The organism is Streptomyces sp. NPDC050546 (assembly GCF_044457425.1).
Taxonomy (GTDB): domain Bacteria; phylum Actinomycetota; class Actinomycetes; order Streptomycetales; family Streptomycetaceae; genus Streptomyces.
The window spans coordinates 394,865-449,921 of sequence record NZ_JBITGX010000002.1 but is presented as its reverse complement, the minus strand read 5'-3'; the positions used below and the strand labels follow the sequence as shown (position 1 = coordinate 449,921).

At 71.0% G+C, this 55,057-nt stretch carries 52 protein-coding genes, 1 tRNA gene and 1 pseudogene (2 of these 54 cut by a window edge); 30 read left to right on the top strand and 24 right to left on the bottom strand.

Annotated features, from left to right (window positions below):
- Positions 1–251 carry the start of a GPP34 family phosphoprotein gene (locus ACIBK5_RS06820; protein ID WP_399016938.1) on the bottom strand. It extends 352 nt beyond the left edge of the window, so only the first 251 of its 603 coding nucleotides appear in the window; it begins with the start codon at positions 249–251; the stop codon falls past the left edge of the window.
- A gap of 101 nt (positions 252–352) precedes the next feature.
- Between ACIBK5_RS06820 and ACIBK5_RS06815 the strand changes: the two are divergent.
- Positions 353–1,421 (top strand): annotated as a pseudogene (locus ACIBK5_RS06815) (Gfo/Idh/MocA family protein).
- 188 nt (positions 1,422–1,609) lie between these two features.
- Positions 1,610–1,996 carry a hypothetical protein gene (locus ACIBK5_RS06810; protein WP_399016936.1) on the top strand — a complete coding sequence of 129 codons (387 nt, stop codon included), beginning with the start codon at positions 1,610–1,612 and terminating at the stop codon, positions 1,994–1,996.
- 116 nt (positions 1,997–2,112) lie between these two features.
- Here the strand turns inward: ACIBK5_RS06810 and ACIBK5_RS06805 are convergent, their stop codons facing one another.
- Genes ACIBK5_RS06805 through ACIBK5_RS06785 form a run of 5 tightly spaced genes read right to left on the bottom strand, consistent with a single transcriptional unit; the run spans position 2,113 to position 7,067 of the window.
- Entirely contained in the window at positions 2,113–3,135 is a 1,023-nt protein-coding gene (locus ACIBK5_RS06805) for a Gfo/Idh/MocA family protein (RefSeq protein ID WP_399016934.1), read from the bottom strand.
- A gap of 18 nt (positions 3,136–3,153) precedes the next feature.
- Positions 3,154–4,056 carry a sugar phosphate isomerase/epimerase family protein gene (locus ACIBK5_RS06800; RefSeq protein ID WP_399016932.1) on the bottom strand — a complete coding sequence of 301 codons (903 nt, stop codon included), beginning with the start codon at positions 4,054–4,056 and terminating at the stop codon, positions 3,154–3,156.
- Between the two features lies 1 nt (position 4,057).
- Positions 4,058–4,969 carry an ATP-binding cassette domain-containing protein gene (locus tag ACIBK5_RS06795; protein ID WP_399016930.1) on the bottom strand — a complete coding sequence of 304 codons (912 nt, stop codon included), beginning with the start codon at positions 4,967–4,969 and terminating at the stop codon, positions 4,058–4,060.
- Between the two features lie 5 nt (positions 4,970–4,974).
- Complete coding sequence (locus ACIBK5_RS06790; protein WP_399016928.1) at positions 4,975–6,048, bottom strand: ABC transporter permease; 1,074 nt, start codon at positions 6,046–6,048, stop codon at positions 4,975–4,977.
- Positions 6,048–7,067, bottom strand: a complete 1,020-nt coding sequence (locus ACIBK5_RS06785; RefSeq protein WP_399016927.1) for a sugar ABC transporter substrate-binding protein — start codon at positions 7,065–7,067, stop codon at positions 6,048–6,050. Before ACIBK5_RS06785 ends, ACIBK5_RS06790 begins: the two co-directional genes overlap by 1 nt.
- Positions 7,068–7,390: 323 nt before the next feature.
- Between ACIBK5_RS06785 and iolC the strand changes: the two genes are divergently transcribed.
- The 6 genes from iolC to ACIBK5_RS06755 are packed head-to-tail and all read left to right on the top strand — an operon-like array spanning position 7,391 to position 14,424.
- Positions 7,391–8,368 carry a 5-dehydro-2-deoxygluconokinase gene (gene iolC, locus ACIBK5_RS06780; RefSeq protein ID WP_399016925.1) on the top strand — a complete coding sequence of 326 codons (978 nt, stop codon included), beginning with the start codon at positions 7,391–7,393 and terminating at the stop codon, positions 8,366–8,368.
- Positions 8,369–8,381: 13 nt separating this feature from the next.
- Positions 8,382–9,260: a deoxyribose-phosphate aldolase gene (locus ACIBK5_RS06775; protein ID WP_399016924.1), complete on the top strand. Its 879-nt coding sequence runs from the start codon at positions 8,382–8,384 to the stop codon at positions 9,258–9,260.
- Between the two features lie 57 nt (positions 9,261–9,317).
- Positions 9,318–10,211: a 5-deoxy-glucuronate isomerase gene (iolB, locus tag ACIBK5_RS06770; protein ID WP_399016922.1), complete on the top strand. Its 894-nt coding sequence runs from the start codon at positions 9,318–9,320 to the stop codon at positions 10,209–10,211.
- Entirely contained in the window at positions 10,208–12,082 is a 1,875-nt protein-coding gene (gene iolD, locus ACIBK5_RS06765) for a 3D-(3,5/4)-trihydroxycyclohexane-1,2-dione acylhydrolase (decyclizing) (protein ID WP_399016920.1), read from the top strand. Before iolB ends, iolD begins: the two co-directional genes overlap by 4 nt.
- Positions 12,083–12,123: 41 nt before the next feature.
- The gene (locus tag ACIBK5_RS06760; RefSeq protein WP_399016918.1) at positions 12,124–13,617 is read left to right on the top strand and encodes a CoA-acylating methylmalonate-semialdehyde dehydrogenase; all 1,494 of its coding nucleotides are present in this window, start codon (positions 12,124–12,126) and stop codon (positions 13,615–13,617) included.
- 21 nt (positions 13,618–13,638) lie between these two features.
- The gene (locus tag ACIBK5_RS06755; protein ID WP_399016916.1) at positions 13,639–14,424 is read left to right on the top strand and encodes a GntR family transcriptional regulator; all 786 of its coding nucleotides are present in this window, start codon (positions 13,639–13,641) and stop codon (positions 14,422–14,424) included.
- Positions 14,425–14,433: 9 nt separating this feature from the next.
- On the opposite strand, the gene ACIBK5_RS06750 is transcribed toward ACIBK5_RS06755, so the two are convergent.
- On the bottom strand, positions 14,434–15,249 hold the full coding sequence (locus ACIBK5_RS06750; RefSeq protein WP_399016914.1) for a DUF427 domain-containing protein: 816 nt from the start codon (positions 15,247–15,249) through the stop codon (positions 14,434–14,436).
- 131 nt (positions 15,250–15,380) lie between these two features.
- On the opposite strand from ACIBK5_RS06750, the gene ACIBK5_RS06745 reads away from it, so the two are divergent.
- Positions 15,381–16,715 (top strand): PP2C family protein-serine/threonine phosphatase, encoded by a 1,335-nt coding sequence (locus ACIBK5_RS06745; protein WP_399016912.1) that lies wholly within the window; start codon positions 15,381–15,383, stop codon positions 16,713–16,715.
- Positions 16,716–16,782: 67 nt separating this feature from the next.
- Positions 16,783–17,790 carry an MASE1 domain-containing protein gene (locus tag ACIBK5_RS06740; RefSeq protein WP_399016910.1) on the top strand — a complete coding sequence of 336 codons (1,008 nt, stop codon included), beginning with the start codon at positions 16,783–16,785 and terminating at the stop codon, positions 17,788–17,790.
- Between the two features lie 314 nt (positions 17,791–18,104).
- On the opposite strand, the gene ACIBK5_RS06735 is transcribed toward ACIBK5_RS06740, so the two are convergent.
- Complete coding sequence (locus ACIBK5_RS06735; protein WP_399016909.1) at positions 18,105–18,239, bottom strand: hypothetical protein; 135 nt, start codon at positions 18,237–18,239, stop codon at positions 18,105–18,107.
- A 93-nt stretch (positions 18,240–18,332) separates the two neighbouring features.
- Between ACIBK5_RS06735 and ACIBK5_RS06730 the strand changes: the two genes are divergently transcribed.
- Together ACIBK5_RS06730 and ACIBK5_RS06725 are read left to right on the top strand one after the other, a co-directional pair.
- Entirely contained in the window at positions 18,333–19,406 is a 1,074-nt protein-coding gene (locus tag ACIBK5_RS06730; protein WP_399016907.1) for a LacI family DNA-binding transcriptional regulator, read from the top strand.
- 203 nt (positions 19,407–19,609) lie between these two features.
- Entirely contained in the window at positions 19,610–21,346 is a 1,737-nt protein-coding gene (locus ACIBK5_RS06725) for an RICIN domain-containing protein (RefSeq protein WP_399017295.1), read from the top strand.
- On the opposite strand, the gene ACIBK5_RS06720 is transcribed toward ACIBK5_RS06725, so the two are convergent.
- The 3 genes from ACIBK5_RS06720 to ACIBK5_RS06710 form a co-directional block, all read right to left on the bottom strand.
- The gene (locus ACIBK5_RS06720) at positions 21,343–21,993 is read right to left on the bottom strand and encodes an HAD family hydrolase (RefSeq protein ID WP_399016905.1); all 651 of its coding nucleotides are present in this window, start codon (positions 21,991–21,993) and stop codon (positions 21,343–21,345) included. The two genes, ACIBK5_RS06725 and ACIBK5_RS06720, sit on opposite strands and share 4 nt — an antisense overlap.
- Positions 21,994–22,029: 36 nt before the next feature.
- Complete coding sequence (locus tag ACIBK5_RS06715; protein WP_399016903.1) at positions 22,030–23,016, bottom strand: LLM class flavin-dependent oxidoreductase; 987 nt, start codon at positions 23,014–23,016, stop codon at positions 22,030–22,032.
- A 103-nt stretch (positions 23,017–23,119) separates the two neighbouring features.
- Positions 23,120–24,358 carry an MFS transporter gene (locus tag ACIBK5_RS06710; RefSeq protein ID WP_399016901.1) on the bottom strand — a complete coding sequence of 413 codons (1,239 nt, stop codon included), beginning with the start codon at positions 24,356–24,358 and terminating at the stop codon, positions 23,120–23,122.
- A gap of 91 nt (positions 24,359–24,449) precedes the next feature.
- Between ACIBK5_RS06710 and ACIBK5_RS06705 the strand changes: the two genes are divergently transcribed.
- Positions 24,450–25,211 carry a DeoR/GlpR family DNA-binding transcription regulator gene (locus tag ACIBK5_RS06705; RefSeq protein ID WP_399016899.1) on the top strand — a complete coding sequence of 254 codons (762 nt, stop codon included), beginning with the start codon at positions 24,450–24,452 and terminating at the stop codon, positions 25,209–25,211.
- Positions 25,212–25,226: 15 nt separating this feature from the next.
- Here ACIBK5_RS06705 and ACIBK5_RS06700 read toward each other — a convergent pair whose 3' ends face one another.
- Entirely contained in the window at positions 25,227–26,807 is a 1,581-nt protein-coding gene (locus ACIBK5_RS06700) for a GMC family oxidoreductase (protein ID WP_399016897.1), read from the bottom strand.
- Positions 26,808–27,005: 198 nt separating this feature from the next.
- On the opposite strand from ACIBK5_RS06700, the gene ACIBK5_RS06695 reads away from it, so the two are divergent.
- Positions 27,006–28,589 (top strand): GMC oxidoreductase, encoded by a 1,584-nt coding sequence (locus ACIBK5_RS06695; protein ID WP_399016895.1) that lies wholly within the window; start codon positions 27,006–27,008, stop codon positions 28,587–28,589.
- A 27-nt stretch (positions 28,590–28,616) separates the two neighbouring features.
- Here the strand turns inward: ACIBK5_RS06695 and ACIBK5_RS06690 are convergent, their stop codons facing one another.
- On the bottom strand, positions 28,617–30,224 hold the full coding sequence (locus ACIBK5_RS06690) for a PucR family transcriptional regulator (protein ID WP_399016893.1): 1,608 nt from the start codon (positions 30,222–30,224) through the stop codon (positions 28,617–28,619).
- A gap of 126 nt (positions 30,225–30,350) precedes the next feature.
- Between ACIBK5_RS06690 and hisD the strand changes: the two genes are divergently transcribed.
- The 4 genes from hisD (at position 30,351) to ACIBK5_RS06670 (ending at position 35,871) form a co-directional block, all read left to right on the top strand.
- The gene (gene hisD, locus ACIBK5_RS06685) at positions 30,351–31,676 is read left to right on the top strand and encodes a histidinol dehydrogenase (RefSeq protein ID WP_399016892.1); all 1,326 of its coding nucleotides are present in this window, start codon (positions 30,351–30,353) and stop codon (positions 31,674–31,676) included.
- Positions 31,677–31,771: 95 nt separating this feature from the next.
- Complete coding sequence (locus ACIBK5_RS06680; RefSeq protein ID WP_399016890.1) at positions 31,772–33,382, top strand: APC family permease; 1,611 nt, start codon at positions 31,772–31,774, stop codon at positions 33,380–33,382.
- Entirely contained in the window at positions 33,379–34,047 is a 669-nt protein-coding gene (locus ACIBK5_RS06675; protein ID WP_399016888.1) for a ThuA domain-containing protein, read from the top strand. The genes ACIBK5_RS06680 and ACIBK5_RS06675 overlap by 4 nt, the downstream gene beginning before the upstream one ends.
- Positions 34,048–34,083: 36 nt before the next feature.
- A complete protein-coding gene (locus tag ACIBK5_RS06670; RefSeq protein WP_399016887.1) occupies positions 34,084–35,871 on the top strand; it encodes a thiamine pyrophosphate-binding protein in 1,788 nt (595 codons plus the stop codon).
- Positions 35,872–35,947: 76 nt separating this feature from the next.
- Here ACIBK5_RS06670 and ACIBK5_RS06665 read toward each other — a convergent pair.
- Positions 35,948–36,021 (bottom strand) — tRNA-Pro (locus ACIBK5_RS06665).
- Between the two features lie 100 nt (positions 36,022–36,121).
- Between ACIBK5_RS06665 and ACIBK5_RS06660 the strand changes: the two genes are divergently transcribed.
- Genes ACIBK5_RS06660 through ACIBK5_RS06650 form a run of 3 tightly spaced genes read left to right on the top strand, consistent with a single transcriptional unit; the run spans position 36,122 to position 38,350 of the window.
- A complete protein-coding gene (locus ACIBK5_RS06660; RefSeq protein WP_399016885.1) occupies positions 36,122–36,718 on the top strand; it encodes a DUF309 domain-containing protein in 597 nt (198 codons plus the stop codon).
- A 42-nt stretch (positions 36,719–36,760) separates the two neighbouring features.
- On the top strand, positions 36,761–37,531 hold the full coding sequence (gene cobF / locus ACIBK5_RS06655; protein WP_399016884.1) for a precorrin-6A synthase (deacetylating): 771 nt from the start codon (positions 36,761–36,763) through the stop codon (positions 37,529–37,531).
- A gap of 18 nt (positions 37,532–37,549) precedes the next feature.
- Positions 37,550–38,350 carry an HAD-IIA family hydrolase gene (locus tag ACIBK5_RS06650; protein WP_399016882.1) on the top strand — a complete coding sequence of 267 codons (801 nt, stop codon included), beginning with the start codon at positions 37,550–37,552 and terminating at the stop codon, positions 38,348–38,350.
- 7 nt (positions 38,351–38,357) lie between these two features.
- Here ACIBK5_RS06650 and ACIBK5_RS06645 read toward each other — a convergent pair whose 3' ends face one another.
- The gene (locus ACIBK5_RS06645; RefSeq protein WP_399016880.1) at positions 38,358–39,131 is read right to left on the bottom strand and encodes a sulfite exporter TauE/SafE family protein; all 774 of its coding nucleotides are present in this window, start codon (positions 39,129–39,131) and stop codon (positions 38,358–38,360) included.
- Positions 39,132–39,204: 73 nt separating this feature from the next.
- Positions 39,205–40,392, bottom strand: coding sequence for a thiolase family protein (locus tag ACIBK5_RS06640; protein WP_399016878.1), 1,188 nt, complete (start codon positions 40,390–40,392; stop codon positions 39,205–39,207).
- A gap of 195 nt (positions 40,393–40,587) precedes the next feature.
- On the opposite strand from ACIBK5_RS06640, the gene ACIBK5_RS06635 reads away from it, so the two are divergent.
- Genes ACIBK5_RS06635 through ACIBK5_RS06620 form a run of 4 tightly spaced genes read left to right on the top strand, consistent with a single transcriptional unit; the run spans position 40,588 to position 42,352 of the window.
- A complete protein-coding gene (locus tag ACIBK5_RS06635) occupies positions 40,588–40,845 on the top strand; it encodes a WhiB family transcriptional regulator (protein WP_391112279.1) in 258 nt (85 codons plus the stop codon).
- Positions 40,842–41,324 (top strand): Dps family protein, encoded by a 483-nt coding sequence (locus tag ACIBK5_RS06630; protein ID WP_399016876.1) that lies wholly within the window; start codon positions 40,842–40,844, stop codon positions 41,322–41,324. Before ACIBK5_RS06635 ends, ACIBK5_RS06630 begins: the two co-directional genes overlap by 4 nt.
- A gap of 33 nt (positions 41,325–41,357) precedes the next feature.
- A complete protein-coding gene (locus ACIBK5_RS06625) occupies positions 41,358–41,702 on the top strand; it encodes a DUF3140 domain-containing protein (RefSeq protein ID WP_399016874.1) in 345 nt (114 codons plus the stop codon).
- Between the two features lie 2 nt (positions 41,703–41,704).
- Positions 41,705–42,352 carry an endonuclease gene (locus ACIBK5_RS06620; protein WP_399016873.1) on the top strand — a complete coding sequence of 216 codons (648 nt, stop codon included), beginning with the start codon at positions 41,705–41,707 and terminating at the stop codon, positions 42,350–42,352.
- Positions 42,353–42,376: 24 nt separating this feature from the next.
- On the opposite strand, the gene ACIBK5_RS06615 is transcribed toward ACIBK5_RS06620, so the two are convergent.
- From ACIBK5_RS06615 to ACIBK5_RS06580, 8 genes are all read right to left on the bottom strand, one after another.
- Positions 42,377–43,066, bottom strand: a complete 690-nt coding sequence (locus ACIBK5_RS06615; protein ID WP_399016871.1) for an SDR family NAD(P)-dependent oxidoreductase — start codon at positions 43,064–43,066, stop codon at positions 42,377–42,379.
- Positions 43,063–43,944, bottom strand: coding sequence for a cupin domain-containing protein (locus ACIBK5_RS06610; RefSeq protein ID WP_399016870.1), 882 nt, complete (start codon positions 43,942–43,944; stop codon positions 43,063–43,065). The genes ACIBK5_RS06615 and ACIBK5_RS06610 overlap by 4 nt, the downstream gene beginning before the upstream one ends.
- A complete protein-coding gene (locus ACIBK5_RS06605) occupies positions 43,941–45,302 on the bottom strand; it encodes an amidohydrolase family protein (RefSeq protein WP_399016868.1) in 1,362 nt (453 codons plus the stop codon). Before ACIBK5_RS06605 ends, ACIBK5_RS06610 begins: the two co-directional genes overlap by 4 nt.
- Positions 45,303–45,324: 22 nt before the next feature.
- Entirely contained in the window at positions 45,325–46,305 is a 981-nt protein-coding gene (locus tag ACIBK5_RS06600) for an alpha-ketoacid dehydrogenase subunit beta (protein WP_399016866.1), read from the bottom strand.
- Entirely contained in the window at positions 46,293–47,270 is a 978-nt protein-coding gene (locus ACIBK5_RS06595) for a thiamine pyrophosphate-dependent dehydrogenase E1 component subunit alpha (protein ID WP_399016864.1), read from the bottom strand. The genes ACIBK5_RS06600 and ACIBK5_RS06595 overlap by 13 nt, the downstream gene beginning before the upstream one ends.
- Entirely contained in the window at positions 47,270–48,595 is a 1,326-nt protein-coding gene (locus tag ACIBK5_RS06590; RefSeq protein WP_399016862.1) for a M24 family metallopeptidase, read from the bottom strand. Before ACIBK5_RS06590 ends, ACIBK5_RS06595 begins: the two co-directional genes overlap by 1 nt.
- A 52-nt stretch (positions 48,596–48,647) precedes the next feature.
- Positions 48,648–49,286, bottom strand: coding sequence for a helix-turn-helix domain-containing protein (locus tag ACIBK5_RS06585; RefSeq protein WP_399016860.1), 639 nt, complete (start codon positions 49,284–49,286; stop codon positions 48,648–48,650).
- A gap of 169 nt (positions 49,287–49,455) precedes the next feature.
- Positions 49,456–50,628 (bottom strand): sensor histidine kinase, encoded by a 1,173-nt coding sequence (locus ACIBK5_RS06580; protein ID WP_399016858.1) that lies wholly within the window; start codon positions 50,626–50,628, stop codon positions 49,456–49,458.
- Between the two features lie 173 nt (positions 50,629–50,801).
- On the opposite strand from ACIBK5_RS06580, the gene ACIBK5_RS06575 reads away from it, so the two are divergent.
- From ACIBK5_RS06575 to ACIBK5_RS06555, 5 genes are all read left to right on the top strand, one after another.
- Complete coding sequence (locus ACIBK5_RS06575; RefSeq protein ID WP_399016857.1) at positions 50,802–51,533, top strand: response regulator; 732 nt, start codon at positions 50,802–50,804, stop codon at positions 51,531–51,533.
- Between the two features lie 110 nt (positions 51,534–51,643).
- Entirely contained in the window at positions 51,644–52,468 is an 825-nt protein-coding gene (locus ACIBK5_RS06570) for a hypothetical protein (RefSeq protein WP_399016855.1), read from the top strand.
- Positions 52,469–52,606: 138 nt separating this feature from the next.
- Positions 52,607–53,419, top strand: a complete 813-nt coding sequence (locus ACIBK5_RS06565) for an SAM-dependent methyltransferase (protein WP_399016853.1) — start codon at positions 52,607–52,609, stop codon at positions 53,417–53,419.
- Positions 53,420–53,435: 16 nt separating this feature from the next.
- Positions 53,436–54,839 (top strand): glutamine synthetase, encoded by a 1,404-nt coding sequence (locus ACIBK5_RS06560; protein ID WP_399016851.1) that lies wholly within the window; start codon positions 53,436–53,438, stop codon positions 54,837–54,839.
- Position 54,840: 1 nt separating this feature from the next.
- Positions 54,841–55,057, top strand: partial view of an amidohydrolase family protein gene (locus tag ACIBK5_RS06555; RefSeq protein WP_399016849.1) — the 5' portion only. It continues 923 nt past the right edge of the window; 217 of the gene's 1,140 nt are visible here — the first part of the coding sequence; it begins with the start codon at positions 54,841–54,843; its stop codon lies off the right edge, out of view.

Below are 55,057 nucleotides of genomic sequence, written 5' to 3'. Positions count from 1 at the left end.
CACAGCCAGTCCTCGATCGGCTCGTACGGCGCGTCGCGCACGAGCGCCGCCACGGCGTGCTCCAGCAGCGGGTCGTCGAGGGGCGGCGCCGGGCGGGACACGAGGCGGTCGCCGTCCAGCGTCACCACCTCGGCGCCGACCAAGTCGATCACCTCGGCCCCGGCCAGTCCGAGCGACAGCTCACCCTGCGTCACCGGCCGGCCGGTGGCCGCGTCCATCGCCACGATCATCAGGTCGCGTGCTGTACCCATCACCGCTCCCCTCGGAGGCACTGATCACGCTACGCCGCCTCCGCCCGCGGGGCGACCAGGATCCGAACGACGCGAGTCCACAACGAGGAGGAATGACAGGCATGAGCGGACCAGACCGGGAACCCCTGCGCATAGGACTGCTGGGAGCCGCGCGGATCACCGAACGTTCTCTGATCGACCCGGCCCGGGCGACCGGCCACCGTCTCGTCGCAATCGCCGCCCGCGACCGCGCCCGGGCCGAGGCGTTCGCCTCCGAGCACGGTGTGGAGCGGGTGGCGGGGTCGTACGCCGAGCTGGTGGCCGATCCCGAGGTCGACGTCGTCTACAACCCGCTCGCCAACGGCCTGCACGGCCCGTGGAACCTGGCCGCCCTCGCGGCGGGCAAGCACGTCCTGTCGGAGAAGCCGTCGGCGAGCAACACCGAGGAGGCGGAGGAGGTGCGGGGGGCCGCCCGGAAGGCCGGGACGGTCTTCATGGAGGCCTTCCACTACCTCTTCCATCCCGTCACCCGCCGCCTGCACGAGCTGCTGGCCTCGGGTGAACTCGGCGAACTGCGGCATGCCGAGGCCATGGTCGCCATCGCCGCGCCGCCGGACACCGACCCGCGCTGGTCGCTGCCGCTGGCCGGCGGAGCCCTGATGGACCTGGGCTGCTACAGCCTGCACGCTGCGGATGCTGGCCCCCTGGGCGGGCGGCGCACCGCGTCCGGCCGGGGCCCGGGGCGGGGAGCGGGCGGGCGCGCCCGGGGTCGACGAGTGGCTGGACGCCGATCTGGAGTTCCCCGGGGGCGCGACGGGCTCCGCCCGCTGCCACATGGCGTACGACGGGCTGGAGATGAGCATCCGGGTCGTCGGCTCCCGGGGCGAGGCGACGGCCCCGAACTTCGTGCTGCCCCAGCTGGACGACCGGGTCGTGATCCGCACCCCGGAGGGCGAGCGCACGGAGCACCTCGGCACGCGGTCGTCGTACACGTACCAGCTGGAGGCGTTCGCGGCCCGGGTACGGGGCGGTGCTCCGCTGCCGCTGGACGCGGACGACGCGGTGACGACGATGGAACTCATCGACGCGTGCTACCGGGGGGCGGGGTTCGAGCCGCGTCCGCGTACGGCAGTCGACTCAGCCGGCACCTCCGAGTCAAACCCGAATACGCACTCCGAATCCAGGGTGTGACGGATATCCCGGACACTCCAGAAATTTGATCAAACCCTCCGGGGCCAATGATCCGAATTGGCAAACCTTCCTTCAAAAGGCACCCGCAATCTCCCGAGAACCAGCCGCCCAGGAGATCATTCCATGTACCCTCCAACTGACCAGCGCGCCACAGGAAGTGGCGTCAGGGGGAACAAGGAGGCAGCAACGTGAAGGCCAGGAGACTGATAGGCGCCGGGGTCGCAGCAGTGGCGATGACGGCCATGGCATCCGCACCTGCAAGTGCCGATGAGACGGTCACCGGCGGCAACGTGGAAATGGTGATTTTCGGCAGCGGTACGCGCGTCGACTCTGTCACTGTCCACGGGATCCCGGAACCCCAAGGCCCTGCCCAGTATCAGTTCACCTATTTCGCCACCACCTCGCCGACCAAGACGCACACAATGATTTGCGGTGGCAGCAGCACGGGAGGCAGCTGCAGTCACAAATTCAAAATCAATGCCACATACGCCAAGGGTGTCGGAATCAAAAGCTGCGGGTCGATCAAGCGTGTCGACAACCAGCAGGTCCTCGGAACTGCCTGCAAGAAGTGGTGATGGAGTAGAGCCGCGCCTGGCGCGGCGCACTCCACGATGATTGCGGATTTCCGCCCCGACTGGGAGTCGGGGCGGAAGTCGTAAGAGGCGTGAAACAGGGCTTGATCAAGCGGGACTCACCGGTACAGGGCGGGCTTCTCCACCAACGCCACCTCTACGCGGCCCCCGTCCTGAAGTGCCCGCACGCCCGCTTCGCACACCGCCGCCGCGGCGTAGCCGTCCCAGGTGCTCGGGCCGGTCACCTCGCCGCGGCGGGTGGCGTCGATCCAGGTCTGGATCTCCTGGTCGTAGGCCGTCTCGAAGCGTTCGGTCCAGTCCTGGGCGATGGTGCCGCCCCAGCGGCCGGCCATGTTGGTGACCAGGGCGTGGCCGTCGCCGATGCGGGCGGTGCCGCGTTCGCAGACCACCTCGGCCTGGACCTGGTAGCCGAAGCCGCAGTTGACGAAGATCTCGACGTCGGAGAGGGCGCCGCCGTCGGTCTCGAAGACGACGAACTGGGGGTCCTGCAAGTCGTCCGGGGCGCTGGCCGAGGGGGTGGGGCGCAGCACCGTGACGGCGGTGATCTCGTGGCCCAGCAGCCAGCGGGTCGCGTCGGCCTCGTGGGCGACGGAGTCGCTGATCAGCATGGAGCTGGTGAAGAAGGGCGGGCTGGCGACATTGCGGTGCCGGTTGTGCAGCATGAGCGGGCGGCCCAGCTGACCCGTCGTCAGCAGGGCCTTCAGCTTCGCGTACTCGGGGTCGTAGCGGCGCATGAAGCCGACCTGGACCCGGCGGTGGCCGAGTCGTTGTTCGGCTTCGAGGACGCGCAGCGCGGAGGCCGCGTCGGGGGTGAGCGGCTTCTCGCACAGGACGGGCAGATCGTGCTCGAAGGCGGCGAGGAGGGTGGCTTCGTGGGCCGGGCCGGGTGAGGCGATCAGGACGGCGTCGACGTCGGCCGCCGCCATCGCGGCCGCCGGGTCGGTGTGGGCGGTGCAGCCGTCGACCCGGGCGGCGACGGCCTTCGCGCGCTCCGCGTCGACGTCCACCACGGCCACCACCCGTGCTCCGCTGGTGACTTCGTGGATGCGGCGCACATGGTCGGCGCCCATCCTTCCGGTACCGATGACCGCGACTCCGAGGGTGGTGGCGCGCTCAGTCATGGCCGTCCTTTCGGGTCGTCAGGCGCCGCAGGACCTCAGGAACTTGCGGGTGCGCACCGCGATCGGCAGCGGCTTGTCCGGCTCACAGGGGTACATGTCCTGCTCGACGATGGCGAAGAGGTCCACGCCCAGCTTCTGCGCGGCCGTCAGGACGGGGCCCAGCTCCGGGACACCGGCGGGCGGTTCACACATCACGCCGCGCGCGACGGCCGGGCCGAACGGAACCTCGTTCTTGACGACGTCCGCGAGAATCTCCGGGTCGACCTGCTTGAGGTGCAGGTAGCCGATGCGCTCGCCGTACGTCTCGATCAGCTTGACGCTGTCGCCGCCGCAGTAGGCGTAGTGCCCGGTGTCCAGGCAGAGGTTGACCGCGTCGGAGTCGGTCGAGTCGAGGAACTGCTCGACGTGCTCCTCGGTGTCGATGTGGGTGTCGGCGTGCGGGTGGACGACGATGTCCAGGCCGTACTTGTCCTTCACCTCGCGGCCGAGGCGCTCCATGCCCGTGGTGAGGTTGCGCCACTGCTCGGTGGTGAGCTCCGGCGCCTCCAGGATCTCCGCGGTCTTGTCGTCGCGCCAGAAGGACGGGATGACGACGAGGTGCTTGGCGTCCATGGCCTGGGTGAGGGCGGCCACGTTGCTGACCTGCTCCCAGGTGGAGTCCCACTCGGAGGGGCCGCGGTGCAGGCCGCAGAAGATGGTGCCTGCGGAGACCTTCAGGTTCCGCTTGGTCACCTCGTCGGTGAGCCGGGCCGGGTCGGTCGGCAGGTAGCCGTACGGGCCGAGTTCGATCCACGAGTAGCCGGCTTCGGCGACCTCGTCGAGGAAGCGTACCCAGGGCACCTGCTGGGGGTCGTCGGGGAACCAGACGCCCCAGGAGTCGGGGGCGGAGCCGACCCGGATGCGGTCGAGCGCGAGGGCCATGTCAGGACTTTCCTTCCGAGGACGTGGCTACGGGAGAGGTGAGGTCCCCCTCTTCGGGGAGCTCTTCGACGTCGACACCGTGGACCTGGCTCAGCTCATGCTTGAGGGAGGCCAGTTCGGCGCCGCCCGCCATGTGGTTGGTCAGCTCTTCCAGGCTGACGTCACTGCGCGAGGCGGAGAGTTCCATGGTGCCGAGCCGCAGCACGCTGAAGTGGTCGCCGACCATGTACGCGTGGTGCGGGTTGTGGGTGATGAAGATGACGCCCAGTCCCTTCTCACGGGCAGCGGCGATGTACTTCAGCACCACACCGGACTGCTTGACGCCGAGGGCGGCGGTCGGCTCGTCCAGGATCAGCACACGGGCGCCGAAGTAGACGGCGCGGGCGATGGCGACGCACTGGCGCTGACCGCCGGAGAGCGTGCCGATGGGCTGCTCCATGTCGTCCAGGACGATACCCATGGCGCGCAGTTCCTCGTCCGCGGTCTTCTTCATCCTCTCGATGTCGAGACGGCGCACGGGCCAGGGGCCCTTGGTCATCTCCGAGCCGAGGAAGAAGTTGCGCCACACCGGCATCAGCGGGACGACGGCCAGGTCCTGGTAGACCGTGGCGATGCCCTTGTCCAGAGCCTCGCGCGGCGTGGAGAAGCGCACCGGCTCGCCGTCGACGAGGAACTCGCCCTCGGTGTGCTGGTGCAGGCCCGAGATGATTTTGATCAAGGTGGACTTGCCGGCGCCGTTGTCGCCGAGCACGCAGGTCACCTTGCCCGGGTGGACCGTCAGATCGACGCCGTGCAGGGCGCGGATGTTGCCGTAGGACTTGCCCGCGGCCTTCAGCTCGACCACGGGACGGTCGTCCGCGGGCGGAGTGTCCTTCAGAACGGCCCCGTCGGCGCCGGTGGAGTTGCTTGTCATTCCGATCACCTCCGGGTCGCTTGCTTGCGGACCCACAGATTGACGAGGGTGGCGCCTACGAGCATCACGCCGAGGAAGGTCTTGAACCAGTCGGGGTTCCAGGTGGCGTAGACGATGCCCAGCTGGACCAGGCCGAACATGAAGGCGCCGAAGACCGGGCCGATGATCGTGCCGTAGCCGCCGGTCAGCAGACAGCCGCCGACCACCGCCGCGGCGATGTAGATCAGCTCGTTGCCCACGCCCTCACCGGACTGCACGGTGTTGTACTGGAACAGGTTGTGCATGCCGACGAACCAGGCGGCGAAGCCGACCAGCATGAACAGCGAGATCTTGGTGAAGTTCACCGGGACACCGACGGCGCGGGCGCTGTCCTTGTTGCCGCCGACCGCGAAGATCCAGTTGCCGTACTTGGTGCGCAGCAGGACCCACGTGGCCAGCGCCGCGAAAGCCAGCCACCACACGATGGTGATCTTGACGTTGACTCCGCCGACGTCGAAGGACGAGGCGAACACGGCCTTGGCCTGGTCGAAGCCGTCCATGTCGCTGATGTTGTCGGTGGCGACGTTGCCGGTGACCAGCTTGGTCACCGCCAGGTTCACGCCCTGCAGACCCATGAACGTGCCCAGGGTGACCAGGAAGCTCGGCAGCCCGGTCTTCACCAGCAGCCAGCCGTTGAAGAAGCCGATGGCCAGGGACACCGCCAGGGCCGCGATCACACCGACCCAGACGTTCAGGGTCAGCTGGAAGGCGGTCATGCTCGCCGTCAGCGCCGAGGCGACCGGCGCGACGCCGGAGGACAGGTCGAACTCGCCGCCGATCATCAGCAGCGCCACGGGCAGGACCATGATCCCGATGGTCGACGACTGGTAGAGGACCGTCGCCATCGCACTGCCCTGGCGCAAGGTCGGCGCCATGATCAGGAAGAAGATCAGGATGGCCAGGGCGCCGAAGAGGACGCCCACCTCGGGCCGAGCCAGCAGTCTCAGCGCCAGGGAGCGCTGCCTGGTCCGCCCGTCCTTGCCGGGGCCGGAGGCCGGCGGTGTGTCCACCGCCGGCGCAGCCTGTTGGGTCATGCTCATCACCGGGTGCCCTTCGCGGCGAACTCCCCGACCTTGTCGACGTTCGACTTGTCGACGAAGGCCGGGCCGGTCAGCACGGGCTGCTCGCCGCCACCGCTGTAGTTTCCGTTGTTCTTGTAGAGCCACAGACCGTCGACGGCCAGGTAACCCTGCAGGTAGGGCTGCTGGTCGACGGCGAACTGGATGGAGTCGTCCTGGACGGCCTTGATGAGTTCCTTGTCGAGGTCGAAGGTCGCGACCTTCGCCTTGCTGCCCGCATCACCCACCGACTGCACCGCGGTCAGCGCGAACGGGGCGCCGAGCGTGACGACGTAGTCGATGGAGGAGTCCTGCCTCAGCTTGGCGGTGAGCGTCGACTTCACCGACGGCTTGTCGGTGCCGTTGACGTTCTCCCTGCTGAGCTTGCCGTTGAACGTCTTCTCCACCCCGTCACAGCGCTGGGTCAGACCGACGTTGCCCTGCTCCTGGATGACACAGAGGGCGTGCTTCGCGCCGACCTCGTTGAGTTTCTTGCCGAACGCCTCACCCGCCACGGACTCGTCCTGGCCGAAGAACTCCAGCATGTTGAACTTCTTCCACTCGCTCAGGCCGGAGTTGAGGCCGACGACGGGTATGCCGGCCTGCTCCGCCTTGCCTATGACGCCCTTCATGGCGTCCGGCTTCGCGAGCGTGACCGCGATGCCGTCGACCTTCTGGTCGATCGCGGTCTGCACCAGGTTGGCCTGGTTGCCCGCGTTCGGGTCGGCGGAGTAGATGAGCTTGATGTTGTCCTTGGCTGCCGCGGCCTCGGCACCCTTGCGGACGGTGTCCCAGAAGGTGTCGCCGGGCGCCTGGTGGGTGACCAGGGCGACGGTCATGCGCGGCGTGGTCGCCTTGCCGGCGGAGGCGTTCGCTGCGCCTTCCTCGGCACCCTTGCCCCCGGAACTGCTGGAGCAGCCGGCGAGAGTCAGGGCCGCTGCCGCGGCCACGGCGACGACGGGCGCGATTCTGCGGGAGCGGGGGTGAGAAGAGCGGTCCATCTTTCCTGGCACCTCACTGTGCTACTGCGGGGGAAAGGGGAGGGGATCACGAAGGGATCCGTGGTCCCGGAGCCTTACGGAGTCCGGATCATGATGCCGCAATCAGACTGTGGCGATGCCACGGGATACAAGTCCCTGCCGCGCCCGCTGTCAATACTTTGTTAAGACATCATTTCACAAGCAGGTCCGAATGTAAGTACAAACTATTGACAGCGCCGCCCTCCGAGACCTACACCTGAGGGGCGGCAGGTCCCGTCTGCCCAGCCCCCACCGTGTCAGGGCACCCAGGGACCCGCATCCCCAGCTTCCCGAGGAGGTCGCGCATGGCCGGGCCGGCACAGCATTTCGACTTGATCACGATGGGGCGCATCGGCGTCGACCTCTATCCCCTGCAGACCGGTGTCTCCCTGGACCGTGTGGAGACGTTCGGGAAATTCCTGGGAGGTTCGGCGGCCAATGTGTCGGTCGCGGCGGCCCGCCGGGGCCGCCGCACGGCGGTGATCACCCGCACCGGGGACGACCCCTTCGGCACCTATCTGCACCAGGAGCTGAAGTCGTTCGGCGTCGACGACCGCTGGGTCACCCCGGTCGAGGCGTACCCCACGCCGATCACGTTCTGCGAGATCTTCCCGCCGGACGACTTCCCGCTGTACTTCTACCGCCGCCCCAAGGCCCCGGATCTGGAGATCCACACCGACGAGCTGGACTTCTTCGCGATCCGCGGGGCCCGTATCTTCTGGATCACCGGCACCGGCCTGAGCGAGGAGCCGAGCCGCTCGGCCACGCTCGCCGCCCTCAAGGCCCGTGACAAGTCCGGCACCACCGTCTTCGACCTCGACTGGCGGCCGATGTTCTGGCGCGACCCCGACGAGGCCCGCCCGTACTACCGCGAGGCGCTGCGCCACGCCACCGTCGCGGTCGGCAACCTCGACGAGTGCGAGATCGCCACCGGCGTGCGCGAACCGCAGGCCTGCGCGGAGGCGCTGCTGGAGGCGGGCGTGGAACTGGCCGTCGTCAAGCAGGGCCCCAAGGGCGTGCTCGCCGTGCACCGCGACGGCACCCGGGCCGAGGTGCCGCCGGTGCCGGTCGAGGTGGTCAACGGCCTGGGCGCCGGCGACGCCTTCGGCGGCTCGCTCTGCCACGGCCTGCTCTCCGGCTGGGACCTGGAGAAGATCATGCGCCACGCCAACGCCGCCGGCGCCCTGGTCGCCTCCCGCCTCGCCTGCTCCTCCGCGATGCCGACCGAGTCCGAGGTCGCCGGCCTCCTCGCCGAGGCGTCGTCGCCGAGCACCAGCCTCTGAAACGGAGCCCGCATTGAACATCGGCATCCCCGACCTCACCACGGTCAGAGCCCGCAACCCCGAGGCGGTCGCCGAGGCGGCCGCCCGCCGGGTGCGCCGCCCGCTGATCGGCGACAGCGGCCGGCTGATGATCGTGGCCGCCGACCACCCGGCGCGCGGCGCCCTCGCGGTCGGCGACCGGCGCCTTGCCATGGCCAACCGCGCCGATCTGCTGGAACGGCTGTGTGCCGCGCTGTCCCGGCCCGGCGTCGACGGGGTGCTCGCCACCGCCGACATCCTGGAGGACCTGCTCCTGCTCGGGGTGCTGGAGAACAAGGTCGTCATGGGCTCGATGAACCGCGGCGGACTCGCCGGGGCCTCCTTCGAGATGGACGACCGTTTCACCGGTCACCGCGCCGAGGACATCGCCCGGCTCCGCTTCGACGCGGGCAAGCTCCTGGTGCGCGTCGACTACGACGACCCGGGCTCGCTGACCACCCTGGAGTCCACGGCCCGTGCCGTCGACGCCATGGCCGCCCAACGGCTCCCCCTGTTCGTGGAGCCGTTCATCTCCCGGCGGGTCGACGGCAGGGTCCGCAACGACCTGTCCGCCGACGCGGTCACCCGGTCCGTCGCCATCGCCTCGGGGCTGGGCGGCACCTCCGCCTACACCTGGCTGAAACTGCCCGTCACCGACGACCCGGACGACATGGCCGAGGTGCTGGAGACCTCCACGCTGCCCGTCGTCCTGCTCGGCGGCGAGGTCGGCGAGGACCAGGAGGGCGCCTACGAACGCTGGCGCAAGTCCCTGCGTCTGCCCACCGTCCAGGGCCTGGTCGTCGGGCGTTCGCTGCTCTACCCCGCCGAGGGCAGCGTGGAACAGGCGGTGGACACGGCCGTCGGCCTGCTGTGACGCAAGAGGCACCTGCTGTGATTCAAGTGGCACCTGCTGTGATCCGAAAGGCACACGATGACGTATCACCTTCCCGCGGGTAAGGCTCTCGGCGGCCCCTACATCGTCGACATCACGCCCGAGAAGGCCGGCTGGGGCCACTCGGCTCTGCGGATCCTGGAGCTGCCGCCCGGCGGCACGCACTCCTTCGAGACCGGCGACAGCGAGTGGATCGTCGTCCCGCTGAGCGGTGGCTGCACGGTCGCCGCGGCGGACGACTTCGGCCAGGACACCTTCGAACTCCAGGGCCGCCGGGACGTCTTCAGCGGCGTCAGCGACTTCGCCTACGTGCCGCGCGACGCCCGCGCGACCGTGACCTCCGCCGCCGGGGGGCGGTTCGCGCTGACCGGCGCGCGCTGCGACCGTCGGCTGCCCGCCCGCTACGGAGCGGCCTCCGACGTGCCCGTGGAGCTGCGGGGCACCGGGAACTGCTCCCGGCAGGTCAACAACTTCGGCGCGGCGGGCGTGTTCGAGTGCGACAGGCTCATCGCGGTCGAGGTGATCACGCCGGGCGGCAACTGGTCGTCGTTCCCGCCGCACAAGCACGACGAGCACCGGCCGGGCGAGGAGTCCGTGCTGGAGGAGATCTACTACTTCGAGTTCGCCGGCCACGACGGCATCCCCGGCCTCGGCTACCAGCGCGTCTCCCCGTCCGGCCCGGGCCGGGACACCGACGTGCTCGCGGAGGTCCGCGACGGCGACGTCGTCCTCATCCCGGACGGCTGGCACGGGCCCTCGATGGCCACCCCCGGCCACCACATGTACTACCTCAACGTCATGGCGGGCCCGGAGGCCGAGCGCGCCTGGCTGATCTGCGACCACCCCGACCACGCCTGGGTCCGCGACACCTGGCCGGACCAGCCCGTCGACCCCCGGCTCCCCCTCTACACCGCCCCGGAGACCTCCGCATGAACGCCCGCACCCGCCGACTGACGACCGCCCAGGCCCTGGTGCGGTTCCTGTCCGCCCAGTACACCGAGCGGGACGGCGTGCGGCGCCGGCTGATCGCCGGGACCTGGGGCATCTTCGGCCATGGCAACGTCGCCGGGGTCGGCCAGGCGCTCCTGGAGGCGGGCGAGGAGGTCATGCCGTTCCACCAGGGCCGCAACGAGCAGTCCATGGTGCACGCGGCGGTCGGCTACGCCCGGCAGCTGAACCGGCTGTCCGCGCAGGCGGTGACGACCTCCATCGGCCCGGGTGCCACCAACCTGGTCACCGGTGCCGCGCTGGCGACCATCAACCGGCTGCCCGTGCTGCTGCTGCCCGGCGACTACTTCGCCTCGCACGCCCCCGACCCGCTGCTCCAGCAGCTCGAACACCCCGTCGAGGCCGACGTGTCGGTCAACGACACGCTGCGCCCGGTGTCGCGGTACTTCGACCGGATCACCCGCCCCGAGGCGCTGATCCCCTCGGCTCTCCAGGCCATGCGTGTGCTGGCCGACCCGGCGGAGACCGGCGCCGTCACCCTCGCCCTGCCCCAGGACGTGCAGGCGGAGGCGTACGACTGGCCGGAGGAGTTCTTCGCCGAGCGCGTCTGGTACGTACGGCGTCCCGCGCCGGACCCGGTGGAGCTGGCGGCGGCCGTCGAGGCGATCCGGGCCGCCGAGCGCCCGCTGATCGTGGCGGGCGGCGGCGTCCACCACAGCGAGGCCGAGCAGGCGCTGAAGGCGTTCGTGGAGGCCACGGGCATCCCGGTCGCCTCCACCCAGGCCGGCAAGGGCTCGCTGCGCCACGACCACCCCGCCGACCTCGGCGGCATCGGCCACACCGGCACGGCGGTCAGCGACGACGTCGCCCGCACCGCCGACCTCGTGATCGGCGTGGGCACCCGCTACACCGACTTCACCACGGCCTCCGGCACGCTCTTCCAGAAGCCCGAGGTGCGGTTCCTCAACCTCAACATCACCGGCTTCGACGCGCACAAGCTGGCCGCGCGCACGCTGGTCTGCGACGCGCGGTCCGGCCTGGAGAAGCTGCTGGAGGCGCTCCCCGGCCACCGCGCGGGTGAGGCGTACGAGACGGAGTACCGCACCGGCAAGGAACGCTGGGCCGAGGTCGTCGAGTCCGTCTACCGGGCCGACGACGAGAACGCCGTGCCGACCCAGACGCAGGTGCTCGGCGCGCTGGACGCGGCCGTCGGCGACGACGACGTGGTGATCAACGCCGCCGGCTCGCTCCCGGGCGACCTGCACAAGCTGTGGCGCTCCCGCAGCCCGCGCCAGTACCACCTGGAGTACGGCTACTCCTGCATGGGCTACGAGATCCCGGCCGGCATCGGCGTCCAGCAGGCCGCCCCGGGCACCCCGGTCTGGGCACTGGTCGGCGACGGCACCTATCTGATGATGCCGACGGAGATCGTCACGGCCGTCCAGGAGGGCCTGCCCGTCAACATCGTCCTCATCCAGAACCACGGCTACGCCTCCATCGGGGGTCTGTCGCAGGAGACCGGCGGCGAGCGCTTCGGCACCGCCTACCGCTTCCGGGCCGCCGACGGCACCTTCACCGGCGCCCCGCTCCCCGTCGACCTGGCCGCCAACGCGGCCAGCCTCGGCATGGACGTGCTGCGTGCCAAGACCGTGCGCGAGCTGCGCGAGGCACTGGCCGCGGCCCGCGCCTCCGACCGGCCGACATGCGTCTACGTCGAGACCGACCCGGCCGCGACCGCTCCCCCGGCCGAGGCCTGGTGGGACGTGCCGGTGGCCGAGACCGCCTCCCGCGAGGCCGCCGTCGAGGCCCGCGAGCGCTACGACCGCCAGGTCGCCGATCGCCGCCGCCATCTCTGAACTCCCCGCTGACATCACGCTCCACGAAAGGCCCCGCACAGATGAAGACCATCACCCACTGGATCGACGGCAAGCCCGTCGAGGGCACCTCCGGCCGCTTCGGCCCCGTCTACGACCCGGCCACCGGCGCCCAGGAGAAGCAGGTCGCCTTCGCGACCGTCGACGAGGTGGACGCCGCCGTCGCCTCCGCCCGGGCCGCCTTCGAGTCCTGGGGCGAGTCCTCGCTCGCCAAGCGCACGGCGATCCTGTTCAAGTACCGCGAGCTGCTGGACGCCCACCGCGACGAGATCGCCGAGCTGATCACCGCCGAGCACGGCAAGGTGCACTCCGACGCGCTCGGAGAGGTCGCGCGCGGCATGGAGATCGTCGAGCTCGCGTGCGGGATCTCCGTCCAGCTCAAGGGCGAGCTGTCCACCCAGGTCTCCACCCGGGTCGACGTGGCCTCCATCCGCCAGCCGCTGGGTGTGGTCGCGGGCATCACGCCGTTCAACTTCCCGGCGATGGTGCCGATGTGGATGTTCCCGCTGGCCATCGCCTGCGGCAACACCTTCGTGCTGAAGCCCTCCGAGAAGGACCCGTCGGCCTCCTTCAGGCTGGCCGAACTCGCCTCCGAGGCCGGGCTGCCCGACGGCGTCCTGAACATCGTGCAGGGCGACAAGGTCGCGGTGGACCGCATCCTGGAGCACCCGGACATCGAGGCGGTCTCCTTCGTCGGCTCGACCCCGATCGCCAAGTACATCCAGCTCAAGGCCGTCGAGCACGGCAAGCGCGTACAGGCCCTCGGCGGCGCCAAGAACCACATGCTGGTGCTGCCCGACGCGGACCTGGACCTCGCTGCCGACCAGGCGATCAACGCCGCGTACGGCTCGGCGGGCGAGCGCTGCATGGCCGTGTCGGTCGTGGTCGCGGTCGGCGACATCGGTGACGACCTGGTCGGCAGGATCACCGAGCGTGCGAAGAACCTCCGCATCGGCCCCGGCAACGACCCGGCCTCCGAGATGGGCCCGCTGATCACCCGCGAGCACCGGGACAAGGTCGCCTCGTACGTGGCGGGCGCGGCCGAGCAGGGCGCCGAGGTCGTCGTCGACGGCACGGGCTACTCGGTGGAGGGCCACGAGAACGGCTTCTTCCTCGGCGTCTCGCTGCTGGACCGGGTGCCGCTGACGGCGGACGCGTACCGGGACGAGATCTTCGGCCCGGTGCTGGCCGTGGTGCGCGCGGAGACGTACGAGGAGGCCATCAAGCTGATCAACGACTCCCGCTGGGGCAACGGCACCGCGATCTTCACCCGGGACGGCGGCGCCGCCCGCCGCTTCCAGCTGGAGGTCAAGGCGGGCATGGTCGGCGTCAACGTGCCGATCCCGGTCCCGGTCGGCTACCACTCCTTCGGCGGCTGGAAGGACTCGCTCTTCGGCGACCTGCACATCTACGGCAACGACGGCATCGCCTTCTACACCCAGGGCAAGGTCATCACCACCCGCTGGCCGGACCCGTCCGACGGCGGTATCAACCTCGGCTTCCCGAGCAACTCCTGACACCCGGAGGGGGGTTCATCCATGGCGAAGACCGGTGACCGGGCCCGCACCACGGCCGCCCCTGCGCTCAGCTCACTGGACTTCGCCCTGGACCGGGGCAGTCCCGTGCCGCTGTACCACCAGCTCGCGCAGCAGCTGGAGGCCGCGATCGAGCACGGGGTCCTCATCCCGGGCAACCTCCTGGGCAACGAGGTCGACCTCTCGGTGCGCCTCGGCCTGTCCCGCCCCACGGTCCGCCAGGCCATCCAGTCCCTCGTCGACAAGGGGCTGCTGGTCCGGCGGCGCGGGGTGGGCACCCAGGTGGTGCACAGCCAGGTCAAGCGCCCGCTGGAGCTGAGCAGCCTCTACGACGACCTGGAGGAGGCCGGGCAGGGGCCGGCCACCGAGGTCGTGCGCAACCAGGTCGTCCCGGCGTCCTGCGACGTCGCGGCCGCGCTCGGCGTCGCGGAGGGCAGCGAGGTCACCGCCCTGGAACGGCTGCGCAGCACGCACGGCCAGCCGGTCGCCCTGCTGTGCAACTACCTGCCGTCCGCCCTGCTGGACCTCGACAGCGCCCGCCTGGAGTCGACGGGCCTGTACCGGATGATGCGCTCGGCGGGCATCACCCTGCACAGCGCCCGCCAGACCGTCGGCGCCCGCGCCGCCACCACGGAGGAGGCCGCCCGCCTGGACGAGGAGGAGGGCGCGGCCCTGCTCACCATGCAGCGGACGGCGTACGACGACACCGGCCGCCCGGTCGAGTACGGGACGCACATCTACCGGGCGTCGCGCTACACGTTCGACTTCCAGCTGCTGGTGAGGCCGTGAGGGGACCGGTCACCTCCTGCGCAGCATCCGGCTGAACGGCGTGTCCGGACGGTCCAGACGCTCACCGTCCAGCGTGATGTCGACGACCTCGTTGAAGAAGGCGAGGCGCCCCTGGACCGCGGCCACCGCCGGCAGCGGGGCGGCGTAGCTCCACAGGACGTTGGGCGGCACCTCGCCCTCAGCGCGCCAGGACCAGTACTCGGCCGTGCCCTTGTAGGGGCATCCGGTGCTGTGGTCGGTGGCGTCGAACAGGTCGAGGCGGACGTCCTCGCGGGGGAGGTAGTACCGGGTGGGCAGGGAGGTCTCGAAGAGCAGGACGGGGTCCCGGGTGTCCGCGACGAGCTGCCCGTCGATCTCGACCCGGACATGGCGGCTGCTCGGCAGGGCGTCCACGCGTTTGTGCGGGTCACGGGGGTGGATGAAGATCTCCTCGTCCTCCTCGTACCAGTGGTCGAGGCCCGTGTCGGTGCGCAGGAACCACTCGAAGGCGATGTGACCGGCCAGGTCGTCGGCGGGGAACGTCCAGGCCGCGTTGGAGCGTACCTCCCCCTCCGCGTCGAGGTCGTAGAAGATCCGGGAGCCGGTGTGCTTGCCCGTCGGCGGGTCCTTCGCCGGGCGGAGCAGGTCGGTGCGGACGTCCGCGCGCGGGAAGACGTACTGCGGCACCGGCAGGTGGGGCTCCCAGACGAGCACGGGGTGCCGGCTGTCGACGACGGTGACGTCGCCCTTGCGGCCGCGCACCCAGCGGTCGCTGGGCTCCCACATGAGGCCTTCGGGGGTGGTCCTGATCGTCGGGGCGGGGGTGTGGGCCGGGCGGATGGTCATGGCCGGTGCTCCTTCCGGAGGTCCGGATGTCCGGTTCCTTCCACGGTCCCACGGTCCCGGCGCCCCGGGGCGGGCCGGGCGGGCCCGCACTAAGCTGTAGGGACCGCACTTCAGGCCACGAGGCGCTCGTGATGGCAGGAGAGAGGCGAGGGCAGCGACCCGGGCAGCCGCAGCTGCCCGACCTGCATGTGCGCCTGCGTACCGAGCTGAGCCGGATCGACGAGCAGCTGCGCGCCCTGCTGGACGCCATGGACCGGATGCAGGGCCTGCTGGACGCGGTGGTGGCCATCAGCCGGGAGATGGAGCTGACCGCGGTGCTGCACCGCATCGTGACCACCGCCATGGACCTGGTCGGAGCCCGCTACGGCGCGCTGGGCGTGCTCAACGCGTCCGGAGAGCGCCTGGAGGAGTTCATCACCGCCGGTCTGTCCGAGCGGGAACTCGACGACCTGGCCGACACCGACCTGCCTCGTGGCCTGGGCGTCCTCGGCCACCTGATCAGCCACCCCGAACCCCATCGGATCGACGACATCCTGGCCCATCCGTCCTCCGTCGGCTTCCCGCCCGGCCATCCGCGGCTGCGGACGCTGCTCGGAGTCGCCATCAGCGTCCGCGGTGAGATCTACGGCGATCTGTACCTCGCCGAGCGGAGTGACGGCCAGCCCTTCGACGTCCAGGACGAGAACGTCGTCACCGCCCTGGCCAGCGCCGCCGGCATCGCCATCGAGAACGTCCGCCTGTTCGAGCAGGTGCGGGTCGGAGCCGAGCAGTTCCAGCGGCTCCTGCTGCCCGCCCTGCCCGACCTGCGGCCCTTCAGCGCCGCCGCCGTCTACCGGCCGGCCGCCGAACCCAGCAAGCTCGGAGGGGACTGGTACGACGCGATCCCGCTGTCCGGCGGCATCGTGGCCGTCGTCATCGGTGACGTGGTCGGCCACGATCTGAAGGCCGCGGCCGCCATGGCGTCCACCCGCAACATGCTGCGGGCCCTGCTGTTCGACCGGGGCAGTACGCCGGGCGCGCTCCTGGCCCGGCTCGACCGCACCCTCCAGGCCATCACGACCAACCCCGTCACCACCACAGCCCTGGCCCGCATCGAACCGGAGGGACCGTGCTGGCGCATCCACTGGAGCACCGCCGGCCATGTCCCGCCCCTGCTGATCACTCCTGACGGGCGAGCGGAGTACCTGACCGCCGAGCCCGGACTGCCGCTCGGTGTCGACCTGGAGGAACCCCGCCCCGACCACTCCCGCTTCCTGCCCCCGGACGCCACCGTCGTCTTCTTCACCGACGGGCTGATCGAACATCCCGCCCACCCCATCGACGAGAGCCTGGACGAGCTCGCCGGGCTCGCCACCACCCATGCGCACCTGCCCCTGCACGAGTTCGTGCGGGCACTGGCCGATCACCACCCGAGCGACGGTCACGACGACATGGCCGTCCTCGCGCTGCGTACCCCGCCCGCCTGACGTGGCGTGGAGGTTCGGCTGGATCCGACGGATGATGGGCGAGGGGATGTCGAGGCGGAGGTCCCCGATGACTGTCGCGCGGCACACCGGCGTCCGGCGCGGTGGCGCGCTCGCCCTGGAGATCTGCGCCGTTGCCGCGCTGTACTGGGGCTCGGCCGAGATCGGACTGCTCCAGCAGCAGGTACGGGGCCAGGTCACCCCGATGTGGCCGCCGAGCGGCATCGCGCTGGCCAGTCTGCTGCTGCGCGGGCCGCGGGTCTGGCCGGGGATCGCGCTCGGGGCGTTCCTGGTCAACATCTCGCTGGGGCCGTCGTTCCTGGCCGTACTCGCGATCGCGGCGGGCAACACGCTCGCACCCGTCTGCTCGTACGCCCTGCTCCGCCGTGCCCGGTTCCACAGGGAGATGAACCGCCTGCGGGACGCCCTCGCCCTGATCTTTCTCGGCGCGTTCACCGGCATGCTGGTCAGCGCCACGGTGGGCACCGGGACGCTGATCCTCACGGGTGTGCTGGACGCCGGCGAGTTCTGGGCGACGTGGTCGGTCTGGTGGACCGGCGACGCGGTGGGCGTCCTGGCGGTCACACCGGTCGTGCTCGTGCTCCGCTCGGCGCGATGGCCCAGGGACACCCGGCCGTCCCGGTGGGCGGAGGGGGCCCTGCTCCTGGCCGCCACGGTCTGCATCGGCTTCGTCGAGACCAGCACCACCCCGCTGCTGTTCCTCGGCTTCCCGTTGCTGGTCTGGGCGGCCTTCCGCTTCGGGCTGGCCGGGGCCGCGCCCTGCGCCCTCGCCGTGTCGACCTTCGCGATCATCGCGGCCGCGCAGAACACGGGACCGTTCGCCGGTCACGACCTCTTCACCAACATGATCACCCTGCAGGCGTTCAACGGTTCCGTCTCACTGACCGCCCTCCTGCTCGGGGCGGCGGTCAACGAACGAGCCCAGACCGAGCAGGAGATCGCGCTGGCGTGCGGGCAGCTCGCCGAGATGGTCACGAAGATCGCCGCGAGCGACCGCCGTCCCGCACTTCCCGCCGGCGAGGGCGAACGGGAAACGCGGGACCAGGCCTCGAAGTGACGAAGGGGGCAGTCTTCGGGCTGAAGATCGAGCCGGGCTGGGACGTGGAGCCGGTGCGCGCGGTACGCGAACGCCTCGGCGACGGGCTCCCGCTCCAGGCCGAAGCGTCTACGGCGACGGCCTGGCCGAGCGGGTACGGGCGCCGGCACCCGAGGGCGTCGACGACCCCGAGGTGCCCCGGCTCGGCGGACACCACCTGTTCACCCAGCCCGTTCCCGAGGACCTCGCCGCCCTCACGGCGCTTGCCGAAACGGGCGGGCTCGCGGTTCACATCGACCGTGCACTGCCGCTGGCGGAGGCCGTCGACGCCCGCCTCAGCCGGACCAGACGGGTCCGCAGCCGGCACCCCGCTCCGAAAGGGCCACGTCCCGCTCGGGCAGCTCCACGGGCCCGAACGCCCTGTTCATCGCTCCGCCGACGGCGATGCCGCGGAAACCCTTGACGCACATCGCCTCGCTGCGTAGATATGACTACGCAGTCATGTCTGCGCAGTCATAACGGAACCGACCGGGCTGACGGCTGCCGGAGATCAGGAGAGACCCATGGCACGACCGACAGGCCGCAGCACCGGCACCGCACCACGCAGCATCGACGTGGCGCGGCTGGCGGGCGTCTCGCAGAAGACGGTGTCCAGGGTCATGAACGGTGAGCAGTACGTCTCCGGTGATGTGCGCCGACGGGTCCTGGAAGCCGCCGAGACCCTCGGATACCGGCTGAACCACGCCGCCCGGGCGCTGGCCTCGGGCCGGACCCGGTCCATCGGCGTGGTGACGCTCGGTACGGCGCTCTACGGGCCCACCTCGCTGCTGATGGGCCTGGAGCGGGCCGTCCGGGACACCGGTTACACGCTCCGGGTGGTCAACACGGTGGAAGGCGACGCCGGGGGGATCGCCGATGCCGTCGACTCGCTCCTCGACCAGGGCGTGGACGGCATCGTCATCTCCGAGCCGATCGACGAGGAGGGGGACGCCGACCTCGCGATCCGCGCGGACGTACCGTTCCTGATCCTCGGTGCGCCGCCGCCGTTCACCGCACGCCGGGTGGTGACGTCGGGGCTTGTCGCCCACCAGCTGGCCCGGGCCGTCACCGAACATCTGCTGGACCTCGGGCACCCGACCGTCCACCATCTCGCCGGTCCGCAGCGCTGGTACGCCGCCAGGGACCGGCTGGAGGGCTGGCGGGCGACGCTCGCCGCGCACGGCAGGCGCGAACCGCCTGTGGTCGTGGGCGACTGGTCGGCCGCCTCCGGATACCGCGCGGGGCTCGAACTTGCCCAGGACGACGACGTCACGGCGGTGTTCGCCGCCAACGACGACATGGCCATCGGGCTGATCCGCGCGCTGCTGGAGACCGGTCGGCGGGTACCGGAGGACGTCAGTGTCGTCGGCCTCGACGACATACCGGTGGCCGCCTACGTGACGCCTCCGCTGACGACGGTCCGGCAGCCGTTCGACGCGACGGCGGAGGACGGCCTCAGGCGGCTCGTGCACGCCATCGAGTATCCGGACGCGGACCCGATCCCCGTCGACGACCCGCCGGTCGACCTCGTCGTACGGTCCTCGACGGCACCTCCGTCGAGCCGGACGGTCTCGCCGAGCCGGCGAACCACCACCTGACCAGCCGGCCTCCCGCGGCCCCGCTTCCCCGTTCCCCGCGGTTCGTCGACCACCTGCGCGAGAAGTACGGCGACGTCGAGACCCTCAACCGCGAGTGGTTCCCGTGTAACCGTGATTTCCCCTGAGGAGGGGCAGTGAAGAGAAGAACCACAGCAAAGGCGCTGGGCAGCTCTGTTGCGGCGGCGGCACTGCTGGCCGGCTCCATGGCCGGCGCGCAGGCGTACAACCCCACAGGCGGGACCATGTACCAGCTGGGCAGTGAGCCGTGCCTGAAGGGGCGGGGCAACTGCGCGGTCTACCCGAAGTCGGCCCAGCTCCCCGGCGGGCGGCTGGTCGCGTCGTTCGAGAAGTCGACGGTCGTGGCGTCGTCGGGCAGCGCGGCCGGGCAGACCCTCCCGGTCTACAAGAGCGACGACGACGGCACGAGCTGGCAGCCGCTGTCGGAGGTCAAGGCGCCGGCTTATCTCTCCAAGGATCCCAAGTACGCCGAGTACACGAGCAACTGGACCAACCCGTACCTGTACGTCCTGCCGCAGAGCGTCGGCGGGCTGAAGGCCGGCACCCTCCTCCTGGCGAGTGTCGTCTCCGGTGACGACCACTACTACAAGGAGCGCAAGGCGGCCGACCCGGACTGGTCCCCGTCCAACGACGGCGATCGCAGCGATCTGGCCATCGCCCTGTATTCCAGCACCGACGAGGGCAAGAGCTGGAAGGTCGTCAATGTCGTGGCGACCGGCGGCTGGCAGGGGGGCAGCGCGGGCGCGGTCGGCAAGAACATCGCCGCAGCCAACAAGTACCAGCAGGTGGACCCGCTGTGGGAGCCGTACCTGATGGTCTACAAGGGCAAGCTGGTCTGCTACTACTCCGACGAGAACGACTACGCCGGCTTCGACCCCGTCACCGGCGTCCCCAAGAGGGACCCCGCCAACGACACGGCCACCGACTCGCACGGCCAGATACTCGTGCACCGGACCTGGGACGGCAGGAGCGGCAACTGGAGCGAACCCGTCGTCGACGTCTCCGGGTCCGTCCAGGACATGGGCGGCGGCAAGACCGAGATCGGCGGCGGACGGCCGGGCATGACCAACGTCGTCCCCACGTCGGACGGCAGGTGGATGCTCACCTTCGAGTACTGGGGCGGCGGGGCCAACACCCGCTATGTCATCGCCGACGACCCGCTGAAGTTCTTCAAGGGCAGCCAGACGGGCATGTCGGTCGGCTCACTGCCGGTCGTCTCCGGGTCCCGTCCGCTCGCGGGCGGTGGGAGCCCGGTCCTGGTCCGGCTGCCCGACGGGCGTCTCGTCTACAACGCGGCGAACAGCGGCGACGTGTGGGTCAACGAGACCGGACGCAGCGACGGCGTGTGGACCGAATACCAGACGACCTCGCCGGCCGGCTACAGCCGCAACCTCCAGTACGTCGACGACACCGGCCGCATCGCGATCCTCAACAACCAGGGCACGTCCACCATCGCCTTCGCCGAGGTGGACCTCGGTGACTCGTCCGGCACCTACTACCGGCTGGTCAATCGCAAGACCGGCCAGGTGATCGGCACCGGCAACAAGACCAACGACGCCAACCTCGGCAACGGGGACACGCCGGACGTGGTCCTGGAGGACGTTGGTGCGGCGGCCGACCGGGACACCCAGCAATGGCACGTGATGACCGCGCCGAACGGCGGTACGACCCTGCTGAACAGGTCGGGCGGCCGCACCGCCGCGATCTGGACGGGCAACGCCACCGTCGGGCAGCGCATCGGCCAGTGGGTCGACGACAGCTCGACGGGCACCTGGAACCTCGTCAAGTCCCCCGACGGCTACTACAAGTTCCAGGCCGTGAAGAACACCAGTCTCTACCTGACCGGCGCCTCCACATCGGCGCCGCTGACCCTCCAGAACGCGGCCGGCGACGGCTCGCAGGACTGGAAGCTCGTCCGCTAGGCGGTGGTGGACCTCGGTGACGGCGCTCGACGGGCCGGCAGCCACGCGTCGATGACGGCCGCGAGTTCGTCCTGGCTCTGGAAGACGTGCCCGTTCAGGCCGACTGCCCGCGCCGCGCGGACGTTCTCCTCGCGGTCGTCGACGAAGAGGAAGTCGGCGGGTGCGGACCGCAGGGCGACGACGCAGTGCCTGAAGGTGGCCGGGTCGGGCTTGGCGGCACCGATCCTTCCGGAGAAGGCGAGGTGGTCGAGGTCGCGCAGCCATGGCTGGGCGGCCAGGAAGACGTCCGCGTGGTCCGCGGGGATGTTGGACAGCAGGGCGACCCGGGCGCGGTCGCGCAGGTCCCGTACGTAGGTGACCATGCGGTCGTCGACGCGGGACCAGCTGTCGATGTCGGTGAGCCGCAGCTCTTCGATCGTGTCGGCGTCGGCGGGGCGGGACAGCGTGTGCAGTACGTCGGTCCAGTACGCGGACGCGGTCTGCCGGCCGGCGTCGTAGGGCGGGCGGTGGGTCCAGTAGGCCGTGGTGAAGGCGTCGACGGAGGCGTGGCAGCGGGCGGCCATCTTCTCCAGGGCTCCCGGACGCTGGTGGCGGGCGATGACCCCGAAGAGGTCGAAGAGCACGATGCGGCGGCGGTCGGTGGACATGAGGGTCGGTTCCCTTGCGGTCTAGGGGCGTTCCGGTCAGTGCCGGTGGGGCAGGGCGCGGGCGAGCGAGTCCAGCGCGGCCAGGCGGTCGGGGCCCGCCGGGGCGAGAACGACGCTGGTCGCGCCCGCGGCGTGGCGGGCGGCGATCGCCGCGCGGGCCTGGGCGGGGGTGCCGGCGACGCTCAGCTGACGGACCCAGTCCGAGGGCATCGTCCGGGCGAAGTGCCGGGCATCGGGGCCGGCGGCGCGGTGTGCGCGCAGTTCCTCGGCGAAGGGCAGGGGGTCGATGTGTGCGGCCCACTGCGGCTCACCGACCGGTTCCAGGACGGCGCGGACGCGGGTGAGGGCGGCCTCCTCGTCGTCGTCCACGGCTGCGGCGTCGTAGACGACGATCTCCCGAGGGTTCGCGGAGGCGCCCAGGTTGCGCAGGGAGGCGGTGATGTAGGCGGGTGCGGCGGGCTCGGCCAGGAGGAGACCGTCGGCGACCTCGCCCGCGACTGCCTGGGACTTGGGGCCTCGGACGCCCAGGACCACCGGGGGCGCGGTGTCGGGGATCTCGGTGAGGACCACGCCTTCGCAGCGGACGTACCGGCCGTTCTCGGGACCCGGCTCACCGGCGATGAGCAGGCGGAGCGCTCTCGCGTACTCCTTGATCAGCGTCAGGGGGCTGGCGGGCCAGGACCCGGCCTGGCGCATCCAGCCGGGCATCCCGTGCCCGATGCCCGCGATGAGCCGGCCGGGGTGAAGCTGGGCGAGGGTCGCCAGTTCCATCGCGGCGAAGCACACGTTGCGGGCGCCGGCGGGCATGATCCCGATCCCGACGGTGAGGTTCGTGGTGGAGGCGAGGACCGTGGCTGCCTGGGCGACACCACCGCGCCAGCCGAGGTCCTCCACCACCCAGACCTGGTCGAACCCCAACTCCTCGGCACGCCGGACATAGGGCAGCACCTCGCCGACGGGGAGATCGAGCGGCAGCATGACACCGACACGGCCGCGGGCGGGGTGTGCGTGGGACTCGGACATCGAGGGCTCCTTCGGTCGGCTGAGGGCTTCGCTCCCGGCCCTGGTGACCGGGGAGAGGAGAGCTTGTGCGGCACGGTTGTCAGGGACCGTGCCGCACAAGCGGTCAGTGGTTGCCGGCCGCCGTCTCGCGCTCGCGGGTGCGGTCGGTCGCCCTCTCGCCCTGACGGACGCGGACGGGATCGGTCCGCAGCACACGGGCGCCCACGGCGGTGGTCACGCACAGCAGGGTCAACAGGACGAAGGCGTGGTTGAGGGCCACGACGTGTGTCAGCCAGCCGATCACGGCGGGGCCGGCGAGCATGCCGACGTAGCCGAGTCCGGCGACGCGGGAGACGTTGGCCCCGGCCGCGGCGGGGTCGGCGTGCCCGGCCGCGCTGAACAGCTGAGGGACACAGCCGGACAGGCCCAGGCCGAACAGCGCCCAGCCGGCGAACACGGCCCACATCCACGGGCCCAGGACCACGAGGGTGATGCCGACGGCGGCGATGACCGCGCCGTGGCGCAGGATCGCCAGGGAACCGAACCGGGCGACGAAACGGTCGGCCAGCAGGCGGCCGACGGTCATCGCCGCGGCGAAGGTGCCGTACGCGAAGGCCGCCGCACCGGCGGAGGCACCCAGGACGTCCTTCATGTGCAGGACGCTCCAGTCGTTGGCGGCGCCTTCGCACAGCATCACCATCAGCGCCAGGACGGCCAGCAGCCAGACCCGGCCTGTGGTGCCGCCGCCCTCGGTTGCCGGTGCAGTCCCGTCCCCCTCCGTGGAAGCGGGGCTCTCGACGGCGGGAGCGGCGGGCAGCAGGGCACGTGCCGAGGCCAGGGAGACCACGACGCCCACGGCCCCCATGGCGGCCATACCCGCGGCCGGGTGCAGGCCGGCGCTCGCCGTGCCCGCTCCGGCGAGTGCGGCGAGGACACCGCCGACGGAGAACGTGGCGTGGAAGCCGGACATGACGGGGCGGCCGTACGCCTTCTCCACGTGCACGGCGTGGGCGTTCATGCTCACGTCCAGGCAGCCGTTGCAGAGCCCGAAGACCAGCAGCGCGCCGGCCAGCGTCCACGGATCCTGGGCGAGACCGGGCAGGAACAGGGTCGCGCCGCAGAGCACGCCACCGGCGGGCACCACGACACGGGTGCCGAGACGGTCGGTCAGCGGACCCGCCACCTGCATGCCCACGAAGGCTCCGAGCCCTAGCACCACGAGCATGCCGCCGAGCGCGGCGTGGCTGATGCCCACGCGTTCCTCGATCGCGGGGATGTGCACCACCCAGGTGCCCAGCAAGGTGCCGTACAGGACGAAGTAGACATAGGTCGCCACACGGGCGGCTCGCAGGGAACGTTCCATGCCCACCAGCCTAACGAACAGTTTCCATGTTCAGAATGCGCCCTAACGAACAGATCTGTTGTTCATTTCACAGGTGGTGTTCAATCGCGGCATGAGCAACGCAGACCGGCACGGGCTGATCGCGAAGGCCGTCAGGGACTCCGGAGGGGCCACGGTCCAGGAACTGGCGGAGCTGACCGGCGCCTCGGAGATGACCATCCGGCGTGACCTCGACGTCCTCGCCGCCCAGGGCGTCCTCGAACGCGTCCGCGGCGGCGCGCGCACCCTGCTGCTCCGAGGCGAGGAGCCCCCGTTCGCGCTGCGCGCCCGAGAGGCGGTCGACGCCAAACGCCGGATCGCCGCCGAGATCTCCGCGCTCATCGCCGACGGTGAGAGCGTCCTGCTGGACAGCGGCACCACCTGTCTGGAGGTCGCCCGCCTCCTGCGCGAGCGGCCCGTCACCGTGATGCCCCTGTCCCTGCAGGCCATCCGTCTGCTCGCCGAGACACCCGGCCCGGCCACCCTTGTCGTGCCCGGCGGCCAGCCACGCGCCGCCGAGGGGGCGCTCACCGGCCCCCTCACCCTCGCCTCCCTGGCCGCCCTGCGCTTCGACACCGCCGTCATCGGCTGCTGCGGGCTGACCGCGGCCGACGGCCTGACCGCCTACGACCTCGACGACGCCGCGGTGAAGAAGGCGGGCATCACCTCCTCCCGCCGTGTCATCGCCGCCGCCGACGGCAGCAAGCTCGGCCACACCGCCTACGCCTTCGTGGGCCCCGCCGTCCTCGTGCAGACCCTCGTCACGGACACCACCGCGGCAGCCGGGGAAGTCACCGCACTCGAAGCCGGGGGAACGGTCGTCCGGACCGTCTGACCTCGCGCCCAGGCGTCAGCCCGCCGACGCGCGGATGAACGCGGCTGCCCTCTCGCCGATCATGATGGCGGGGGCGTTGGTGTTCCCAGTGACGAGGGTCGGCATGATCGACGTGTCCGCCACGCGGACGTTCTCCAGCCCGCGCACCCGGAGTTCGTGGTCGACGACCTTGCCCATCATGCAGGTGCCCGACGGGTGGTAGAAGGAGAACGACTGTGTGCGGACGAAGTCGTCGATGTCCTGGTCGCTGTCCGACAGCGGGGCGAGTCCGGCGTCGGCGGCACCGCGCAGGTCCGACCGCAGCAGGGACGTCAGCCGCTGCTCACGGGCGATGCGCATGCACAGCCGGACGCCCTCGCGCAGCCGCCGCCGGTCGTCGGGGTCGTCGAGGTAGTTGTGGAAGATGCGCGGCTTGGCATAGGGGTGAGAGTGGCGCAGCCGCACCGAACCGCGGCTCGCGGGTCGTGCCACATAAGGCCCGAACGACATACCGGGCTCGAGCGGCGCGGTCAGCCCCTCGTCACGGACGATGCCCAGCGCGGCGTGCACCTGGATGTCCGGTGCGGGGACGTCGTCGCTGGAGCTGAAGAAGCCGCCGGTCTCGTTCCAGGCCATCGGGCCGGTGCCCTGCCGGCGCAGGAGCTGCTCCTCCGCCGAGGTGTCCGGTCCCAGGAGCGGCTCGGTGTCGCTGAAGAAGCTGATGAAGCACCCGGTGTGGTCCTGCATGTTCCTGCCGACGTCCGGCAGGTCGTGCAGGGGGGTGATCCCGCCCGCTGCGAGTTCGTCGGCAGGCCCGACACCGGACTGGAGGAGCAGGTGGGGCGAGTTGTAGGCCCCGAGCGACAGCACGATCTCACGGTCGACGTGGATCGTCCGGACGGTTCCGAGGTGGTCGACCTCCAGGCCGGCGGCCCGCGAGCCGTCGAAGCTCAGGCGCAGGGCGGTCGTCGAGGGAAGCACGGTGAGGTTCGGACGGCCCGCGGCCGGCTCCAGGAACGCGATCGCGCTGCTGCACCGCAGGCCGTTCCGCTGCGTGACCTGGTGGTAGCCCACGCCCTCCTGCTCAGCTCCGTTGAAGTCCGAGTTGTACTTGTGGCCCGCGTCCTGAGCCGCCTCGACCCATGCCGTCAGCAAGGGGTGGACAGAGCGGGGGTCGCTGACGGTGAGGGGACCGCCGACGCCGTGGAAGTCGTCGGCGCCGCGCTCGTTGTCCTCCGACTTCCTGAAGAACGGCAGGACGTCGTCGTACCCCCAGCCCGGGTTGCCGAGCCGCTCCCACGTGTCGTAGTCGTAGCGGTGCCCGCGCACGTACAGCATGGTGTTCATCGAGCTGGTGCCGCCGATCGCGCGGCCGCGGGGCAGGTAGGCGCGGCGCCCCGCGAGCTGCGGCTCGGGCTCGGTCTCGAAGTCCCAGTCGAAGGCTGTCTTCAGCTGCTGGGAGAACAGTGCGGGTATCTCGAAGAGGCGGCCCCGGGCCAGCGGTCCCGCTTCGATCAGCGCGACCGTGACATCCGGATCCTCGGACAGCCGGGCCGCCAGCGCACAGCCGGCCGAGCCGGCCCCGACGACGATGTAGTCATACGATTCCCTGTCCATTTCGCCTCCGTGGAATTTCCGGTCGCCTTGGTCAGCGCGCGTCGTTCCTGGAGGAGGCTAGGGACGCCGGGCATGGTCAGCACATGCACGAAGTGAGCACTTGAGGCGCCAGTCATTACCCATTCCGTGCATGTGCTGTATCCGCGCCGCTGCTTAGGCTCTCTTCGAACCACCGCGGCAAAGAGGGGATCCCGACTCATGTCCGACCCGGTCCGTCAGGACTACACGCCCCCGGAGCTTCGGCCCGACGCCCTCGTCTCAGTCGATACCGCCGAGGAGATCAGCACCGACGTCCTGATCATCGGCTCCGGCATGGGCGGGTCCTCGCTGGCCTGGGCGCTGAAGGACTCCGGTCTCGACGTACTCGTCGCCGAACGCGGCCGTTTCCTTCCCCGTGAACCGGAGAACTCGCAGCCGGCCGAGATGTATATCAAGGGCCGGTACAAGAACGCCGGCTATTGGTACGACGGCAGCACCGGCAAGCCGTTCGCACCGGGTGTGTATTACTGGGTGGGCGGAAACACCCGTTTCTACGGCGCCATGCTGCCCCGTTTCCGGCGCAGTGACTTCACCGAGGTGGAACACCACGAGGGCGTCTCGCGTGCCTGGCCTTTCGGTTACGACGACCTGGAGCCCTTCTACACCGTCATGGAGCAGTTCCTCCAGGTGCACGGACAGACCGGCGAGGACCCGACCGAGCCGCCCCGCTCCAAGCCCTACCCGTATCCGGCGCTTCAGCACGAACCGGAGATCGAGCGGTTCTCCCGGTCGCTGCGCGGGCAGGGCCTGCACCCGTTCCACACGCCGAACGCCCTGAACATCAGCACGCAGGCCGATCGCGCCGCCGTGACGGCCGCCGACGGCTGTCCGGACGAGACGGGTATGAAGTCGGACGCCGAGAACCGGCTCCTCCTCCCCGCGCTGCGCGACGGGGTGAAGATCCTCACGGGTGCGGAGATCACCCGTCTGATCACCTCGCCCGACGGCCGCAAGGTCGTCGCCGCCGAGGCACGGCACGCGGGCCGTACCGTCCGGATCAACGCCAGGACCTTCGCCCTCGCCGGAGGCGCCGTCAACTCGGCCGCGCTGCTGCTCCGTTCGGCCGACGACGCGCACCCTGAGGGCCTCGGCAACTCCTCAGGGCTGCTGGGCCGCAACTACATGGTCCACAACAGCACGTTCTTCGTCGGGGTCAATCCCCTGCGGACCAACCCCACTCAGTGGCAGAAGACGCTCGGCCTGAACGACTTCTACGAAGCCGGACCCGGGACGCGCTTCCCTCTCGGGAACCTCCAGATGCTGGGCAAGCTGCAGGCCCCCATGCTGAAGCCCGCCCGCCCGTGGGCACCGACGTGGGCCCTGAAGTTCATGGCGGCCAGAAGCCTCGACATCTACCTGACGACCGAGGACCTCCCGTCCCGGGACAACCGGGTACGCGTGGACGGCGACCGCATCCTCATCGACTGGACGCCGACCAACCTCGCGCCCCACCACGAACTCGTGCGCCGGGTGACCCGGGCGGTCCGCAGGTCCGGCTATCCGCTGATCTTCACCCAGCGCATGGGGATCGAGACCAACTCCCACATGTGCGGAACGGCCGTGGCGGGTCGCGACCCGGCGGTTAGCGTGCTCGATCCCCTCTGCCGCAGCCATGACGTCGACAACCTCTGGGTGACCGACTCGTCGTTCTTCCCGTCCTCCGCGGCGCTCAACCCGGCCCTTACGATCGGGGCGAACGCCCTGCGCATCGCCCCCTCCCTCGCCGGGGCGACGAAGGGCTGACGCCGTAGCGGTCGGGCCCGCCGCAGGTCAGGTCCGCCGCAGCGTCGGCTTGCGCAGCAGGTCGTGTCCACGCACGGCCAGTTGCAGCCGCTGCTGGTTGCCGACCTGCGTGAGATCGAGACCGAGGATCTCGGAGAGCTTGTCGAGGCGGTGGTAGAGGGTGCGTCGCTGGATGAAGAGTTCCTCCGCCGCGCGCGCCTTGTTGCCACCGCGGTCGAGGAACGTGCGGAGGGTGGGCAGCAGAGGGTTCTTCGCCATTGCGTCGTGCTGGAGGAGCGGACCGAGTTCGTCCTCGACGTAGCGCCTGAGTTCGGGGCCTTCGGAGAGGGCGACGAGGAGGCGCAGAGCTCCCAGATCGTCGAAGTGGCGCACTTCCGTGGTCGAGGCCGCCGCCGCGACGGACGCCGCGCTGCGGCTCTGGCGCAGGGCCAGCGGAAGTACCGCCGGCTCCACGATGCGGCTGATGCCACCCCGTACCCCGTGATCGGCCAGCAGTGCCTGCACCTGGCCGGCGTCGGCGCGGGTGGGCAGGCCCACGACCGCCACGTCGAAGTCTCCGGTGTCGCCTACGACGGCGGGCCAGCCGGCCTCCTCCAGAAGGCGGGCGAGGAAGTGGTCCCTGTCGGGCTCCTCGTCCCCCGCCCAGGCTGTGACGACGATCAGGTCCCGTCCTCGCAGGTCCTGGCCGAGCGTCAGGCTGAGGGTCACGAACCGCTCTCCCGTGATGTCGCCGAGGAGAAGCCGGTTGAGCAGCGCCGTCTGGCGCTGGGACGCGCGGGCGCCGCTCTCCCGTTCGCTGAGCAGCGAGATCGCCACGGCCGCGGCGGCTCGTTCCAGCGTGCGCAGCTCGGGCGGGCTCGGCTGCCTCCCACCGTGCAGAAGGTGGAGCCACCCCCACGACTCGCCCCGGAGCACCACCGGCTGCCGAGCGCATGGCGCGACCTCGCGAAACGACGCCGCCGGGGCGGTCGGGGCCTCTGGGCGCTGCGCCGCGAGCGAGGGGTGGCGTTCGTGAATCGCCCGGGAATGCGCACTCCACTCGTCCACCACCCGGTCGGCCTCCGGCGTCGCGCCTCCGTACGCCAGCATCTGATGGGCGACGTCCTCCAGCACCACGGGGTGCCCGGTGCGACCGGCCAGTTCTCTGACCACGCCGACGTAGTCCTCGTCCGCCAGGAGGAGATCCATGAACGCCTGACTGGTGGCCTCCTCGGCGATCAGCTGCTTGACGCGCATCCCGACCAGGACCTCGTGGACCTGGGCCGACGTCTCGACGAAGGGAATCTCGTCGGTGAGTCCCACCAGGGGCAGGCCGACCGCCTCGGCCTCCTCGATCACGGCCTCCGGCATGGAGTCGAACATGCGCCCGGCCAGTTCGACGACGAGCACGGCCGCGTGGGCGTCCGCGAGCCGTCGGATGAACGCCCGCTGCTCGAGCGCTGTCGCGCCCATGCCCAGGCCGGCCGTCAGCAGCATCTCCTGACCCGTGAGAAAGCGATGGATGTCCGGGATCTCCCCGGTGTGCACCCAGCGCACAGGACGGTCCAGATTCCTCTCCCCGGCATACACACGCACGGCGGTGCGCGTGAACACCTCGAGCTTCAGGGCAGCGCGAACCGTCAGGACTTCAGCCATGAACCACTACCTCGATGTGTGCACGATCCAGGGCCAATATTGCACACACTGTGCCTGTCGCCCCACTCCTTGTTTCCCCAGACTTCAAGTCAAGCCCGCAGGCACGACCCCTGCAAGGAGTGCAGAGTGTCAGCACAACACAAGACCATCAAGGCTCCTGTCGCCGTGAAGACGTCACGGACCAGCCGTCCGGAAATCGTCGAGACCGTCGCCGACGTGATCGCCGACGTACGGGCCAACGGCGACGCCGCCGTGCGCCGCTGGTCGCAGAAGTTCGACCACTGGAGCCCGGAGTCCTACCGGCTCGGTCCGGAACAGATCGCCTCCGTCGTCTCCTCCGTCCCCGAGACGGTCCTCGACGACCTGCGATTCGTCCAGAAGCAGGTCCGCGGCTTCGCCCAGGCGCAGCGGGACTCCCTCACCGACTTCGAGGTGGAGACGCTGCCCGGCGTGTTCCTGGGGCAGCGCAACATCCCCATCGGCGCGGCCGGCGCCTACGTTCCCGGCGGCCGCTACCCCCTCACCGCGTCGGCCCACATGACCGTCCTGACGGCCAAGGTCGCGGGTGTCGAACGCGTCGCCGCGACGACGCCGCCGGACCGAGGGGCGCCGCCGCCCGTCAGCATCGCCGCGATGCACCTGGCCGGCGCCGACGAGATCTACGTCATGGGCGGTGTCCAGGCCGTGGCCGCCCTGGCGCTGGGCACCGAGACGATCGACGCGGTCGACATGCTCGCCGGCCCCGGCAACGCCTACGTGGCGGAGGCAAAGCGCCAGCTCTTCGGCGAGGTCGGGATCGACCTCTTCGCCGGACCGACGGAAGTACTGATCGTCGCCGACGGCACAGCGGACCCGTTCGTGGTGGCGACGGATCTGCTGTCCCAGGCCGAGCACGGACCCGACTCCCCGACGGTCCTCATCACGACGTCCGAGGACGTGGGCAGGCAGACCATCGCCTGGGTGGACAAGCTGCTGCCCGGCCTGCCCACCGGAGAGGTCGCCGGGCGCGCCTGGCGGGACCACGGCGAGGTCATCGTGGTCCCCACCCTGGACGCCGCCTGGGAACTCGCCGACGAGTACGCCAGCGAGCACGTCCAGATCCTGACCGCCGAGCCCCGCGAGGCCCTGCACCGGATGCGCAACTACGGTGCCCTGTTCCTCGGGGACAGGACGTGCGTCGCGTACGGCGACAAGGTCATCGGCACCAACCACGTCCTGCCCACCCTGGGAGCCGCCCGCTACACCGGCGGCCTCTGGGTCGGCAAGTACCTCAAGACCGTGACCTATCAGGAGATCAGGGACTCCGGGTCCAGTGCCCGGCTCGGCGAGATCTGTGGCAGGGCCTCGCGCATCGAGAACTTCGAGGGACACGCGCGCTCGGGAGACGTCCGCGCCGCGCGCAACGGATCGGCCCGGCTGGACTGGACCGACCACACCTTCGAGCAGAGCTGAACCGCGATGGCCGATCGCGACTTATGCCGGACCGCATACGCGGCACGGCAGCCGTTCGACAAGGAGCTCGTCCCCCTCGACCCACGGAGATCGTCATGTCAGCTACGGACAACGAGGCGCACGCGGCGCCCACATCCACCCCCGTCGGCCCCTCGGGCGGGGCCACGAGTCCCGCCTCTTCGGCCGAGGACGCGGAATTGCTCGCCGTACTCGGCTATGAGCAGAAGTTCGACAGAAAGGTCAGCCTGTGGGCGAACTTCGCCCTGGGCTTCGTGTACCTCTCACCCCTCGTGGGCGTCGTGGCCCTCTTCGCGGTCGGTCTGGCGACCGCCGGCGGACCGTCCGTCTTCTGGATCGCCATCGTCGGGGCCGGGCAGTTCCTGGTCGCGCTGGTCTTCGGAGAGGTCGTCTCGCAGTTCCCGCTCGCGGGCGGGCTCTACCAATGGGTACGAAGGCTCTGGAACGGGCGCTATGCCTGGTTCAACGCGTGGACGTACATCTGTTGCATCACCATCGGCATCACCAGCACCGCACTCTTCAGCTCGGACTTCATAGCCAGCCTCTTCGCAGGAACCGCCGACGCGCCGGGCATCAGCTCCACCCCCGCCCAGCGCCTGTGGATCGCGATCGGCGTGACCGCCGTCTGCCTGATCTGCAACTGTTTCGGCACCAGGACACTGGCCCTGATCTCGAAGATCGGCCTCGCCGCTGAACTGATCGGCATCGTTCTCCTGGGCCTGTACCTGCTGATCTTCGAGCGGCACAACTCCGTCTCGATCTTCTTCGAGACCAGCAGCTCCACCCACGACGACTACGTCATGGCCTTCATCGCCGCCTCGCTCGTCGGACTCTTCCTCTTCTACGGCTTCGAGGCGTGCGGCGAGATCGCGGAGGAGGTTCCCAACCCCTCCCGCAGCATCCCGCGGGCCATGCAGCTGACCGTGGCCGTCGGCGGAGTGGCCGCGCTCCTCGCGTTCGTCGGTTACGCCCTCGCGGCTCCGGACCTCGCCTCGATCCTCTCGGGCAAGGACACCAACCCGATCCCCTCGATCCTGCAGAACTCGCTCGGCATCGTGGGCACGAAGGCGGTGCTCGCGGTCATCATCACGTCCTTCATCGCGGGTGTGATGAGCCAGCAGGCCGCCGCGAGCAGGATCGTCTTCTCCTTCGCCCGCGACGACATGTTCCCGGGCTCCCGCGTCTTCTCGCAGATCTCCCGCAGGCACCGCGTCCCCATGAACGCGCTGCTGGCCGTGAACGTCCTTCCGCTGCTGATCTTCGTCTTCGTCTACTACTCGCCCGACTCCCTCACCAAGATCGTGGCGTTCCAGATGCTGGCCGGATACGCGGCGTTCATGATGGTCGTACTGGCCGCGCTGCGCATGCGCCTGAAGGGCTGGCGCCCCGCCGGAGCCTGGACCCTCGGCCGCTGGGGCTTCGTGGTCACCGCGGCGGCCCTGGCCTACGGCGTGCTCGGCATGGTTCTTCTCGCCTGGCCCACCGGCGACTCCGCAACCCCGTTCGTGGACCGGTGGATCGCACTCATCGGGTTCCTCGTCGTCTCGGCCGTGGGGCTGGTGTACCTGCTGACCGCGAAGCCGGAGCGCAAGTCCACCGCGCCCGAAGGCGACGCGATGGAGGTGGCAGAGCGTCTGCGCGGCCGCGCCGCGGCCCTGACCCGTACGGCCGGAGGAAACAACGCATGACCCGCGTCCTGTATCTGTACGGAGGCTGGCCGGGGCACAAGCCCTACCAGGTGGCCGAGGAATGGGCCCTCCCGATCTTCAAGAACCTCGGATTCGACGTCGACGAGACCAACGACATCTTCGCGCTCGACGCCGACCTCACCGGCTACGACCTCATTGCCCTCAACTGGAACAACGCGCTGCTGTCCGAGGGGCTGACCGCCGCCCAGGAGTCGAACCTGCTGGGGGCTGTGGAGAACGGCACCGGGATCGCCGCCTGGCACGGCGCGGCCGCCGCGTTCCGCACCAGCCTCAAGTACCACTGGCTGCTCGGCGGCAGCTTCCTCGAACACCCCGCCGGCGAAGGCGTGAAGTACCCCTACGAGGTCACCGTCACGGACACCGACCACCCGGTCACCGCCGGCGTGAGGGACTTCCGGGTCGCGTCGGAGCAGTACTACATGTCCGTCGATCCCAACAATCACGTCCTGGCCGAGTCCACGTTCACCGGCGAACACCTGCCGTGGCTGGAGGGGAAGACGATCCCTCAGGCCTGGACCCGCACCTGGGGACGGGGCCGCGTCTTCTACAGCGCGGTCGGACACGACCTCGACGACCTCCAGAACCCGGACGTCACCCGCCTGTGCACCCAGGGCTTCGCCTGGGCCGTCCGGCAGGACGCCTGACCCCACCATCCGAACCGAGCTGATCGGGAGCACACCATGCCTGTCCTCACCGGAGGCCAGATCGTCGCGCGGACGCTGCGCAACTACGGGGTCGACGTCGTCGCCGGCATCCCCGGCCACGGCATCTGGTCACTGACCGACGCCTTCCTCGACGACGAGTCCAGGATCCCCTTCGTCCAGACCTTCCACGAGCAGAGCGCCGTCCACCTCGCCGACGGCTACTACCGCGTCACCGGCCGCCCGCAGGCCGCCGTGACCTCCATCGGCGCCGGCGCGAGCAACACCGTCATCGGAATGGGCACCGCGTTCACGGACTCCACCAGTGTTCTCGTCGTCACCGGCGGCCCGCCGACCCACATGCGCGGCCACGGTCTGCTCCAGGAACTCGACCGCTACACGGCCAACGACTTCCCCAAGGTGGCCGAGGCCGTCAGCAAACGGCACTGGGTCGTCACCCGCGTCGAGGAGCTCCCCTTCGTCCTGCACCGCTGTTTCAACTCCATGCTGACCGGCCGCCCGGGCCCGGTGCACCTCGAAGTCCCCATGGACGTACAGGCCGAGGCCGCGAACGTGGACCTCCACGACCTCGAGCGGCGCATCCCCGTCGGCCGCCAGCACCCCGACCCGGAGGCCATCGACCGCGCCGTGGACGTGCTGCGCGCGGCCACCCGGCCGGTCATCGTGGTCGGCGGCGGTGCGATCACCTCCGAGGCGTCCGACCATGTCCTCGCGCTCGCCGAGCGGTGGCAGATCCCGGTGGTCACTACATGGAACGGCAAAAGCGCCTTCCCCGAGGACCACGAGCTGTTCGCCGGCAGCGTCGGCCAGACGGGCACGATGACCGGCAACGCGATCGCGAGCTCCGCCGACGTCGTCATCTCCGTCGGCTGCCGCTTCACCGACTGGTCCGCCTCCAGCTACGCCAAGGGCATCAGCTTCTCCATCCCGCCCGCGAAGCTCATCCACATCGATATCGACCCGCACGAGATCGGCAAGAACTACCCCGCCGAGGTGGGCATCGTCGCGGACGCGCAGCGCGCCGTGGCGGCCATCGTCGACTCGCTGCCCTCCCAGGGCGCCGACCGCTCCGAGTACCTCGCCGAACTCGCCCAGCTCAAGCAGGACTGGGAGGAGAAGCTCGCCGGCCGCCGCGACAGCGACCGCTTCCCGTTCACCTCACAGCGCCCGCTCGGCGCCCTGCGCTCCGTGCTCCCGCGCGACGCGATCATCGTCGCGGGCTCGGGCAACACCCAGGGAGCGGTCAAGCAGACCTTCCCCGTCTACTCCCCACGCACCCACCTCACCTCCGGCGGCTTCTCCTCCATGGGCTGGGCCATACCGGCGGCAGTCGGCGCCAAACTTGCCCGACCGGACAGCCCGGTCGTGTGTGTCCTCGGCGACGGCGACTTCCTCATGACCTCCCAGGAGATCGCCCTGAGCGTCACCGCCGGCGCACCGGTGATCTTCGTGGTCCAGAACAACGCGGGCTACATGTCGATCCGCGGCGGCCAGCGCAAGCAGACCTCGCGCCACATCGGCACCGAGTTCTCCCACCCCGACGGCTCGCCGTACAGCCCCGACTTCGCGGCCATGGGCCGGTCCTTCGGGATCGAGTCGTGGAAGGTCGACGACGCCGCGTCCCTGGAGCCGACCCTGCGCAAGGCGGTCCGGTCCGGGGCCCCCGCCGTGATCGAGGTCCCCACGGACCGCGACGCCGCGGGTCCCTGGGTTCCCGGCTGGTGGGACTTCCCGATCCCGGCGTATATCACCGACGAACGCCAGGACGAATACCACCGCACCCGGGCCACCGAACAGCACCTCTGAGAGGGCCGTGCCAGAAATGATCAAGGGGCGGTTTCGGATTCCTCCGAAACCGCCCCTCATCTGCGACTCCATCGAGTCGGGACGACAGGATTTGAACCTGCGACCCCTTGACCCCCAGTCAAGTGCGCTACCAAGCTGCGCCACGTCCCGATGCGCGCCCACTCGCGGTGAAACCGCGTGATCGCGCGAACAGCACCTTACCCCACCCCCCTGGCCGCGCCGAAAACGGCCCGGGCGGGACAATCGACGTATGGGCAGCACAGGCAGCAAGGGAAGCGCGGAGCACGCGGGAAGCACCTCCGCGGACCGGGCGAGCGAGACCCGGGACCGCGACAGCGAGGGGCGGGCACGCAACGCCCGGCCCCGGGACGGTCTCGGGCGGCCCCTGCCGTACGGCACGGACGGCGTGCCCCGGCAGCCCGAGGGCGTGGTCCGCACGCCGGAGGAGACCGTCGCCGAGGCACAGCGGCTGCTGGACGAGGGGAAGCCGTTCCACGCGCACGAGGTCTTCGAGGACGCCTGGAAGTCGGGCCCCGACACGGAGCGGGAGCTGTGGCGCGGTCTCGCCCAGCTCGCCGTGGGCCTCACCCACGCCGCCCGGGGCAACATCACGGGCGGGGCACGGCTGCTGCGGCGCGGGGCGGGCGCGACCGACACGTGGGCTTCCGGCTCCGGGCAGCCGCTGCCGCACGGCATCGACCTGGAGGGCATCGCCACCTGGGCCCGGGAAGTGGCCCAGGACGTGGAACGGGACGGCCGCGCCGTGGACGCGGGGGCACGGGCGCCTCGGCTCCGGGGAGCGGGCGGGGGCCCTGAGCAGATCCCTGAGCAGGGGCGCGGGGGCTGAGCCGGTGCGGGTGCTGTCAGCGGTGTGCGGCAGACTCGGGGTGTGCGAAAGATTCATGTCATCGGTATCGGCGCGGGCGACCCCGAGCAGCTGACCCTGCAGGCGGTCAGGGCGATGCGGAGCACGGACGTGTTCTTCATCCTGGACAAGGGCGAGGTGAAGGCGGACCTCACCCGGCTGCGCCGGGACATGCTCGACACGCACCTGACGCAGGGGACGTACCGCGTCGTCGAGGCGCGTGACCCGGAGCGGGACCGGGCCGCCGACGGCGCCGCCTACTCCCCCGCCGTCGGGGACTGGCGCAGCGCCCGCGCCGGCATCTACGAGCGGCTGATCGCGGAGGAACTCGGCGAGGAGGAGACCGGCGCGTTCCTGGTCTGGGGAGACCCCTCGCTGTACGACAGCACGCTGGGGATCCTGGAGGAGGTGCTGGAGCGGGACGCGGTGGCGTTCGAGTACGACGTGGTCCCCGGCGTCAGCAGCGTCTCGGCGCTCGTCGCCCGGCACCGGACTGGGCTCAACCGCATCGCACGGCCCGTGCAGATCACCACCGGGCGGCGGCTCGCGGAGGGCTTCCCGGAGGGCGTGGACGACGTGGTGGTGATGCTCGACGCCCACCAGACCTTCCGGCGGTACGCGCAGGAGGACGTCGACATCTACTGGGGCGCCTATATCGGCACCCCGGACGAGATCCTCGTCTCCGGCCCGATCGCCGAGGCCGCGCCCCGCATCGAGCGGTTGCGTGCCGAGGCCCGTGAGCGCAAGGGCTGGATCATGGACACGTATCTGCTGCGCAGGCGCCCCCGGGACTGACGCGGCTATCGTCCGGACATGGAGTCCGTGCGTGCCGTGCTCATCGACATCGACGGGGTGCTCACGGTGTCGTGGCGGCCCTTGCCCGGAGCCGTGGAGGCGTTGCGGGAGATCAGGGAAGCCGGGCTCGCCGTGCTGCTCGTCACGAACACGACCTCCCGCACACGGGCCTCGATCGCCGGGACACTGGCGGACGCGGGGTTCCCGGTGTCCGCCGAGGACATCCTGACCGCCCCCGCGGCCACCGCCGCGTATCTCGCCGAGCACTGTCCCGGCGCCCGGTGCGCCCTGCTGAACAGCGGCGACATCGAGGAGGACCTCGACGGTGTGACCCTCGTGGACGCGGCGGACACCGGGACCGTGCCGGATGTCGTGCTGGTCGGCGGGGCGGGACCCGAGTTCGGCTGGGAGGCGCTGGACCGGGCCTTCGGGAACCTTCAGCGCGGGGCCCGGCTGGTGGCGATGCACCGCAACCTGTACTGGCGTACGGACGAGGGGCTGCGGCTGGATTCCGGTGCGTTCCTGGCGGGTCTGGAGCAGGCAGCCCTGATGGAGGCCGAGATCACCGGCAAACCGGCGCGGGCGTTCTTCGAGTCGGCGCTCGCCCGGGTGGGTGCCGGTGCGGGCGAGGCGGTGATGGTGGGCGATGACGTGGAGTCCGACGTGCTCGCGGCGCAGCGGGCCGGTGTCACCGGGGTCCTCGTGCGGACCGGCAAGTTCCAGCCGGAGGCGCTCCGGGCCGCCGACGGCACACCCGACCACGTGATCGACTCCTTCGCGGACCTCCCGGCGCTGCTGCGGAGCTCCGCGCGGCGGTAGCCGCCCGTCAGCGGAGCAGCAGTTGGAGTCCGCCCACGATGGTCGCCGCGATGACCAGCTGCTCGAACAGCCGCTGGTTGATCTTGTGGACGGCCCACTTGCCGAAGAGCGCGCCGGGCACGACGAACACCACGAGCGCCAGGTCGAGGAGCAGCGAGCGGCCGTCGATCAGGCCGAGGCCGGCGCTGAAGGGCAGCTTGGAGACGTTGACGATCAGGAAGAAGAAGGCCGACGTGCCGAGGAAGCCGAGCTTGCGGAAGCCCGCGGAGAGCAGATACATCGACATCACCGGGCCGCCCGCGTTGGCGACCATGGTGGTGAAGCCGCCGAGCACGCCGTAGGAGCGGGCTTTGACCCGGCCCGCCCTGCTGGTGACCGGGTCCGGCTGCTGCTCCGCGTCCGCCGTACGCCGTCGCCACACCGTCACGGCCGCCATCAGCAGCAGGATCGCGCCGATCGAGGTCCGTACGATCGCGTCGTCCGCCCACATCAGGAAGACCGTGCCGACGACGACGCCCGCGGCGACCGCCGGGAACAGCCGCCACAGGGTGGGCCAGTGGGCGTGCCGCCGGTAGGTGGCGACGGCCAGCAGGTCCCCGGCGATCAGGACCGGCAGCAGGACGCCGGTGGAGGCGCGGGCGGGCAGCACCGCCGCGAAGATGGCGAGGCTGACCGTGTTGGCCCCGCTCACGGCGGTCTTCGAGAAACCGACGAGGAGGGCCGCGAAGGCCAGTGCGGCGAACTCCCAGCCGGTGATGTTCCAGAGCGTCATCGTGTTCATGCGAACACTGATGCTATGTGCAACGACCGGGGCGCCGCAGTGCCGTCTCGCCTGGTGGTTGCGGGCCCCGGCACTACCCCCGTTCGACGAGGAGCGCGCCCCCCTGCCCGACCCCCACACACATCGTCGCCAGCCCCCGTCCCGCCCCCGTACGCCGCATCCGGTGGAGCAGCGTCGTCAGGATGCGGGCGCCCGAGCAGCCCAGGGGGTGGCCGAGGGCGATGGCGCCGCCGCTCGGGTTGACCAGGTCGGGGTCGATGCCCAGCTGGTCCACGCAGGCCAGGGCCTGGGCCGCGAAGGCCTCGTTGAACTCGGCCTCCTCCAGGTCCCCGACGCTCCAGCCGGCACGGGCCAGTGCCTTGCGGGTGGCGGGGACCGGGCCGATGCCCATGACGTCGGGGTGGACACCGGCGGAGGCGCCGGCGACATAGCGGCCCAGGGACTGGAGACCCAGCTCGTTCAGGGCCTCCTCACTGACCAGGAGGAGACCGGCGGCGCCGTCGTTCATCGGGGAGGCGTTGCCCGCGGTGACCGTGCCGCCGTCCCGGAAGACGGGCTTCAGCCGGGACAGCTTCTCGTACGAGGTGTCCTCGCGGACGCACTCGTCGGTGTCGACCACGACGCCGTCGGGGCGCTCCACGGGCAGGAGTTCGTCGTCGAAGTGGCCGTCCTTGCGGGCGAGGGCGGCCCGTTGGTGGCTGCGCAGGGCGAAGTCGTCCTGGCGTTCGCGCCCGATGCCGTACCGCGCGGCGACCTCCTCCGCCGTCTCGCCCATGGACAGCAGGCCGTGCAGGTCCCGCATCGCCGGGTTGACCAGGCGCCAGCCGAGGCGGGTGTCGACGGTCTCGATGCGGTGGGGCAGTGCCTCGTCGGGGCGGGGCAGGACGAAGGGGGCGCGGCTCATCGACTCGGAGCCGCCCGCGATCACGATGTCGGCCTCGCCGGCGGCGATGGTGCGGGCGGCCGTGGTGACGGCCTCCAGGCCCGACGCGCAGAGCCGGTTGACCGTCGCTCCGGGGACGGACTCGGGGAGGCCGGCGAGCAGGGCGGCCATACGGGCGACGTTGCGGTTGTCCTCGCCGGCCTGGTTGGCGGCGCCCCAGTAGACGTCGTCGACGCGGGCCGGGTCCAGCGCGGGCACGTCGCCGACCAGCGCGCGGACCACGGTCGCGGCGAGGTCGTCGGGCCGCACCGGGGAGAGGGATCCCCTGAGCTTGCCGATGGGGGTGCGGCGGGCGGCCGCGAAGTGGACGGGACGCACGAGAGGCTCCTCACACCGCACATTAATTAGCACTGCTAGTTTCGGACTATAGACCCTCGTCCCGCCGCCTGTGAAGATTCCGGGGCCACACGGGTCGGGGCGGGCGTTGCCGCAGGTCGGCACAGCGCTCCGGGGCCGATCGCGAGGCGTCGCGGGGCGCGTTTGCACCAGTGCGCCCGGGGCACCCGCGCGGTCATGGAGTGGTTGCGGAACGCCGCCTGCGTGGACGAGGACCCCGAGTTGTTCTTTCCCGTGGGCACGGCGGGTCCGGCCCTGCGGGACGTCGCGGCAGCGAAGCGGGTCTGCGCGCGCTGCCCGGTGACCGGCCCGTGCCTGAGCTTCGCGCTGAGCAGCGGCCAGGCCTCGGGCGTATGGGGCGGGACCTGCGAGGAGGAGCGTGACGCACTGCTCCGGAGCACGAGGAACGACGCGAGAAGGAGAAGCGCCCTATGACGGCCGTGAGGAGCACACTGACCGACGAGGCCCGCCGGGTCGCCTGCGAGGCACTCCAGGACACCCTGGTCGACCTGCTCGGACTCTCGCTGATCGGGAAGCAGGCGCACTGGAACATCGTCGGACCGCGCTTCCGGTCCATCCACCTCCAGCTCGACGAGGTGGTGTCTGCCGCGCGGAACTTCGCCGACACGGTCGCGGAGCGGTCCGCTGCGCTCGGCGTGCCGCCGGACGGCCGGCCGGAGACCATCGCCAAGACGTTCACCCTGCCCGCCCCCAAGGAGGGCTGGGTGCGCGACTCGGACGCCGTGCAGGTGATGGTGGAGTCCCTCCAGGACGCCGTCGGCCGGCTGCGCGAGCGCATCGACGCGACCGAGAAGGCGGACCTGGTCACCCAGGACCTGCTGATCAGCATCACCGCGGAACTGGAGAAGCAGCGGTGGATGTTCGACGCCGAGAACTTCCCCCGAGAGGGCTGACCGGCGCGCACGTACGTACGGAAGGGGCACCCGATGACCGACGCCCTCGAACTCGACGCGCTGTGGGAGGACTTCCACCGCGTGGTGAACATGACCTCGCAGGAACTCGCGGCCTGGCTGCGGACGCGGGACGCCGACGAGAACGCGGAGCCGCTGCCCGACCAGGCGGGGAGCGAGACCGGACAGCACGTCCTGGCGATCCTCCAGAAGCGGCGCACCGACCTGACCGAGGACGATCTGCGCGTGATGCGGAACGTCGTGGACAGGGTCACCTCCCAGGTGGACCTGGAGAACGAACCGCTGCCTGAGGTGACGGCCGAGGACACGCGCCGGCGGCACCGGCTGATGACGGTCGGCCACGATCCGCTGAAGGGGTAGCCGTGGCCCGCCAGGAGCGCGTGGTCCGCGAACTCCTCGGCACGCACGGCCGGACATACGCCGACGAGGCGGGCATCCGGCTGAAGAACACCCCGCAGCCGCTGTACCGGCTGCTGGTGCTGTCCCACCTGCTCAGTGCCCGGATCCGCGGCTCGATCGCGCTGGCCACCGCCCGTGCCCTGCACGAGGCGGGGCTGCGCGATCCGCGCCGCATGGCGGCGGCGGACTGGCAGGAGCGGGTGGACGCGCTCGGCCGGGGCGGCTACCGGCGCTACGACGAGCGCACGGCCACCCAGCTGGGCGACGCGGCCGAGCTGCTGAACGAGCGGTGGGGCGGCGATCTGCGGCGGCTGCGCCGGGAGGCGGACGGCGAGGTGTCCGAACTGCGCCGTCTCCTCCAGGAGTTCCCCGGGATGGGCCCGGCCGGCAGCGGTATCTTCCTGCGCGAGGTCCAGGGCGTCTGGCCCGAGGCGGCCCCCTGTCTGGACGGCAAGGCCCTCCAGGGCGCCGAGCGCCTGAAGCTGCCGAAGGACCCGGAGCGCCTCGCCGAACTGGCCGGAGGGACCGGCCCGGCCGTCCTCGCCGCCGCGCTGGTGCGGGCGGCGGTGGACGAGGAGATCGCCGAGGACACCCTGCGGCGGGCCGGGTGACCCCCAGGTCCCCGGCCCGGAGACTCACCCCAGCAGCCAGCCCCCGTCCACGCTCAGTTCGACCGCGTTGACCGAGCGGTTGCGCAGCAGGAAGTCGACCGCGTCGGCCACGTCCGCCATCGTGGCGAGATTCCCCGTGGGCGTCTCGGTGCGCAGTACGTCGAGCACCTTCTCCGGCTTGGCCTGCCAGTACGGGGTGTCGCCGACGACACCGGGATGGACGGAGTTGACCCGGACGGGGGCCAGTTCGACGGCGAGGGAGTGCATCAGGCCCCGCACCCCCGCGTTGACCGTCGCGACCGTCGTCGCGCCCGGGTAGGGGCGCTCCTTGGCCTGTCCGCCGAACAGCACGATGGCGCTGTCGTCGTGCAGCCGGGTGCGCAGCGTGTGCACGACCTCGGTGTAGCCGACGAGCTTGAGGGTGACCAGCCGCAGGGCGGCGTCGATGTCGTACTCGGTCACCTTGTTGTCGTCCCGGGAGACACCCGCGAGCACCAGGTGGTCGACGCGTCCGACGTCGGCCAGGGCAGCGGTGATCTCCAGGGGCCGGGCCAGGTCGAGGGCGAGGCCCCGGGCGCCGATCTCCTTGGCGACCGTGTCGGCGCGCTGGGCGTCGCGGCCGGTCAGGACGACGTCGTCGCCACGCTCGACGCGTAGCCGCGCGAACTCGCGGCCCATCCCCGACGTGCCTCCGACGACAAGGACACTGCTCATGACTCCTCCTCAAGCGCCTGGCGCAGGTAGTCCCAGTCCCGCGTGAACCGGTAGGAGTGTCGCGACGGCGGCTGCGGCGCCTGGGTCTCCAGCCACCTCAGGGGCCCCTGCCCGGCGTTGACGAACCCATGCACACAGCCGGCGCCCGCCCACGCGAGGTCCCCGGGTTCCAGCCGGTACCGCTCGCCGTCGAGGGTGGCCTCCGCCACGCCCTCGAGGATCAGATACGTCTCCTCGAAGGGGTGGTCGTGCTTGCCGATGACGCCGTCGGACGCGTACCGCACCATGAACATCGTCGAGGCGACCGCGCCCAGGTCGCCGTCGACCATCATCTTCACGGTGATGCCGCTGTAGACCAGCAGCGCGGTCCGCATGCTCGCCGTCACGGCCAGCAGGTCCTGGGACTGTTTGTCGGGATCCATCTGCTCGGGCTCGAAGTGCCCGAAGGTCCTGGTGCGCGGGTCGCGGACGTCGATCCGGACCGGGTCGCGAGCGGGCAGCTCCGGCACCGCCTGGGTGTCGTGTCCGTAGCGCGCCCGCGGCACGGGGGCCAGCATGTCCGCCCAGCGCCCGCCGGTGTCCCCGGCCCCGCGCCAGGCGTGCGGAACACCGGTCGGCAGGAGGCCGTAGTCGCCCTTCCGCAGGAGGTACGCCCCCTCGGGCACGTCGAGGATCACGGCCCCGTCGAGGATGTGGAAGCTCTCCTCGTACGAGTGCACATGGGCGGGCACACGGCCGTCCGGCCGCAGTTCGCAGAGGCCGAAGCCGGTGTGCACACTGCCGTCGTCCTCGCCGACCAGCGTCCGCCGCCGGTGGCCGTGGCCGTCGTACGGCGGATCGGGCCGGTCGGCGGCGCGGCGCACCAGGTGGTTCGTCATGCCGTGGCCCTCTCCCCCTTCGCCTCCTTCGCCGCGAGGAGCCGGTCGCGGGACTCCTCGACCAGCCGGCGGGCCCGCCCGGTGTCGGCGAGCAGCCTCCCGTCCCGCTTGTGGATCACGCCGTCGACCAGGACGGTGTCCACGTTGGACACGTCCGCGCAGAGGGTCACCGCGGCTGCCGCGTCGTGCACCGGGGAGACGTTCGGAGCGGTGGCGTCGATCGCGACGATGTCGGCGCGCTTGCCGGGCGTCAGGGAACCGGTACGGTCCTCGAGACCGGCGACGTGGGCGCCGTTGAGGGTGGCGATCTCCAGCATCTGACGTGCTGTCAGCATGGTGCTGGGCACCGGCATGTTGGCCTGCCAGCAGTCGGCGTTGACACGGGCGCGTTCGGCGCCGAACGCGGCCCGGATCTGGGTGAACATGTCGCCGGGCGCGGTGGTGACGACGTCGATGCTGAGCGAGGGCCGCAGCCCGTGCTCGATCGCCTGCATCACGGGCGGCCAGCCGTGCCCCATCTGGAGTTCCACCTGCGGCGCGACCGACACCGTGCCACCGCTGTCGGCGACCATCCGCCACTCCTCCTCGCTGAGGTGGCAGCAGTGGACGTAGGTGGTGTCCGGGCCGAGGAGCCCCATGCCGTGCAACTGCTTGACCATGCCGAAGCGGCCGGCGAGGCGCCCCATGGCCACGTGCACGGTGATCGGGATGCCCAGTTCGCGCGCCAGGGCCCACTCGGCGGCGACGACCTCGTTGACGCAGAAGCCGGGTCCGCGGGTGGCGAGGCCCATCGTCAGCAGGCCGTCGTCGGAGGCGAAGTGCGTCGACCGGATCCTGCGTACGTCGTCCGCCGGGATCGCGACCTTGCTCTCGAACCAGTACTCGGCGAGGGAGGTGTTGGCGCTGCCGTACGCGTACTGCGCCCGGATGCCGGATTCCTTCAGGCCCTGGATCGCGGCGTCCGGATGCTCGGGGGTGTTGTTGATGTGCGACCAGTCGACGAGCGTGGTGATGCCGGCGTTGAGGCATTCGAGCGTGCCCGCGAGGTTGCCGGCGTAGACGTCCTCCGGGGTGTAGAGGGGTGCGAAGCTGTCGAGGACGTCGACGAAGTAGTCGTCGAGGGTGGCGTCGGGTGCGACGCCCCGGATCGGGGCCTCCCAGGTGTGGCGGTGGGTGTCGACGAAGCCGGGGACGACGATGCGGCCGGTCATGTCGAGGACCTCGGCGTCGGCGCTGATCTCGGGCCGCACGGCGGCGATCTTTCCGTCTTCGACGAGGACGTCACCCCTCGGCAGGTCCCCGACCGCGGGGTCCATCGATATGACATGCCCGGCGCGAAGGAGTGTCCGATCAGTCATCGCGGTTCCTTCCATGGGGTGTTCAGTACGCGGCGAGGCTCCGGACCGCCGCCACGACCTTCTCTGCGGTGGGGATGACCCGCTCCTCCAGCGCGTCGGCGAACGGCAGCGGGACGCACTCCCCCGTCACCCGCCGCACGGGTGCGTCCAGCAGGCCGAAGCCCTCGTCGGCGACGACCGAGACGACGGTGGCGCCCCAGCCGCCCTGGTACGGGTTCTCCTCGACGGTGACGAGTCGCGAGGTCCTGCCCAGTGAGGCGAGGACGGTCGCGGTGTCCAGCGGGACCAGCGAGCGCAGGTCGACCACCTCCGCCTCGATCCCCTCCCCCAACAGCGCGTCGGCGGCCCGCAGGGCCAGGGGCACCATGGAGGCCAGCGCGACGAGCGTGACGTCGGTGCCCTCGCGCACGACGGCGGCCCGCCCCAGCTCGACGAGGTGACCGGGCGGTGGTGGGGCGCCCTTGGTGGCCAGGAGGGCCTTGTGCTCGAAGAAGACCACGGGGTCGTCGCTGCGGATCGCAGCCGCCAGCATGCCGATGACGTCGGCGGGCGTCGCCGGTGCCGCGATCTTCAGGCCGGGGACGGTCAGCGCCCAGTTCTCGGTGGCCTGGGAGTGCTGGGCGCCGAAGCCGAGTCCGCCGCCGTTGGCGGTGCGCACGACGAGCGGCACGGTCACCTGGCCGCCGGTCATGTAGCGGACCTTGGGGATCTCGTTGGCGAGGTAGTCCCAGCAGCAGGCCAGGAAGTCGGAGAACATGATCTCCGCGACGGGCCGCATCCCGGTCATGGCGGCGCCCATCGCGGCGCCCACGATGGCCTGTTCGGAGATGGGCGTGTCCCACACCCGCTCGGGCCCGAACTCCTCGCGCAGCCCCACGGTCGTCTTGAACACCCCGCCGGCCGCGCCGATGTCCTCCCCGAGGCACACCACCGACGCGTCCCGGCGCATCTCGCGTGCGATGCCCTCGGCGACCGCGTCCCGGTAGGTGATCACGTCCGCCATGCGGCACCCCCGTCGGCCCACACGTCGGTCAGCGCCTCCCGCGGGTCGGGCGGCGGTGCCGCCTTCGCCGCCTCGACCGCCCGCTCCACGACGGCCCGGGCGCGCTCGTCGGCCTCCGCGACGGCCTCCGCCCCGATGCCCAGCTCGGCGAGCCGTCCCCGCGCGAGGTCCAGCGGGTCGTGCTTCAGCCACCGTTCGACCTCCTCGGCCGGGCGGTAGGTCGCCGGGTCGGTGCGGCTGTGCCCGAAGTGCCGGTAGGTCTCGGCCTCCAGCACGGCGGGCCCGTCTCCGGCCCGGGCCCGCCGCGCGAGCCGCCCCACCGCCTCCTCGACGGCCACGACGTCGTTGCCGTCGACGACCTCCCCCGGGATGCCGTACGCGGGCGCCCGGTCGGCGGCGGGCCGGGGCACCGCCGTGACGTCGGCGATGGGCGTGTACTCCATGTACAGGTTGTTCTCGCACACGAACAGCACGGGCAGTTTCCACACGGCGGCCAGGTTGAGCGACTCGTGGAAGGCGCCGATGTTGGTGGCGCCGTCGCCGAAGAAGGCGACCGCGAGCCGGTCGGTCCCCCGCAGCCGGGCCGACCAGGCCGCCCCGACCGCCATCGGGAGGTGGGATCCGACGATGGCGTAGGAGCCGAGCATGCCGGTGGCCGCCTTGGTCAGATGCATGGAGCCGCCCTTGGCCTTGCACAGCCCGGTCGCCCGGCTCATCAGCTCGGCCAGGCACTCCTCGGGGGTGGCGCCCCGGGCGAGGGCATGGTGGTGGCCTCTGTAGGTGGCGAACACATAGTCGTCGGGGCGCAGGGCGGCACTCGCGCCCACGGCGATCGCCTCCTGCCCGGCGGCGAGGTGGGTGGTGCCCTTCACCAGGCCTTGCAGGAACAGGTCGTGGGCGGCCTTCTCCGTACGGCGGATGACGGCCATCCGCTCGTAGGCGTCGAGGAGGGCGACCGGATCCATCACTGCGACCCGGTGTTCAGATGCGACTGCGCTTCTCGGCGGGTGTTCAGCTCGCCGCCCACGGTCCAGTACTTGCGCCCGGCCACCAGCAGTTCCTCGGCGGGGAACTTGGTGATGACCTCGCAGCCGTCGGCGGTGACGACCAGTTCCTCCTCGATGCGGGCGGCTGACCAGCCGTCGGCGGCCGGCCAGTAGGTCTCCAGGGCGAACACCATGCCCTCCTCCAGGACTTCGGGGTGGTCGAGGGAGACCAGACGGCTGAAGATCGGCTTCTCCCAGATCGACAGTCCGACACCATGGCCGTACTGCAGGGCGAAGGCGGCGGTCTCGTCGGCGAAGCCGAACTCCTCGGCGCGCGGCCAGACCCGAACGATGTCGGCGGTGCTGGCCCCCGGCCGGACCAGGGCGATCGCCTGGTCCATGTACTCCCGGCAGCGCACATAGGCGTCCCGTTGCGCGCGGGAGGCACTGCCCACGGCGAAGGTGCGGTAGTAGCAGGTGCGGTAGCCGAGGTGGCTGTGCAGGATGTCGAAGAAGGCCGGGTCGCCTGGGCGGATCAGGCGGTCGCTGTAGACGTGCGGGTGCGGTGAACAGCGCTCGCCCGAGATGGCGTTGACGCCCTCGACGTACTCGCTGCCGAGGTCGTACAGGACCTTGCTGACGACTCCGACGCACTCGTTCTCGCGGACGCCGGGGCGCAGATAGCCGTAGAGCTCCTCGTAGGCCGCGTCGACCATGGCGCAGGCCTGGGTGAGCAGGGCGATCTCGTCGCCGGTCTTGATCCGGCGGGCCTCCAGGAAGACCTGCTGTCCGTCGACGACGTCGATGCCCTCGGCGCGCAGGGCGGCCAGGACCGGCATCTCGGCGACGTCGACGCCGAGCGGTTCGTTCGCCAGGCCATGTTCGCGCAGCTCTGTGGCGATCTTGGCGGCGACGTCCTCGGCGATCCCGGCCTCCGGGTGGAAGGCGCCGCGCAGAGTGGAGATGCCGGCGCGGGCGCCGGTGGGCGGGCCACCCTTGCCGTCGCTGTAGTCCAGCCACGGGTTGTACAGCTGGTGGTGGCGGGCGGCGGAGCCGAAGTCCCAGACGACCGGCTCCCCGTCGCGCACCAGCAGGGCGAAGCGGATCAGCTTGTCCATCGCCCAGGTGCCGATGTGGGTGGCCGTCATATAGCGGATGTTGGCGAAGTCGAAGCTGAGCACCGCGCCCAGCTGGGACCGGTTCAGGGACTCGTGCAGCCGGGCCAGCCGCTGCCCGCGCAGCCGGGCCAGGTCGACGCGCTCTTCCCAGTCGACGGCGTTGGGTCCATATGTGCGGATCGCCATGGCGACCACCCCCACTTCGGAGTGAACGCCCGGGTGACAGGAGTGTCAAGTGTCACTGAACATCGCCGGACACGAACCAGACGCCCACAGCGGGTACCTCTCCATCGTTGCGGTAACGGTGGGGAGTCGTCGACTCGAAACAGACGGCGTCGCCCGGGCGCACCGTGTACTCGTCGAAACCGAGGGTGAGGATCAGCTCGCCGGAGGTCAGATAGCCGTACTCGGTTCCCCCGTGCCGCATCAGTCCGCCGGAGCCCGCGGAGGAGCCGCCGGGCCGGTAGGTCACCAGCAGGAAGTCGACGTCCGCGCCCGGCACCCGCCCCAGGCGCTCCCACACGACCCCCGAGTCCAGCTCCAGCGTCTCGCGCTCACCCGCGACGGCCAGCGGGCCGATGCGCCGGCCCGGGTCGGCGGCGAAGGCCGCGAGGGCGTGCGGGAGGGAACCGTGTGCGCTCGCACCCACCACGGGCGACGAGGCCCGCGCGTCGAAGAGGGACTCCACGGAGACGCCGAGGGCCGTCGTGATCGCGTACAGCGTGCTGACCGAGGGCTGGCTCTTGCCGGTCTCGATCTGCGACACGAGACTCGCCGACACTCCGACCTCCCGGGCCAGTGCGCGCAGGCTCGTGCCGCGCTCCAGCCGGGCCTGCCGGATACGCGCGCCGACGGGCGGCACGACGGCGGGTGACACGGGCGGCTCCTCTCGCGCTCGACGGGCCTGCGGCTCCGCTCGGCGGGTGCACGCCTCCGCTCGGCGGGTGCACGCCTCCGCTCAGCAGGTGCACGGCTCCCCTCGGCGGGTGTACAGCTTCATTGAACAGCGAACGGGAGCCCGGAAGCCAGGCGTCGAACGCCTGGCCTCACCGCTTCCCCGCCGGAAACACCGCCCGCACCTCCCAGCCGGCTCCCCCGGCGTGTGGCCCCGCGCGCAGTTCGCCGCCCAGCGCGGTCACCCGTTCCGTCAGTCCGACCAGGCCGAAACCGCCGCCGTGGGCGGCCTCCGGGAGCTGGGTGCCGCCATGGCCGTCGTCCGTCACCGTGACCTCCAGCCGGTCGCCGGGGCGGGCCAGCCGGACGGTGACCCACGTGGCGTCGGCCGCGTGACGCCGTACGTTGGTCAGCGCCTCCTGGACGACCCGGAAGGCCGCTGCCTGCACCTCGTGCGGCAGGTCGTCGGAGACCGCCGGGTCGCGGTGCAGGGCGGACTTCTGGACCGGGCTCGCGAAGCGCGCGACCAAGTCGGAGATGCCGGCCAGGTCGCCGACGGGGCGGCGGTCGGCGGCCTCGGCGCCGGTGTCCCGCAGCACGCCGACTGTGCGCCGCATGGAGGCCAGCGCCTCGGTCGCGGCGCGCTCGATACCGGCCAGGACGGGGTCCAGGTCCTCCTGCGGCTGCCGGTCGGCCATCATGCGGGCCACCTGTGTCTGCACGAGGATCCCGGTGACGTGGTGGGCGACGAAGTCGTGCAGGTCGGCGGCGATGGCGACGCGTTCGGCACGGCGGGTCTCGCTGACCGCGACGGTGCGCCGGTAGTCCAGGGAACGCAGATACGCGGCGAGTCCGGCGGTGAGCCCGATCAGGATCAGCCCGATCACGGCGTACGCCGACACCTCGTCGTCCTGCAACGACCGGAAATACCGCACCGGCAACAGCAGCACAGCCACCCCGTCGAGCACACCGCACAGCAGGGCCCACGGCCACGGGCAGTGGCGTACGGCGATGAACAGCAGGCTCAGCAGGATCGCGACCTCGCCCGGCCCGAACGGCACGTCCGCGCGGTGTGTCAGCAGCACGCCCGTCGTGAAGAGAAGGGAGATCAGGGCGGGCCCGGCGGTGCGTACCTGCGGGGTGAGCCAGGGCGGCCGCCGCTCGACCGGCCACAGCACCGCGGCGAACCCGGCGAGGAGCACCGCCGCCGGCAGCCAGGGGCCCGCGCCGAAGCTGTCCGCGATCAGCAGGTCGTAGACCGCGGCCGCCACGAGGAACCCGACGCCGAAGCCCCGCGCGCAGCCCCGGGGGGAGGGGGATCTCATACGGATCACGGTAGGCGAGGCTCCCCGCGCGACGGGATCGGCCGAACGGCCGAGGCCCCGCCCCCCGGGTCCGGCCGTTCGGCGGAGGCGCGCCCCCGCAACCGCGGACAAGACTGGAGGCTCCGCTGCCTGACGCCCCCTGCCCGGCCCCCACCCTGAGGCATGATCGACCCATGACGACCCCCGTCCCACCGGGCCCGGCCGATGCCGCCGGTCGCTCCGGCGCTCCCATCCGGGTGCTCATCGCGGACGACCAGGACATGGTCCGCACCGGATTCCGGTTCTTCCTCGACGCCCAGCCGGACATCACCGTGGTCGCCGAGGCCCGCGACGGCGAGGAGGCCCTGGCGCTGGCCCGCCGTGAGCGGCCGGACGTGTGTCTGCTGGACATCCGGATGCCGAAGCTGGACGGCCTGGAGGCGACCCGGCTGCTGGCCGGACCGGATGTCGCCGACCCGCTGCGGGTGGTCGTGGTCACCACCTTCGATCTCGACGAGTACGTGTACGGCGCGCTGCGCGGCGGCGCCTGCGGCTTCCTGCTCAAGGACTCCGGGCCGACCCTGCTCGCGGAGGCCGTCCGCGCCGCCGCGGCGGGCGACTCGCTGGTCTCCCCGTCGGTCACGGTCCGTCTGCTCAGGCACATCACCGCCGCTTCGGCCACCGACAGCGCGCCACAGCCGGCCCCTGCGGCCCGGCTCCGGGAGCCGCTGACCGAGCGCGAACTGGACGTGGTCCGCCTGGTCGCCCTCGGCCGCACCAACGCCGAGATCGCGGCCGAACTGTACGTCTCCCTCTCCACGGTCAAGACGCACCTGTCCAGCGTGCAGCACAGACTGGCCGCCCGGAACCGCGTCGAGATCGCGGCCTGGGCCTGGCAGAACGGGCACGCGCGCGCCGGAACATGAGGCGTCCGCACGCCGGGCGGCGCTCACCCGATCGGTCCGGTGCCGGTGGTGGGCCGTCGGTGCCGGTGGTGCGCTGAGGACACGCGTCACGCTCTCAGGAGGCACTCCCGATGACCCGTCGTCCGTCCCCGCTCACCCGCGTTCTCTCCTCCGCCCTGGCGGCAGGCACCTTGCTGGCCACCGCCGCCTGCTCGGGCGGCGACGACAGAGACGGATCACGGGCGTCGGGCATCACCGCGACACAGGTCGCCGGGAAGCAGCAGACCCCCTCGCCCACCGCCACCCTCACCGAGGACGGCGCCCGAACCGCGCTGATCACCGAAGCGGACATCGAGGACGACTGGACCCAGGTCAAGGACACGGAGGCCGAGAACTGGAACGACAGTCTGGTCATCGGCACGGTCGACGTCTCCGACTTCCTCACCGCCAAGACCGACGCCGCCGACTGCCAGCGCCTCATGAACTCCCTGTTCGACGACGATCTGCTGGGCAGGCCTTCGGGAGCGAACGCGCTGCGCGGCTTCGAGCAGGGCGACTCACGCCTGCTGTACCAGGTCGCCTCCTACGACCGGACCGACCCGCAGGACTCCCTGAACTGGATGGCGACCCTGCCGGAGAAGTGCGACCAGTTCACCGTCACCGAGGACGGTGAACAGCGCACCGTCCAGGTCATCGAGACCTCGCTGCCGAAGGTGGGCGACGCCCGTCAGGGCCTGCGCGTGACGGTGCAGGGGACGACCGGGGGCGCGGAGGCCACGCTGACCCTGACCGTGGCGGCCGTACGCGTCGGCAACGACGCCATCACCGTCACCGCCGGCGGGCTCGACGGGGACGAGCAGGACTCCGCCGAACAGGCGGTGAAGATCGGCACCCAGAATCTGAAGGACGTGCTGGCCGGCAAGACGCCCTCGCCGGACCCCAGCGAGGTCGAGTAGCCCGGCGACGGCTCTCCCCCGCGACACGCCAAGGGCCCTGCCCGCTCCGCCGATTCCCGGGACAGCGTGATCACCGGAACGGCACAATGGCGGCGACGGCCGGTCCTCCCGGTCGCCGGTCCGAGGAGAGGAAGAGACGTGAGTGAGAGCCACACCCCGCCGAGCGGCTCGGCGCGGCTGAACACCGGTGTGGCGCACAACGCCCGCGTGTGGAACTACTGGATCGGCGGCAAGGACAACTACGAGGTCGACCAGAAGGTCGGCGAGCACGTCGCCGGCATGTTCCCGATCATCCGGGACATCGCCCGCGCCGACCGGGACTTCCTGGGCCGGGCCGTGTCGTTCCTGGCCGGCGAGCGCGGAGTGCGGCAGTTCCTCGACATCGGCACGGGGCTGCCGACGGCGGACAACACCCACGAGATAGCCCAGCGGATCGCGCCCGACTCACGGATCGTCTACGTCGACAACGACCCGATCGTGCTGGTGCACGCCCGCACCCTGCTGACGGGCACCCGGGTCGGCGTCACCGCCTACCTCGACGCCGATGTGCACGACCCGGACGCCATCGTCGAACGCGCCGGGAGCACCCTCGACTTCACCCGGCCCGTCGCCGTCATGATGCTGGGCATCCTCAACTTCGTGCTGGACACCGAGAAGGCCCGGGACATCGTGCGCCGGGTGATGGCCGCCGTCCCCTCCGGCAGCTTCCTGGTCCTCACCCACCCCACCTTCGACGACGAGCTCGGCGGCGCGGGCCAGATCCCCGCCATGCAGTTCTGGAACGAGAACGCCACTCCCCCGATCACCGCCCGCAGCGGCACGGACATCGCCGCGTTCTTCGAGGGTCTCGAACTGCTCGAACCGGGCATGGTGTCGTGCGGGCAGTGGCATGCCGAGGCCGGCTCGGGCGTGCTGGTACCGCAGTTCGGCGCGGTGGCCGTGAAGCCCTGACCGGAGGAAGAGGCGTATGACCACCCTTGCCGATCCCGTGCCCGGCGGCCGCCCCGGCGACGTCGAGCGGGCCGCCGCGCTGAGCGGCGAACTCGCCGGGCGGGGTGTGCACGGCGTCGTGCTGTCCTACGTCGACACCGCGGGCATCGGCCGGGTGAAGACCGTCCCGACGGCCCGGCTCGCCTCCGCCGCGGCCTGGGGCGTCGGCATGTCTCCGGTGTTCGACACGTTCCTGGCGAACGACTCCATCGTCACCACCGACGTCCTCGGCTCCCCCGACGGCGACCTGCGCCTCTATCCGGACCTCGACCAGCTGGTGGTGCTGGCCGGGCAGCCCGGCTGGGCGTGGGCACCGGTCGACCGGATCACTCAGGACGGTGAGCGGCACCCCGGCTGCACGCGCACGTTCCTGCGCCGGATCGTCACCGAGGCGGCCGAGCAGCACGGTCTCGCCTTCCGGGCGGCCATCGAGATCGAGTGGACCGTGGCCAGGGGCGACGCACCCGACGACGCCTTCGTGCCCGCGACGACCGGCCCCGCCTACGGCGCCACCCGCCAGGTCGAACTCGGCGACTACACCGCCGACCTGCTGGCGGCCTGTGCGGCGCAGGGCATCGACGTGGAACAGGTCCATCCCGAGTACGCGGCGGGGCAGTTCGAGATCTCGGTGGGTGCCGTCGATCCGGTGGCGGCGGCCGACCGCAGCGTGCTGGTACGGCAGACCGTCCGCGCGGTGGCCCAGCGGCACGGGCTGCGGGTCTCCTTCGCCCCGGCCGTCGTGGGCCAGGGCGTCGGCAACGGCGGCCATGTCCACCTCTCCGCCTGGCGCGAGGGCGTCAACCTGCACTCGGGTGGCGAGGGCCGGTACGGCATGACGGCCGAAGCGGAGTCGTTCACGGCCGGTCTCCTCGCCCATCTGCCCGGTCTCACGGCCGTGACCGCCCCGAGCCCGGCGAGCCATCTGCGGCTCAGGCCCTCCCAGTGGGCCGGAGTGTTCACCGCCTGGGGCCGCGAGACGCGGGAGACCGCGCTGCGCGTCATCACCGGCACCGCGGGCCTGCGCGACCAGGCGGCCAACCTGGAGATCAAGCCGGTCGACCTGGCGGCCAACCCCTATCTCGCGATCGGCTCCCTCATCGCCGCCGGACTGGACGGCCTGTCCTCGTCCGCCGCCCTGCCCGGGGAGATCACCGGGGACCCGGCACGGCTGGCGGAGGCGGACGCGGCGGCCCGGGGCGTGCGGCGGCTGCCCGTCTCGCTGCAGGAGGCCGTCGAGGAGTTCCGCGGGGACGAGCCACTGCGCGCGGCCCTGGGACCGGTCCTGGCCGACGCGGTGATCGCCGTGCGGCGTGGGGAACTGGCGTCCGTGGCGGGGCTGGACGACGACCAGGTGGCGGCGGCGTACCGCTGGAGGTACTGACGTGGGCGCGGTCCGCGAGACGCTCGACGCCCTGAGGCTGGTCGACCACCACTGCCATGGCACCGTCACGGCCGGCCTCGACCGCGCGGCCTTCGAGTCGCTCATCACGGAGGGCGACGTCTGGCCGGGCATCTCGCCCTTCGACAGCCCCGTGGGCGTGGCCGTGCGCCGCCACTGCGCTCCCCTGCTGGACCTGCCCCGGCACGCTCCCGCCGAGG

Excerpts from the sequence above, each read along its gene's own strand:
- ACIBK5_RS06805 (WP_399016934.1), bottom strand. The coding sequence starts at position 3,135 with ATGACTGAGCGCGCCACCACCCTCGGAGTCGCGGTCATCGGTACCGGA.
- ACIBK5_RS06800 (WP_399016932.1), bottom strand. The coding sequence starts at position 4,056 with ATGGCCCTCGCGCTCGACCGCATCCGGGTCGGCTCCGCCCCCGACTCC.
- ACIBK5_RS06795 (WP_399016930.1), bottom strand. The coding sequence starts at position 4,969 with ATGACAAGCAACTCCACCGGCGCCGACGGGGCCGTTCTGAAGGACACT.
- ACIBK5_RS06790 (WP_399016928.1), bottom strand. The coding sequence starts at position 6,048 with ATGAGCATGACCCAACAGGCTGCGCCGGCGGTGGACACACCGCCGGCC.
- ACIBK5_RS06785 (WP_399016927.1), bottom strand. The coding sequence starts at position 7,067 with ATGGACCGCTCTTCTCACCCCCGCTCCCGCAGAATCGCGCCCGTCGTC.
- iolC (WP_399016925.1), top strand. The coding sequence starts at position 7,391 with ATGGCCGGGCCGGCACAGCATTTCGACTTGATCACGATGGGGCGCATC.
- iolB (WP_399016922.1), top strand. The coding sequence starts at position 9,318 with ATGACGTATCACCTTCCCGCGGGTAAGGCTCTCGGCGGCCCCTACATC.
- iolD (WP_399016920.1), top strand. The coding sequence starts at position 10,208 with ATGAACGCCCGCACCCGCCGACTGACGACCGCCCAGGCCCTGGTGCGG.
- ACIBK5_RS06760 (WP_399016918.1), top strand. The coding sequence starts at position 12,124 with ATGAAGACCATCACCCACTGGATCGACGGCAAGCCCGTCGAGGGCACC.
- ACIBK5_RS06755 (WP_399016916.1), top strand. The coding sequence starts at position 13,639 with ATGGCGAAGACCGGTGACCGGGCCCGCACCACGGCCGCCCCTGCGCTC.
- ACIBK5_RS06750 (WP_399016914.1), bottom strand. The coding sequence starts at position 15,249 with ATGACCATCCGCCCGGCCCACACCCCCGCCCCGACGATCAGGACCACC.
- ACIBK5_RS06745 (WP_399016912.1), top strand. The coding sequence starts at position 15,381 with ATGGCAGGAGAGAGGCGAGGGCAGCGACCCGGGCAGCCGCAGCTGCCC.
- ACIBK5_RS06740 (WP_399016910.1), top strand. The coding sequence starts at position 16,783 with ATGACTGTCGCGCGGCACACCGGCGTCCGGCGCGGTGGCGCGCTCGCC.
- ACIBK5_RS06735 (WP_399016909.1), bottom strand. The coding sequence starts at position 18,239 with ATGTGCGTCAAGGGTTTCCGCGGCATCGCCGTCGGCGGAGCGATGAAC.
- ACIBK5_RS06730 (WP_399016907.1), top strand. The coding sequence starts at position 18,333 with ATGGCACGACCGACAGGCCGCAGCACCGGCACCGCACCACGCAGCATC.
- ACIBK5_RS06725 (WP_399017295.1), top strand. The coding sequence starts at position 19,610 with ATGGCCGGCGCGCAGGCGTACAACCCCACAGGCGGGACCATGTACCAG.
- ACIBK5_RS06720 (WP_399016905.1), bottom strand. The coding sequence starts at position 21,993 with ATGTCCACCGACCGCCGCCGCATCGTGCTCTTCGACCTCTTCGGGGTC.
- ACIBK5_RS06715 (WP_399016903.1), bottom strand. The coding sequence starts at position 23,016 with ATGTCCGAGTCCCACGCACACCCCGCCCGCGGCCGTGTCGGTGTCATG.
- ACIBK5_RS06710 (WP_399016901.1), bottom strand. The coding sequence starts at position 24,358 with ATGGAACGTTCCCTGCGAGCCGCCCGTGTGGCGACCTATGTCTACTTC.
- ACIBK5_RS06705 (WP_399016899.1), top strand. The coding sequence starts at position 24,450 with ATGAGCAACGCAGACCGGCACGGGCTGATCGCGAAGGCCGTCAGGGAC.
- ACIBK5_RS06700 (WP_399016897.1), bottom strand. The coding sequence starts at position 26,807 with ATGGACAGGGAATCGTATGACTACATCGTCGTCGGGGCCGGCTCGGCC.
- ACIBK5_RS06695 (WP_399016895.1), top strand. The coding sequence starts at position 27,006 with ATGTCCGACCCGGTCCGTCAGGACTACACGCCCCCGGAGCTTCGGCCC.
- ACIBK5_RS06690 (WP_399016893.1), bottom strand. The coding sequence starts at position 30,224 with ATGGCTGAAGTCCTGACGGTTCGCGCTGCCCTGAAGCTCGAGGTGTTC.
- ACIBK5_RS06680 (WP_399016890.1), top strand. The coding sequence starts at position 31,772 with ATGTCAGCTACGGACAACGAGGCGCACGCGGCGCCCACATCCACCCCC.
- ACIBK5_RS06675 (WP_399016888.1), top strand. The coding sequence starts at position 33,379 with ATGACCCGCGTCCTGTATCTGTACGGAGGCTGGCCGGGGCACAAGCCC.
- ACIBK5_RS06670 (WP_399016887.1), top strand. The coding sequence starts at position 34,084 with ATGCCTGTCCTCACCGGAGGCCAGATCGTCGCGCGGACGCTGCGCAAC.
- ACIBK5_RS06660 (WP_399016885.1), top strand. The coding sequence starts at position 36,122 with ATGGGCAGCACAGGCAGCAAGGGAAGCGCGGAGCACGCGGGAAGCACC.
- ACIBK5_RS06650 (WP_399016882.1), top strand. The coding sequence starts at position 37,550 with ATGGAGTCCGTGCGTGCCGTGCTCATCGACATCGACGGGGTGCTCACG.
- ACIBK5_RS06645 (WP_399016880.1), bottom strand. The coding sequence starts at position 39,131 with ATGAACACGATGACGCTCTGGAACATCACCGGCTGGGAGTTCGCCGCA.
- ACIBK5_RS06635 (WP_391112279.1), top strand. The coding sequence starts at position 40,588 with ATGGAGTGGTTGCGGAACGCCGCCTGCGTGGACGAGGACCCCGAGTTG.
- ACIBK5_RS06630 (WP_399016876.1), top strand. The coding sequence starts at position 40,842 with ATGACGGCCGTGAGGAGCACACTGACCGACGAGGCCCGCCGGGTCGCC.
- ACIBK5_RS06625 (WP_399016874.1), top strand. The coding sequence starts at position 41,358 with ATGACCGACGCCCTCGAACTCGACGCGCTGTGGGAGGACTTCCACCGC.
- ACIBK5_RS06615 (WP_399016871.1), bottom strand. The coding sequence starts at position 43,066 with ATGAGCAGTGTCCTTGTCGTCGGAGGCACGTCGGGGATGGGCCGCGAG.
- ACIBK5_RS06610 (WP_399016870.1), bottom strand. The coding sequence starts at position 43,944 with ATGACGAACCACCTGGTGCGCCGCGCCGCCGACCGGCCCGATCCGCCG.
- ACIBK5_RS06605 (WP_399016868.1), bottom strand. The coding sequence starts at position 45,302 with ATGACTGATCGGACACTCCTTCGCGCCGGGCATGTCATATCGATGGAC.
- ACIBK5_RS06600 (WP_399016866.1), bottom strand. The coding sequence starts at position 46,305 with ATGGCGGACGTGATCACCTACCGGGACGCGGTCGCCGAGGGCATCGCA.
- ACIBK5_RS06595 (WP_399016864.1), bottom strand. The coding sequence starts at position 47,270 with ATGGATCCGGTCGCCCTCCTCGACGCCTACGAGCGGATGGCCGTCATC.
- ACIBK5_RS06590 (WP_399016862.1), bottom strand. The coding sequence starts at position 48,595 with ATGGCGATCCGCACATATGGACCCAACGCCGTCGACTGGGAAGAGCGC.
- ACIBK5_RS06580 (WP_399016858.1), bottom strand. The coding sequence starts at position 50,628 with ATGAGATCCCCCTCCCCCCGGGGCTGCGCGCGGGGCTTCGGCGTCGGG.
- ACIBK5_RS06575 (WP_399016857.1), top strand. The coding sequence starts at position 50,802 with ATGACGACCCCCGTCCCACCGGGCCCGGCCGATGCCGCCGGTCGCTCC.
- ACIBK5_RS06570 (WP_399016855.1), top strand. The coding sequence starts at position 51,644 with ATGACCCGTCGTCCGTCCCCGCTCACCCGCGTTCTCTCCTCCGCCCTG.
- ACIBK5_RS06560 (WP_399016851.1), top strand. The coding sequence starts at position 53,436 with ATGACCACCCTTGCCGATCCCGTGCCCGGCGGCCGCCCCGGCGACGTC.